This window comes from Streptomyces silvae (assembly GCF_016745505.1).
Lineage (GTDB): Bacteria > Actinomycetota > Actinomycetes > Streptomycetales > Streptomycetaceae > Streptomyces > Streptomyces silvae.
Genome location: NZ_JAERUC010000135.1, coordinates 1 through 40,731 on the forward strand (window position 1 = coordinate 1; position 40,731 = coordinate 40,731).

Below are 40,731 nucleotides of genomic sequence, written 5' to 3' on the forward strand. Positions count from 1 at the left end.
AGGAGCGGCGGATCGGCGCGCGCCTGTTCGCCCGTACCAGTCGCAAGGTCGAGCTCACCCCCATCGGGACGCAGTTGCGCGACGACCTCAGCGTGGGCTACCGGCGGATCATCGACGGCACCCGTGCGGCCACGACTGCCGCCCAGGGCGGCACGAGCACGCTGACCCTGGGGCTGTACGGCCCCCAGGCGCACGACTGCGCGCACATCATCAACCTCTTCCGCGCCCGGCACCCCGAGGTCGACCTCCAGATCCGGGAGGTCCACTTCACCGACCCCTTCGGACCCCTCCGCAACGGCTCGGTGGAGGTGGCGACCTCCTGGCTGCCAGTCCGTGAGCCGGACCTCACGGTCGGCCCGCTGGTGGTCACCGACCCGCTGCTCCTCATGGTGGCCGCCGACCATCCCCTCGCCTCCCGCGAGACGGTCGGCATGGAGGACCTGGCTGACTGGACCCTGCCGCACTCCGCGCTGCCCGTCCCCGAGTACTGGCTGCAGACACTGGTCCCCACCCACACCCCCAGCGGCCGGCCGATCCGGCGCGGCCCTAAGGTCTCCACCTTCCAGGAGGTCGCCGCCGTGGTCGCGGCGGGCGAGGCGATCTCTCTGGTGCACGGCGACGCCGCCCGCTACTACCCCTGGCCGGGCCTTCGGTATCTCCATCCGTACGACGCCCCGACGGGACGCTGGGCCCTCATATGGCCCACGGCCGCCGAGACGGCTCTCGTCCGCGCGCTCGCCCGGGTCGCGGAGGAGGCGGGGCCGCGCAGGGGGTGACGGGGCGCGGGGCGCCTGTCCGGGGCGTGAGGGACCGGTCCGGGACTCGGTCCGGGGTACGGAGCCTGAGGCCCGGTCAGAGGCTCCGCCGCGGATCGGTGAGGCGGGCGGCCGAGGCGATCGCGGCGCGGGCCTCCTGTTCGGTGAGGCCCGTGCCGACCGCGGCGTCGGTGAGGGCGTCCGCGAGGGCGTCGCCGAAGCCGTGTTCGTACGCGCGGCAGGCCGCCCAGAACAGACGGGTGTTGCGCTGGCCCTCGTGTGCGGCCCGTACGAACTGGACCAGGCCCTGCCCCTGCCGGTCGGGTGTCGCGTGGCCGGCGGTGGCGTGGTGCGGGCGCGGCGGGGGCGTGAGCAGGCGCAGGAGGGCGCGGGGGCAGGGCGCGGGGGCGAAGTGAGCCGTGCCGGGCGCGAGCCGGTAGCGGCCGTGGGTCGTGACCGAGCCGGGGCCGACCAGATAGCCGCCCGCCCCCCGTACGTCGATGCCGGGTGCGAGGCGGCTCGCGGAGTTGGGCACGGAGACGCCGGACGGTCCTGTCAGCCAGAGGTGCCGGCCGCCGCTGGGTGTGAGCACGGTGACGGTGGCCGGGATGGTGAACAGGTGCTGGAGCGCCAGGTGCTGGAGGGCGGCGACGGAGTCGTTGCCGTGGGCGGTGTCGATGTCGAGGTCGATGCCGATGAGACGGTGCGGCTCCCGCCCGCAGGCGATGCCGTACCCGGTGGCCCTGGGCGCGGCGGCGAAGAGCGCGCGGACGGCCGCCGGGTCGGTGGTGGCGTCGTGGACCCCGTGGCCGGGCAGCCCGCAGGCGCCCCGGCAGTGCACGGGAGGGTCCTCGTCGTGGTGGGGGGAGCGCAGTGCGGGGAGCTTGGTGGCGGACAGCGGGAAGACGGGGAGCCCACGTTCGGCGGCGGAGAGTGCGTGGGCGAGGGCCAGGGTGGCGGTCTGCCGGTGGGTGGTGGCCATGGAGCCATTTTCGTACAAGCGTTCGAAGAATGGAAGAGGGGCCCGTCAGGCGGGTTCGACGGGACGGCCCGGGAGGTTTATCGGGTGTTCCTCATACGTGCGGGGGAATCGCGCGTTCTGGGTGGTTCGCCGGGGATGCGGTGGGCAGTTCTGCTCCCGCGACGTCGTGATCAGCACCGGGGCGGTCGGCCAACCGCTCCGGAACCCAGCCGTATCGAGCAGCGTTCTCGCTTCCTGGAGGAATTGACATGGCACGTATCCGTACCGCTCGCGCCCTCGCCGCCGTCGCCGCTCTGCCTCTCGCCGCCGCGTTGTTCGGAGGGGTGGCGGTCGCCGACAACGGCGCGTTCGCGAACGACGGATCGAACGCGGCGGTGGCGACCATCGGGAACGGAGGCGTCGGCGGGAACAACTCCGGCAACTCGTCCACGTCCCAGCAGCAGGCCGTCGGCCTCGGTGCCTCCAACCACAGCAACACGGTGCAGGTCAGCCACTCGCCGTTCGCCTACATCGACCAGTCCACGTACAACGTCTACGTGACCTTCACGCCGCTCTGGGTGAACTGACCGGGGGCCCGTGCGGTGGCGTCGCGCCGCTGCCGCACGGGCCGCCCCTCGTGAGGGAGGAGGGGCGGACCCTGGGGTGAGGACCCTGACGTGGGCGGCCCCACCCTCCACCTTCAGGAGGTGGGGCCCGCCCGGCCCCTACAACCTGAGGCGGACGTGGCTTCGGGACCTGGGGCCGATCCCCTCGTCCGCCCCCGCTCCTAGCGTGGAGTTCATGACCACGCCAGTCTGCACCGGCGCCTCCAGGGCGGCCGCTGCCTCCGCCGGACACCGCCGCTACCCGTCGTTCTCGTCGTACGTGCGGGCCCGGGGCCCCGTACTGCTGCGCACCGCGCGTTCCCTCACCGCGAACCCGAGCGACGCCGAGGACCTGCTGCAGACCGCGCTCACCAAGACGTACGTCGCCTGGGAGCGGATCGAGGACCACCGGGCGCTCGACGGTTACGTCCGCCGCGCCCTGGTGAACACCCGTACCTCGCAGTGGCGCAAGCGCAAGGTCGACGAGTTCGCCTGCGAGGAGGTGCCCGAGAGGGAGGCCGCCCCCGCGCCGGACCCGGCCGAGCAGCAGACGCTGCACGACGCGATGTGGCGCGCCGTGCTCAAGCTCCCGGACCGCCAGCGGGCCATGGTCGTCCTGAGGTACTACGAGGACCTCAGCGAGGCCCAGACGGCCGAGGTGCTGGGCGTCTCCATCGGTACGGTCAAGAGCGCCGTGTCCCGGGCGCTCGGGAAGCTCCGCGAGGACCCCGGGCTGACCCCGGTCCGTTGACCGGCGCTGACCCGACGCTGACCGACGCCCCTTCGCGCCGCCGGCCTCGAATCCCCCGGCGCCGCCCGCCCCGACGCCTTCCGTGCAGGTGATCCGCGTCCTTCCCGCCGCCCTCCTCCGGCCCGTTTCTTCCGGCCGACACCGATTCGTACTCCCGGGAGTAGTGACATACCGCGTGGTATGTGCGCAGAATCAGCGGAAACCTACCGCCGCGTAGCGCCCACCGGGAGGACGCCGTGCTCAGCACCATGCAGGACGTACCGCTGACTGTCACCCGCATCCTGAGCCATGGGATGACCATCCACGGGAAGTCGCAGGTCACGACCTGGACCGGAGAGCCGGAGCCGCACCGGCGAAGCTTCGCCGAGATCGGGCGGCGAGCCACCCAGCTCGCCCACGCCCTGCACGACGAACTCGGCATCGACGGCGACCAGCGGGTCGCCACCCTCATGTGGAACAACGCGGAGCACGTGGAGGCGTACCTCGCCATCCCGTCGATGGGCGCGGTGCTCCACACCCTGAACCTCCGGCTGCCCGCCGAGCAGCTGGTCTGGATCGTCGAGCACGCCGACGACAAGGTCGTCATCGTCAACGGTTCGCTGCTGCCGCTCCTCGCGCCACTGCTCCCCCAGCTGACCTCCCTCGACCATGTCGTCGTCTCGGGCCCCGGTGACCGCTCCGTGCTGGACGGCGCGTCGGTGCGGGTGCACGAGTACGAGGAGCTGATCGCCGGCCGGCCCACCACGTACGACTGGCCCGAGCTGGACGAACGCCAGGCCGCCGCCATGTGCTACACCTCCGGCACCACCGGGGACCCCAAGGGCGTCGTCTACTCCCACCGCTCGATCTACCTGCACTCCATGCAGGTCAACATGTGCGAGTCGATGGGCCTGACGGACAAGGACACCACCCTGGTCGTGGTCCCGCAGTTCCACGTCAACGCCTGGGGACTGCCGCACGCGACGTTCATGTCCGGCGTCAACATGCTGATGCCGGACCGTTTCCTCCAGCCCGCGCCGCTCGCCGACATGATCGAGCGCGAGCGCCCGACGCACGCCGCCGCCGTCCCCACCATCTGGCAGGGACTGCTCGCCGAGGTCACCGCCAACCCCCGCGACCTCACCTCCATGGCCAACGTCACGATCGGCGGCGCCGCCTGTCCGCCCTCCCTGATGGAGGCGTACGACAAGCTCGGTGTCCGCCTCTGCCACGCCTGGGGCATGACGGAGACCTCGCCGCTCGGCACCATGGCCAACCCGCCCGCCGGGCTGACCGAGGAGCAGGAGTGGCCCTACCGCATCACCCAGGGCCGCTTCCCGGCCGGTGTCGAGGCGCGGCTCGTCGGACCCGGCGGCGAACACCTCCCGTGGGACAACGAGTCGGCCGGTGAGCTGGAGGTGCGGGGAGCCTGGATCGCCGGCGCGTACTACGGCGGTGCCGACGGCGAGGCGCTGCGGCCCGAGGACAAGTTCAGCGAGGACGGCTGGCTGAAGACCGGCGACGTCGGTGTCATCAGCGAGGACGGGTTCCTCACGCTGACGGACCGCGCCAAGGACGTCATCAAGTCCGGCGGCGAGTGGATCTCCAGCGTCGAGCTGGAGAACGCCCTGATGGCGCACCCGGACGTTGCCGAGGCCGCCGTCGTGGCCGTCCCGGACGAGAAGTGGGGCGAGCGCCCGCTCGCGACGGTCGTCCTCAAGGAGGGCGCCACCGCCGACTACGAGGCGCTGAAGGTGTTCCTCGCCGAGTCGGGCATCGCCAAGTGGCAGCTGCCGGAGCGCTGGTCGGTCATCGCGTCCGTACCGAAGACGAGCGTCGGGAAGTTCGACAAGAAGGTGATCCGCAAGCAGTACGCGCAGGGCGAGCTGGACATCACGCAGCTCTGAGCCGGCCGGCCCGCGTACGTCACCGGGTCACGGCACAGGACGAGGGCGGTACGGGAAGATCCGTACCGCCCTCGTCGTGCGCGCCCGATGGTGCCGGGGCGTCAGTTCGTCCCTATCTTCGCGAGCAGGTCCACGATCCTGGACTGCACCTCGTCGCTGGTCGAGCGCTCGGCGAGGAAGAGCACCGTCTCCCCGGAGGCGAGCCTCGGCAGGTCCGCCTCCTCCATGCCGGCGGAGGTGTAGACGACCAGCGGCGTGTGGTTCAGCGAGCCGTTGGCGCGGAGCCAGTCGATGATCCCGGCGCGCCGGCGGCGTACCTGCATCAGGTCCATCACCACCAGGTTCGGGCGCATCCGGGTCGCGATGTCGACCGCCTCGCTGTCGCCCGACGCCCGGGCGACCTGCATGCCGCGCCGCTCCAGCGTCTCGGTCAGCGCCAGGGCGATCTCCTCGTGCTCCTCGATCACCAGGACCCTCGGGGGGTGCTGGTCGCTGTCGCGCGGGGCGAGCGCCTTGAGGAGCACGGCCGGGTCGGCGCCGTACGCCGCTTCCCTGGTCGCCTGCCCCAGGCCGGCCGTCACCAGCACCGGGACCTCCGCCGCCACGGCCGCCTGTCGCAGCGACTGGAGCGCCGTACGGGTGATCGGGCCGGTCAGCGGGTCGACGAACAGCGCGGCGGGGAACGCCGCGATCTGGGCGTCCACCTCCTCGCGGGAGTGCACGATCACCGGGCGGTAGCCGCGGTCGCTGAGGGCCTGCTGGGTGGAGACGTCCGGGGCGGGCCAGACGAGCAGCCGCCGCGGGTTGTCCAGCGGCTCCGGGGGCAGCTCGTCATCGACGGGCTGCGGCTGCGGGCGGTTGGCCACCTCGACGGCGCCACCGGGGCCGTCCAGCGGCTCCGGGCCCTCGGCACCCGCGTCGGGGGCGCCTATCGCGTACGAGCGTCCCTCGGAAGCGGGCGGGGAGATCAGCTGCCCGGAACCCTGCACCGTGCTCCCCTGGGCGGCACCGGGCTGCGGCGGTACGGGGGCCGGGGCGGGCTGCGGCGGCACCGGAGCCATGGCCGCCGGGGCCGGGCGCTCGGCCTCGGGCGGGGCAGCGAGCTTACGGCGCCGCCCGGCACCGCTGAGCGTCTGGTTCTGCTGATGCGCGAGGTGCTGCGCGAAGGGCACGCCCTGGCCCAGCGTCCGCACGCTGAACGCACGCCCCTGGGTCGAGTCCGAGGACGGCATGGGCGCCTCGGCGGGCAGCGGCTGGCGTCGCGCGTCCGGCACGGGGGCCGGCGCGTCGCCGTCGGCCGGATGCGGCTCCGGGGCGGGAGCGGGCTCGGGCGCGGGCGCCCCGGCCTGGGCCGCGACGGTGCCCGTGGTGTGCGCGGTGCTGCCGGGGGCTGCCCAGGCCTCGTCGCCGGCCTCCTCGGGGGTCTGCGCGACCGGACCCTGCACCGGGGCGACGCCCTGCGCCCAGTCGGGCTGCGGCGGGACGGCGGGCAGCGGCTGCCCGGGAACGGGGTGCCCGGGGCCGGCCTGCGGCTCCGGCGCCTCCGCGGGCCGTGCCCTGCGGCGGCCGGACGGCACGGGGTGCGGCTGCGGAGGGGTGTGGTCCGCGTCCGGAGCGGTCCGTACGGCGTCGTGGCGCTCGGGGAGCGGCCCTTCCGCGGCCGGGAGCGGCTGACCAGCGGCGGGCGCCTGCCGGTTCGCGGCCGGAACCGGCTGCGGGGCGGGCGAGGCCGGGGCGGCGGTCGGCGGGGCCACCACGGGCGAGCCCGGGGCGACCGGCGGGATCCGGTCCGCCGCGGCGGGCGGCAGCGCGAAAGCGGTACGCGGCCCCGACGGCTCGGCCGCGGCGGCGCGTTCCTGCGCGGCGGCGAGAGCGCGGCGGGCCCGCCGTCCTCCGGGCTGCTGCGCCGACTGCTCCTGGCGCGGCTGCTCCTGCTGCCCGGCGGCCTCGGACGAGGCGAGGGCGGGCAGCGCCGGCCTGCCGCCGCCGTGGCGCGCGGAGGCGTTCTGCGGCACGCCCTGGGGAGGCACGGTCTGCCCGCGCTGCGGACGGCCGCCACCTCCCTGCGCGCCCTCGGCCGCCGTGACCACGGACCCCTCGGAAGGCGCGGAGGCCGCGGCGGGGAGCGCCAGCGCCTGCCGGGCCTGCTCGGGTGCCGCGTCCGTACCGGTCTCCGCGGGGCTGGGCCGGCCGCGCCTGCGACCGGAGCCCTCGCTCGGCCGATGCGGGGTCAGTTCCTGTCCCTGGGGCTGCTCCTGCGGGGCCGGGGACCCACGGCGCGCCCTGCGCCGCCCGGTCGGCTCCGCCGCGGCGGTGTCACCGGACTCCGGGCCGTCCGCCGCCGCGTCTACGGGGCTGTCCAGGAACGCGTCCGTCGACGCCCTGCGCGCCCGACGCCGGCCGCCCTGTGCGGGCTGCTGCGGGGCGGGCTCCGCTACGGCGGCCTCCTCGGGCACCGCGAGCGGTGCGGGCGGCGTGACGGTTCCCGCGCCCGTACCGAGCGGGACTTCGAGGACGTACGCGCTGCCGCTCATCCCGGCCATCTCGTGCGTCTGGAGGACACCGCCGTGCGCCCGTACGATCCCGCGCACGATCGGCACGTGCACCGGGTCGCCCCCGGCGAACGGCCCGCGCACCTCGATCCGTACGACGTCACCGCGCTGCGCAGCGGCCACCACGACCGTGGAGTCGACGTAGCCGCCGCCCGGCACCGGCCGGGCCTTGCCGGTCGAGTCGACACCGGCCACGTCGGCGACGAGATGGGCGAGCGCCGTGATCAGCCGGCCCGCGTCGACCTCGGCCTCGATCGGCGGGGCGTGCACCGCGAACTGCGCCCGCCCGGGGCCGATCAGCTCGACGGCACCGTCGATGCCCGCGGTCACCACCGCGTCGAGCAGCACCGTCTGCTTGACGAGCTCCTCGGCGCCGGTGTCCAGGCGCTGGTAGCTCAGCACGTTGTCGACGAGCGTCGTCATGCGCGCGTAACCCGCGGCGAGATGGTGCAGGATCTGGTTGGCCTCGGGCCAGAGCTGGCCGGCCGGGTCGGCGGCGAGGGCCGACAACTCGCCGCGCAGCTCCTCCAGCGGCCCGCGCAGGGACTCGCCCAGCACGGCGGTCAGCTGGGTGTGCTGGGCTTCGAGTGAAGTGAGGCGCTCCGACTGCTCCTCCAGCTCGGAGGCGTACCGCTCGGTCCGGTCGGCGGACTCGGCCGCGTGCCGCTCGGTGAGCGCGGCGACCTCGGCGCGGTGGCTCTCGGTGAGCTCGGCGATCTCGGCGGCGTGCCGCTCGGTCAGCCCGGCGACCTCGTCGGTGTGCTGCTGTGTCAGTTCCTCGTACGGCCTGCGGTCGGTGAACGTCATGACGGCGCCGACCAACTGGTCGCCGTCCCGCACCGGCGCGGTCGTCAGGTCCACCGGGACCTGCGCGCCGCTCTTGGACCAGAGCACCTGCCCGCGCACCCGGTGCTTGCGACCGGAGCGCAGGGTGTCGGCGAGCGGCGACTCCTCGTACGGGAACGGCTCGCCCTCCGCGCGCGAGTGCAGGATCAGCGGGTGGAGCTCCTTGCCGCCGAGGTCGCTGGCGCGGAAGCCGAGGATGTGGGCGGCGGCGGGGTTGACCAGGACGACCCGGCCGTCCGTGTCCGTGCCGACGACACCTTCGGAGGCGGCCCGCAGGATCATCTCGGTCTGGCGCTGCGAACGGGCCAGCTCGGCCTCGGTGTCGACGGTGCCGGAGAGGTCCCGTACGACGAGCATGAGCAGTTCGTCGCCGGTGTAGCTGGAGTGGATGTCGTTGTAACCGGCCTGGCCGCTGTCCAGGGAGGCACTGGTGACCTCGACGGGATACTCCGTGCCGTCGGTCCGGCGCGCGGTCATCCGCGTCGGCTTGGTCCTGCCCTGCTCGTCCGCAGCGTCCGGCCTGCGCATCGACCCCGGGATCAGCCTGGAGTCGAACTCCGGAAGCAGATCGAGCAGTCCGCGCCCCACGAGCGCGGTGCCCGGGGTCTCGAACATTTCGAGGGCGATGGTGTTGGCGTTGACGACCGTGCCGTTGCAGTTGACGAGCAGGAGCCCGTCCGGGAGGGCGTCGAGTATGGCTGCGAGGCGAGCAGCGCCTCGGGATGGCCTGCTGCTCACGAGACGCTTCCTCCCTGAATACCGCACCTTGCCGACAGCGGGCCCCATCCTGCCCCTCGGGCCTCAGGCTGTCACTGGAGGAGTCTAAAGGCAGGGAGCGCATGGCGGGCGGCGGATGAGGGGGAGCTCTCACCAAGGTTCTGTGCACACGGTGTACGCCGGTGGCCTGTGCCACGACGGCGAGCGCCCCCTCTGACGTGCGCGGATGCGCCCCGGTGGTCCGCCGGGGACCACCCCGGACGGCACCGGAACCGGGCCGGCAAGGCGTCCGGGGCGCCCCTTTCGCGCCCCGGTGCGCGCCGTCGGACCCTGCCGAAGTCCCCGGCGCACGCCCCGCCGAACCGGCTACACCGCTGAGCCGAACCGGCTACCCGGTGGCGCGGGAGCGGCTACCGCGCGGAGGGCAGTACGGGCACGAGGCTGTTCCAGCGCGAGATCTCGCAGCCGTTGGCCCGGCTGAAGCGCGCGTCGACGTCCTCGCCCTGCCAGGTGCCCTGGACCCGGGCGGCGGCCGGGCCGCCGGCCTGCTGGGTGCACATGGCGTTGCGGTCCGTGGCCACGAACGGGTTGTCCCCCGCCTCGGCGGCCTCGTCCAGCAGGTCGCAGGCGCGCTGCGCGGCGGGGTGGCTGCCGCCGGCCGGGTCGCACTCCAGCTCGAAGACGCCGTCGGCCGCCGGGTTGCCGGACTCCGAGACCGTCACGGTGAGCCGGGTCGTGGTGTCCCGCGCCGTCGGCCAGTCCCCGTGGAGCACGGGGAGCGGGGGCAGCGGTACGAGAGGGGACGCGGCCGTGGCGGCGGGCGCGGCGGCGGACAGCACGGCCAGGGAGGCGACGGCGGTGAGGGTGAGACGGCGCAGCATGCGGGGCTCCTGTTGTTCTGGCGCGCCCAGGAGCGCGCCGGGCCTGCTCCGGTACGCGCCGGGTGGAGGCGCGGGCCGGGCACACGGGGGTGACGGACGAGGGCGGAGCCCTCGTCCTCTCTAACGCTCCTTACGCCCGCACGTTGCGCAACTCGGGTTGGGCCGACCGGAAGAGTCCCCACGAACATCTGATCGATGGTCCGGCGGGCCGGGCGGGAACACCGGACCGGTGACCCCGGCCGGAGCCCGGACGGACACCCCCGCAGGGCGCTTTGCCTCGCCGCCCACCTGCCTAGTACCGTGGGCGGCGATTGGTGACACCGCGCTCGTCTGTGTCATCATCTGCACGCACCACCCGCGCTTGCGCGGGGTGTGCTGGAGGCGTCGCCTAGTCCGGTCTATGGCGCCGCACTGCTAATGCGGTTTGGGTCTTAAAGCCCATCGAGGGTTCAAATCCCTCCGCCTCCGCAGCAACCCGAAGCCCCGTGCCCCAGGCACGGGGCTTCGGTCGTACCCGGGCCGCGGAAGGTCGTCTCAGAACGCTGTTTCCGCAGGTCAGCAGCTGTCTGGGTAATGGATTTCGCGTCACGGCGCAGGTCATGTAATGTTGTTCTCGCAACGCCGACAGGGCAGAAAAGCCCGGGAGGCGGGACCGAGGCTCAGGCCAAGGACACGCACTCGTAGCTTAACGGATAGAGCATCTGACTACGGATCAGAAGGTTGCAGGTTCGAATCCTGCCGAGTGCACAGCAGGCGAGAGGCCCCCAGGAGAAATCCTGGGGGCCTCTCGCGTTGTCGTACGGCGGCGAAACGCACCCCGTGGACCGTGTCCGCTCGTGCCGCTCGGGGGCGTGTGCCGAGGCGGCGCGTACAGGCGGGGGCATAAGTGGCGCACGGCTGGGGGGCAGGGCTCGGCAGGAGGAGTGCATGGTGGGGTTGGCCGGGCCGGCCTCACGTGCGGGGCCACGAGGGCAAGCACCTCATCACGAGCTCGCTGAAGGGGGACACTCATGTCGACGGATGTCGCGCTGCACTTTGACCGTGTCCGCACGAAGGGGTCTCACAATGACCTCCGCCTGTGCATCGGTACTTACCAACACGGCTGCGACTCCTACTACTTTGCGTTGGACGACTCTCCAAGCGTCCCCGGAGGCCTTGGCCACAGGCTCTCGCGCCTGCTGGAGCAGTGGAGTTCGCAGGTTGCCGACCTCAGGGGCGGAGGCGGTACTGCCTACCTGCCGTACGACTTCTCCGACCAGTGCACGGCCTGGCTCCGTGTGACGTCTGCCGATGGGGAGGCCGCCGAGGTCCAGGCTGGTTGGAGCTTGATCGAAGGCTGGGGAATCTATCCCTCCGACTACCTCCCGGCAGCACCTGCCGTGTCGGACTTCGACCCGATCACCGGGGCCCGAGTCGAGTGCTCGCTGGTCGCCCTCGCGGCACGTATCAAGGCCAACCGTGCCACGCTCGAAGCCACGGGGGCATAGCGAGCCAGGAGTCTCCCCACTTCGTCAAAGCGCCCGGCTGCTGCGCTCCGGCCCGCCGGGCGTGTGCAAAGCCCGTCGGGCTAAGACCACCGCTTGATGATCTTTGCTGGGCTTTCCGGGGCCGCCCACACCTGGATCCGGATCTGCTCAGTGGTCTCGGGGCTCTCGTGAGAGTCGACGTCAGCCTTAGCCGCCCGAGCCAAGTTGCTCCGGGACACGCGGATGCGGTTCCAGCCAGGTGGGACCTCGAAGGTAGCCGCTTCGGGGGCGTAGTCCGTGCAGCCCAGAACCGTCAGATGGCCCAACGACACATCGAGGCTGGCCTCAACGACGTGATCGAATTCCGAGCTGTCATCACTCGGCTCCTGAGGGAGAACGACGACAGTGACGGATACGTCGACATTGACCACCGTGCCGACGCCAAGCGCGTCCGGTGCAACAGCGAGGTGATCGGCAACGGCCTGTTCAGTCCATGCGTCGCTCAGATCGCCGTCCGAATCCGCGTCGGATACGTGTATCTGGAAGTAGTCGGCGAAGAGGGTGAGCTCTGTCGTTGTCGTCATGGCGGCACAGTCCCATGCGGCACTGACAGCCGGGCGTCGAGGGCCTGGCGTCAGTGCCTGGCACCCACACCGTCGTTCGTCTGCCGTGCGTCAACTCCTTCGATCAGGAGCGGAGCGTGTCCGTGGCCGGGCGCAGAGTCTCCTGTGGACGGTGACGACTCCGCCCGCCCCCGACGCACCGTGGATCAGCAGGTGCTCCTCGTCTCCGGGGGTGATCGGCCTGCCGCAGCGGTCGCACATCAGCGGCATTCCTGTTCCTTCGGGCAGGACAGGCAGCTGCGGGGGAACCAGCGGACCACCGATCCATGTACCTCGATCAGTTGCGGGCCGAGGTCGCGGACCGCCCCGGTGCACAGGGTCGTACCGCAGAAGACGCAGTGCACGCCTCGCTGCTGCTGTGCGGACAGCGCCACGATCGGCGGCAGCGTGACGAGCCGCCTGTCGGGCGGGGAGTCCGGGGTGGAAGGATGGCGCATGGTCGGTCTCCTGGTGATCTCAGGGTTCTGACTGGCCCCGGCCATGTGGAGGTGCGAACTCCGGGCCGGGGCCGTTCTGTTGCTACGGGACCGTTGGTCGGCCTCGCGAGAACGAAGTTAAACCCCGGGCTTGAATCGCGTCAAGCCCGGGGTTTACAGTCGTGTTGGCCGCGCCGCTGGAGGGAGCGCGGGAATGACGAATGACCCTGAGCAGACCCAGGAGGTGAAGCGCCTCGTGGAAGCCATCGCGGCATTCAGGGACATCGAGGACGACGAGGCGTGCGCCGTGGCGGTGTCGCGGGCGTTGGAGGACTGGCCCAGCTACCAGACGAAACTCCGACAACTGCGGCAGCAGCGCGTCAATGCCCTGAAGGAACAAGGCAGGACATGGAAGGAAATCGGGCAGCTCCTCGGAGGTATCTCCGCCGCTCGTGCCCAGCAGATCGGCAAGGGCCAGAGCGGAGCGCAGCGGCGCAGGGCCGACCGGGAAGCGCAAGGGCCTGCCGCCGGATGAGAACGGCCGGGCGGTGTGGAGACCGCCGCCCGGCCGTAGCGACCGGCGGGTCATCACTCTGCCGATCCGAGATTCACCCTGACGAGAAGGATTCGCGTCCGATCGTTTGGCCAGTACGCGCGTGGTGACCGCACCCATGCCCTGAGCCGTCCGGAACGGCCCTTTCTTCTGTGATCCCCGCGGCCTCGCCGGCCGCCCCACACCCCACGGACTGTGATGCGCCACCCCACCGGCGCGGCTTCGTGCTGCGCTTCTTCAGCATGCCCGGATTCGGCATGGATCCCCGTGCCCCGCCCCTTGCAAGAGCTCGACACGACGGCCTCCCGCCGCGCTCAGCCGGGCGCGTGGCTGCGGGCCGTGGTGTGGCTCGTCGAGGCGGGCCTGCACCGACGTGCCGGGGCGACGACGCTGGCCGTCGCGCGCGATCTGGCCGGGCGGATGGACTACGGGCTCGGCCTCGTCCTGTACGACCTGGAGGGCACCGCTGCCCGATGCGGGGTGTCGGCGGCGACGGTGAAGCGACACGTCCGGGTGTTGCGGGAGCTGGGCGCGCTGGTGTGGCAGCGGCACGGGACCAAGCGGAACCTGCACCTGCCCGGCCGCCGGTACGCGGGCATGGCGACGATCTACGCGGCGACGATCCCGGCCGCGTACGACTCGGCGATGGGCCACCGTCTGGAGGGCGCCGGGTACGGGGCGCGGGTGTGCGGGGTGACGGATGCGGGCCGGGATCGTGCGGTGGAAGCCGCGCAGGAGAGGCGTCGGGCTGTGGATAACTCGGCTTCGGGAAAGCGCAGTTCAGGCGGCTGTGCGCCCCATTCTTCCGCGCCCCACCACGACCGACGTACAGCTGATGTGAGTGGGAAGTCGAACTACACGTCGCGCAGGCGCGCGACAGCCGATCGCGGGCGGCGGCGGTCTCCGCTCCAGGTCGCCTGTGACATCGCCGTCGCCCGGCAGGTGCGACCACTCGTGGACTGGACGCAGTGCGAGGGGTTGCGTCGCCTCGCGTATGCGCTGCGCCCGCTCATCGACCGGGGCCTTGATGTCCGCGACATCGCGGCGGAGCTCTGCGGCTCGGCCGTCGGGTGGCGGCCGGTCCGACCGGCGGCCTGGATCACTGCGGTTCTGGCGCGTGATCGGGAAGTGCCCTTGGGACATGGGGATGCGGAGCCGCCGGAGGCGTTCCGGCGGGCCGTGACCGAGGTGCGGGAGTCGTCCGCCGAGTCCGCCGGCGGCGCGGTGCCGGTGGACGGCATCGACGGGCTGACGCGTACGGAGGTCGTCCAGTTACGGTCGGCCGCTGTGACGGACCCGGGGCTGGTGCTGGCCGCTCTGGAGAACCTCGGTGAGAGGGACACCCGCCGTCTCTACACGAACCGGATCGTGGAGGAGGTGCTGGTGTACGAGTTCACCGGGGTGCGCCGTGCCCGTATCGATCGTGGACGACCAGGAGCGTGAGGGAGGCTGCCGTTGATCGGCGCCCGTTCCCGGTCCTGCCGGGCGTACCGTGGCGGCGTGGCACACGATGACCTGGGACGGACCCTGCGCCGTTTGCGTCGGCTGGGCTCCCTCACGCAAGAAGAGCTGGCTGAGCGGTCCGATGTGTCCGTCGATGTCATTCGGCAGCTCGAACAAGGGCGGAAGCATTCGGCCCGCCTCCCCACACTCCACGCGTTGGCGAACGGCCTTGGTGTGGAGCTGACCACGCTTCTGGGTGACCCGCCCGCCGTGACCTCCACCGGGGAGAGCGACGGGCCGCGCTTCGTGGCGGTGCGCCGCGCCATCATGCCGGTGCTCTGGCAGCCGGCGCCGGAGCCGCCAGGTCCCGACTTCTCGTTGGACCTTCTGCGCGAGCAGATCGCGGACGGTTGGACCCAGTACCACTCCGCCGAGTTCGACACGGTGATGAAGGCGCTGCCGGAGCTGATTGCGGATGCGCGTGGGGCTGCGGCCTCGGACAACGAGGCCGACCGGCGGGCCGGGTCTGCGGCTCTGGGCAAGGCACTTCAGCTCGCCGGGCACGTCGCCGTGCGCATGGGTAAGACCGACCTCGCTCTCATCAGTCTGGAACGCGCGACAGAGGCTGCGGGACAGTCCTCCGACCCGCTGCTCCTGCCGATGATCGTCAACTCCACGGCGTGGACCTATCAGCGGCAAGGGCGTTTGGAAGACGCGTTGAGCATCGCCCTCCGCGCCGCCGACGACATGGCGGACCAGGGGCATACCGACGTGGCCGACGGCCTGAAGGTATGGGGTGCGCTGACCATGAGCGCCGCCACGTCTGCCGCCCGGAGCGGCGACTACGAGCGGGCGGCGGCGATGATGGAGACGGCTGAGAAGGAGGCCGCCCGCGTCGCGAAGCTGCCCGACCACGGCGACAACCGCATGGTCAGTGTCTTCAGCCCGTCGTCGGTCCGCATCGAACGCGTCCGGCTTGCCGTCCAGTACGGCCACCCGCAGGATGCCTTGGCGCTGGCCAAGGGGATGCGGCTGAGCAAGGACACGCCGCCGTCCTGGCGGACGTGGCTGTTGCTGGACGTGGCCCGAGCCCACTCGGACACCGGGGACGCGGCCGGAGCGGTGAAGACCCTGGAGTCCTTGCGCCGCGTGGCACCGACGTGGATGCGGCACCACACGCTGGCCGTGGCCATCGTGCGTGACCTCTGGGCGCTCCCCAATCACCCGCCGGGACTCCGGCCGTTGGCAGAGTTCCTGGGGGTCGGCGAATAGCGGGCTGAAAGTGGGACGTTACGCCCCTGTCAGCGTGACCGGCATGTCGCTTCCATGAGAGGACAGCGCTCCGGCGGCCGTGCGACCGGCCCCGGGGCTCGGCCGAGCTGAAAGAGCGGACCGACATGCCGCAATCGGCAACACAGGTTCGCCCGACCGGGCACCCCGGCTACAGCGAGACGCTGCCGCGCGTAGCGGAGAGTGCCGCCATCGCCCGGCGCCTCACGCATGCCGCCCTTTCCTGCTGGGGGCTGGAGGAGTTGGCCGAGGACAGTGCTCTGGTCACGACCGAACTGGTCGCCAACGCCGTACGGCACGCACGGGGAAGATCCATCCGCGTGCTGGTGGAGCGAACCGGCCTGCGGACGGTACGGGTGGCTGTCGCGGACTTCTCCCAGGTACGGCCGGCAGAGCGCGCGGCAGGCGACGACGACGAGGACGGGCGAGGGCTGTTCCTGGTGGCGGCGCTGGCTGCCGACTGGGGGACGGACAAGCGACGTTGGGGCAAGATCGTCTGGGCGGCCCTGGAGGTGTGCGAATGACTCCGGGGGAGATCTCCGGCCGCAGCATGGCCCGGGCACATCTGTCGCAGTTGATCGCCATGTTCGGCACGGACGGGCATCTGCAGATCAGGACGACCCCTGAGCCCGACACATCCGGCGACGGCGAGGCGGAGGACGACGAGCGGGCCTGACTGTCCCGGCCGCCCTGCCTGTACGCCCGGTGTGGCCCCCTCACCGCATGCCTCCCGACCGGGCCCGGTCGACCGCGCTCGGCGGTGCCCGGGCCCCGCAGGCGGCGGATGGTCAGGCTGACTCCGTGAGCGGTGCGATGGCCGGGGTCCGGTTCTGGATGACCGGGCGGCGCTTGGACGGGAGGCCGAACGTCGGGTTGGCCACGCCCCAGGCCGCGCCCTTGCAGACCAGTTCCTTGTAGAGCGCGGCCAGGCGGCCGGTCAGGGCTGCTCGGACGGCTCGGTCGTCGGCGGTGACGTACTGGATCAGGCCTTCCCTGCGGCCCAGGGAGATGCACTGGTTGAAGTAGCGCAGCGGCACCGTCGGGGGCTTTCCGCCGGTCAGGGTGGCCGCGATCGAGTCGGCGGCCTGCCAGGCGGTCGGGATGCCCGAGGCGCACGACATCCGCAGCGGCTTGTCGCCGGGGCCCTGCACCAGGGCCGCGTCGCCGATCGCGTACACGTCCGGGTGCGAGACCGAGCGCATGGCCCCGTCGACCACGATCTGGCCGGTGTCGGAGGCCTCCAGGGCGGTGGCCTTCGCGATCGGGTGGACCGCGAAGCCGGTGGTCCACACCGTGGCCGCGGAGGGGAGGGACGTGCCGTCCGCGGTGGTGACGCGGTCGGCCTCCACGGCGGTGACGGCGGAGTGCTCGTGCACGGTGATGCCGAGATGCGCGAGGACCTTCCGCAGGTGCTGCCGGCCCTTGGGTGAGAACGTGTCGCCGAGCCCGCCGCGGATCGCGAGTGCGACGTCGAGGTCCGGGCGGGTCTCGGCGATCTCGGTCGCCGCCTCCAGGCCGGTCAGGCCGCCGCCGATGACGACCACCGGCGCTCCGGCGTCCAGGCCGGCCAGGCGCTCGCGCAGCCGGAGCGCCCCGGGGCGGCCGGCGATCTCGTACGCGTGCTCGTCGGTTCCGGGGACGCCCTGGCTGTTCCAGCCGCTGCCGAGGGCGTACACCAGGCTGTCGTACTCCAGCTCCCCGGCGCCGTCCGCGTCGGTGACGGCGACGGTCCTGCGGCCGACGTCGACACCGGTGACCTGCGCGAACCTCAGCTCGACGCCGGTGCCCGCGAACATCTCGCTGAAGGGCCGGGGCCTGAGGTCCTGGCCGGTCGCCAGCTGGTGCATCCGGACGCGCTCGACGAAGTCGGGCTCGGCGGTGACGAGGGTGATGGCGACGTCCTCGCGGCGCAGGCGCCTGGCGAGGCGGCCGGCGGCGGAGGCTCCGGTGTAGCCGGCTCCAAGGACGATGATGCGGTGCTTCATTTCCCTGCTCCTGTCTCGCGCGGTTTCACCCCTTGAACCGGGCAGCCCCGCCTTTCCTGACAGGTAGGTGGTGTGAAGCAGGTCACAGTGTGGGTGGGGGGTGTCAGAAGGCGGTGAACAGGGGGTCTCCGTGGTCGGAGGCCGCCCATCGCGCGGTCGCGCGTTCGAGCTTGTCGGGGTTGACCTGGTTGAGGATCGTCGCGATGCCGTCGCCGGTGACCTGGAGGCACATGACGCCGATGATCCGGCCGTCGACGACCGCCACCACGGCGGGGGCGTTGTTGGCGGTCGTGGCGTACACCTCGGCCGAGCCGCCGGCGATGGTGCGCTTGGCCTTGCCGGGCTTGAACAGGCCCCGCATGAACGTGGCGACCGCGACCGCTCCCTCGAACGCCTTGGCGCGGGCCGGCACCTTCCCGCCGCCGTCGCCGATGGAGATGGCGTCGTCGGTGAGCAGCCGCACGAGCGGCTCGGTCCGGCCGCTGGTGGCGGCCGCGAGGAACTCCTCGACGATCCGCCGGGCGGCTGCCTCGTCGATGTCCGCGCGGGCCTTGCCGTCCGCGACGTGCTTCTTGGCGCGGTGGAAGATCTGCTGGCAGGAGGCCTCGGTGATGTCGAGGATCTCCGCGATCCTCCGGTGCGGGTAGTCGAAGGCCTCCCGCAGCACGTACACCACCCGCTCGTTGGGGGAGAGGCGTTCCATGAGACGGAGGACGGCGTACGAGACGGACTCGCGCTGCTCGGCGGTGTCGGCGGGGCCGAGCATCGGGTCACCGGCGAGCAGCGGCTCGGGCAGCCACTGGCCGACGTAGGTCTCGCGCCGGGCGCGCGCCGAGGTGAGCTGGTTGAGGCACAGGTTGGTGAGCACCTTCGTCAGCCAGGCCTCGGGGACCTCGATGCGGTCGATGTCGGCGGCCTGCCAGCGCAGGAACGTGTCCTGCACGGCGTCCTCGGCATCGCTCGCCGAGCCCAGGAGGCGGTAGGCGATGGCCTCCAGGCGGGGCATGAAGGCCTCGAACCGGTCCATGTCGTTCATGGTCAGAGCCATGGACCGGATCCTAGTGCCGGGCTGCCGTCAGCGTGCGTACGAGCCGAGGCCGATCAGGCAGTAGACGTATTCGTTGATCGCCGTCCCGTTGAGGGTGTAGCGGTACGAGAAGGCGTACTGGGTGGCGGAGTTGGCCTCGCACCTGCTCATGTCCGAGGTGAAGGAGAACCGCTGGATCACCTGGTAGTGGGCGTCGGAGGCCGAGCAGGAGACCTCGTCCACCCCGCTGACCTCCTGCGCGGTCGTGGAGTCCGGCAGGGTCCCGTTGAGGCAGGTGCCGTTCTCGTACGGTTCGGGGGCGGCCTCGTCGTCCGTGTCGTACGGGTCCTCCGTGTACGGGTCCTCCGTCGCGGGGTCCTCGGTCTCCTCCGTCTCGTCGTCCTCGGTCTCCGCGGCGGCGGGTTCCTCGGTGTACGGGTCCTCGGTGCTCGTGTCCTCCGCGTACGGGTCGTCGATGTACGGATCGAAGGACGAGGAGGAGGCGGCCGAGGGGCGGGAGGGGGTGCTGTCGTGGTCGAGCCCGGTGGCCAGGATCACCGCCAGCGCGATCACGGCGGCGATGCCGAGCAGCCCCGGCCAGGCGCGGCCGAGCGGCGAGCCGCGCCGGGCGACCCGGATGCGCAGGAGCACCTCCTGGCCGTCGATCCGGATCCGGGCGAGGTCGCCGTCCTGGACGGGTGGGAGGTGGACGCGGGTGGGGCCGGTCGGGAGCGGGACGGTGACGACGGCGCCGTCGGCGGCCTGCATCGGCGTGAGCGAGAGTGGGATCTCCGGTAAGGACACGGGGTCAGTGTGGACCGCCGGAGACGGTAATTGGAGCGTTTCTCTAGAAACTTACTCTAGATCTGTACGGGCGTGAGGCACGGGCGTGAGGCACGTGCGAGAGGGGTGGCATGAGCGGCTGGCGGTGCACCGGGCTGCGCTGGCCCCACGACGGGCCCGCGCTCGGGTGGGCGCGGGGCGACGGGGGCGGGCCGGGACGGGTGAGCGTCCTGGCGTACGGGAAGGAGCTCGGGTTCCGGGCCGAGGGGGAGCGGCACTGTGTCGGGGCGCGCGGCAACCCGTGCCCGGTCGGGGCCGCGGTTCCCGTACGGAGCACGGGGGCGCGGTGCGCGGAGTGCGCGCGGCTGGACCGGGCGCACTCGGTGGCCGCCGACACGATCGCCGACGACCCGCGCCCGTACCGCGTCTACCTGGCCTGGTTCGGTCCGGGCATGGTCAAGGTCGGGATCACCGGGGAGGCGCGGGGCGCCGCCCGGCTGCGGGAGCAGGGGGCCGTGGTCTTCAGCTGGCTGGGGCGCGGTCCCCTGATGGCCGCGCGGCGCACGGAGGAGCTGCTGCGCTCGGCGCTCGGGGTGCCCGACCGCATCCCGTACGCCCGCAAGCGCGCGGCGCGGGCCGAGCTGCCGGGGGCGGCGGAACGGGCCGCCGAGATCGGGACGCTGTACCGGCGGGCCGCCGCCCTGGAGGGTGCCGGGTGGCCGGAGGCGCTGGAGCGGCTGCCGTTCGAGCCGGTCGACCACGCCGGGGTGTTCGGCCTCGACGTTGCGGGTCCTGCGGCACGGGTGGTGACCGGGCTGGTGGCCGGCGGGGTGGTGGCCGGGCGGCTGGTCGCCGCGGCCGGGCCCGATCTGCACCTGGAGACCGCGGCCGAGGGGATCGTCGTGCTGGACACGCGGCTCGTCACCGGCTGGGACCTGGTGGGTGCCGACGCGCGGGCCGGGATCAGTGTGCCGGTCGTGGCCCTGGGGGCCGGTGGTGTGCAGGACGGCCTGTTCTGAGATCGTCGCCGGGGATCGTTCCGGTGACGTACGAGGCAGGTGGGGCGGATGAGCATCGATGACCGTGACCGTGAGGACGTGGTGCGGTTCTGGCAGGGGCTCGGGCTGCCCGGGATCATCGACGTACACACGCACTTCATGCCGGAGCGGGTGCTCAGCAAGGTGTGGGCCTACTTCGACTCCGCGGGCCCCCTGACCGGGCTGGAGTGGCCGATCACCTACCGGCGCGACGAGGACGAACGCCTAGCGCTGCTGCGCTCGTTCGGCGTGCTCCGGTTCACCTCGATGCTCTACCCGCACAAGGCGGGCATGGCGGCCTGGCTGAACGGCTGGGCGGCCGACTTCGCCGCGCGCGTGCCGGACTGCCTGCACACCGCGACGTTCTTCCCGGAGGAGAGCGCGGGGGCCTATGTGCGCGAGGCGGTCGAGGCGGGGGCGCGCGTCTTCAAGTCGCACCTCCAGGTGGGGGCCTACGATCCCAACGACCCGCTGCTGGAGGCCGTCTGGGGGCTGCTCGCGGAGGCCGGCATCCCGGTGGTGACGCACTGCGGGTCCGGGCCGGCGCCCGGCGCGTACACGGGCCCGGAGCCCATCGGGCGGCTGCTGTCCCGGCATCCCCGGCTGAAGCTGGTGGTGGCGCACATGGGCATGCCGGAGTACGCGGAGTTCCTGGAGCTCGCGGCGGCGTACCCCGGCGTGCGCCTCGACACGACCATGGCGTTCACGGACTTCACGGAGAGCTTCACCCCGTTCCCGGCCGGACTCCGCGGTCGCCTCGCCGATCTGGGGGACCGGATCCTGCTCGGCACGGACTTCCCGAACATTCCGTACCCGTACGTCCACCAGCTGCACGCCCTGGAGCGGCTCGGGCTGGGCGACGCGTGGCTGCGGGCGGTCTGCCACGGGAACGCGAGCGAGCTGTTCCGGTAGCCCCTCGCGCCGTTTCTCAGGAAATTCACAGGTGGGCGAAAGGTCTCTCTCACGGCCGTCTCACAGGCTTGAGCCATGACCACGACCTCGCCCCAGGGGCGCACAGAACTGCTCAGGCCCGACCGTCATCCCGTCCGCGTACTGGTCGTGGACGACGAGGCGCCGCTTGCCGAGCTGCTCTCCATGGCCCTGCGGTACGAGGGGTGGGAGGTCCGCAGCGCCGGCGACGGCGCGGGTGCCGTCCGTACGGCGCGCGACTTCCGCCCCGACGCGGTGATCCTCGACGTGATGCTCCCCGACATGGACGGACTGGCCGTGCTCGGCAGGCTCCGGCGGGAGCTCAACGACGTGCCCGTGCTGTTCCTGACCGCGCGGGACTCGGTGGAGGACCGGATCGCCGGGCTCACGGCGGGCGGCGACGACTACGTCACGAAGCCGTTCAGCCTGGAGGAGGTCGTGGCACGGCTGCGCGGGCTGATCCGCCGCTCCGGCACCGCCTCGGTCCGCAGCGAGTCGACGCTCGTCGTGGGCGACCTGGTGCTGGACGAGGACAGCCACGAGGTGAGCCGGGGTGACGACTCGATCCATCTCACCGCGACCGAGTTCGAGCTGCTGCGCTTCCTGATGCGCAATCCGCGCCGGGTGCTCAGCAAGGCGCAGATCCTGGACCGGGTCTGGAACTACGACTTCGGCGGCCAGGCCAACGTGGTCGAGCTGTACATCTCCTACCTGCGCAAGAAGATCGACGCGGGGCGCACCCCGATGATCCACACCCGGCGTGGGGCGGGATACCTCATCAAGCCGGGTGAGTAGGCCCCTGAGCGGCGGGAGGAGCACCGTGAAGCGTCCCTGGACCCTGCGGACCCGGCTCGTCGTGTACGCGGTGACGCTCATCGCGGTCGTCGCCGCCGTCATCGGCTCGGTCACCGCGATCGCCTTCCAGAGCTACATGGACGGGAAGCTCGACGACCAGCTGCGCGACATCGCCAGGGTGGCCCAGCAGCCTCCGCCGGGGAGCGGCAAGGCCGCCCGGGGCGGCCCGGAGGGCGGCGACGAGGAACCGCTGGCCTTCATCGGCAGGGGCGCGTTCAACACCTTCGGGGCCGTGGTCTCCGGCGGGTCCGTCACCGAATCGAAGGTGGTCAAGGGACCGGACGCCCGGGAGAGCACCGAGGAACTGACCGACGCGCAGAAGAACGCCCTCGAAGGCGCCGACGTGGCCCCGGACGGCGAACCCCACGACGTCGAGCTCCCCGGGCTCGGCCGCTACCGCGTGCAGCTCGTCCCGTCCGGCGGCACATCCGTCGGTGGAGCGTCCGGTGGTGACTCGCCCGTCGGCGGAGCGTCCGGCGGTGGCACGGCTGCCGGTGGAGCGTCCGGAGGCGGCACGTCCGTCCTGGTCGGCATCCCGACGGCCGAGGTGGACAAGGCCGTCACCACCCTGATCCTCGTCGAGGTCTGCGTCACCGGCGCCGGGCTGATCGCCGCCGGGATCGCCGGTGCCGCCATGGTCGGTGTGGCCCTGCGCCCGCTGCGCCGGGTGGCCGCCACCGCGACCCGGGTCTCCGAACTCCCGCTGCACAGCGGCGAGGTCGCCCTCCTCGAACGGGTCCCGGACGCCGAGGCCGATCCCCGTACCGAGGTCGGCCAGGTCGGGGCGGCCCTCAACAGGATGCTGGGCCATGTCGGTTCGGCGCTGGAGGCACGGCAGAAGAGCGAGACCCGCGTACGGCAGTTCGTCGCGGACGCCAGCCATGAGCTGCGCACCCCGCTCGCCTCGATCCGCGGCTACGCCGAACTGACGCGGCGCGGACGGGAGAACACCGGGCCCGACACCCGGCACGCCCTGGGACGGATCGAGTCCGAGGCGGAGCGGATGACCGGCATGGTCGAGGACCTGCTCCTCCTGGCACGTCTCGACGCCGGACGGCCGCTCTCGTACGAGAGCACCGATCTCTCCCCGCTCGTCATCGACGCGGTGAGCGACGCCCGGGTCGCGGACCGCACCACCGAAGGTGCTGCCCACCACTGGCGGCTGGAGCTGCCCGAGGTCCCCGCGACGGTGCTCGCCGACCCGACCAGGATCCAGCAGGTGCTGGTCAACCTGCTGGCGAACGCCCGTACGCACACCCCGCCGGGGACCACCGTCACGGTCCGCGTGCGCCAGGCGCGCAGGGAGCTGCCCTGGGTGACGCTGGAGGTCGAGGACAACGGGCCGGGTATCCCCGCGGAGCTCCAGCCACGGGTCTTCGAACGATTCGCGCGCGGCGACGCCTCGCGCTCCCGGCACGCCGGGTCGACGGGGCTGGGCCTCGCCATCGTGCAGGCCGTGGTCGCCGCGCACGGCGGGATGGCCGAGGTGCGCTCCGTGCCCGGCAGCACGGTGTTCGCCGTCCATCTGCCGGCGGACGCGGTGTACGCCGGCGGGGCGGAGAGCCATGGCGGCACCCAAGGCGAACAGTTCGGTGACACGCCGCTGAACTGGGCGGATACAGCCGGCGACGCTTCCGCCGCGCACTCACAGACGCACCACAGGCTCAGCACACGGATGTGACAGCGCGGTTGGTGAGTGTGGGTCCCATGCGAACCGACACTGCTTGGAGCACCCTGCCGGCCCGGGAACACCTCCTGGCCGCAGCGGTCGGCGCTCCCGCCCCCGTACCTGTCCTCGACGTCGTGATCCCCGTGTACAACGAGGAGAAGGACCTCGAAACGTGTGTGCTGCGCCTGCACGACCATCTGGCGCGGACGTTCCCCTACGGCTTCCGGATCACCGTGGCGGACAACGCGAGCACCGACCGTACGCCCCGGGTGGCGGCCCGGCTCGCGGACCTCATCCCCGAGGTGCGGTCGTTCCGGCTGGAGGAGAAGGGCCGGGGACGGGCGCTGCGGACCGTCTGGTCCCACTCGGACTCGCCGGTGCTCGCCTACATGGACGTCGACCTCTCGACCGACCTGAACGCCCTGCTCCCGCTGGTCGCCCCGCTGATCTCCGGCCACTCCGACCTGGCCATCGGCTCGCGCCTGGCCCGTAGTTCGCGGGTGGTGCGGGGATCGAAGCGGGAGTTCATCTCGCGGGCCTACAACCTCATCCTGCGCTCCTCGCTGGCCGCCCGGTTCAGTGACGCCCAGTGCGGCTTCAAGGCCATACGGCGCGAGGTCGCGCAGCGGCTGCTGCCGATGGTCGAGGACACCGGATGGTTCTTCGACACCGAGATGCTGGTCCTCGCCGAGCGCGCCGGGCTGCGCATCCACGAGGTGCCGGTCGACTGGGTCGACGACCCCGACTCCACGGTGCACATCGTGCGGACGGCGACCGACGACCTCAAGGGCGTCTGGCGGGTGGGCCGGGCCCTGGCCACCGGCGCCCTGCCGCTGGACCGCCTGGCGCGGCCCTTCGGGGACGACCCGCGCGACCGGGCCGTGCCCGGGGTGCCGCGCGGACTCGCCCGGCAGCTGGCCGGCTTCTGCGTGGTGGGCGCGCTCTCCACCCTGGTCTACCTCGCCCTGTACTCCCTCTTCCGGCTGGGCTTCGGCCCGCAGTTCGCCAACGCGGCGGCCCTCCTGGTCTCCGCCGTCGCCAACACGGCGGCGAACCGGAGGCTCACCTTCGGCGTACGCGGCCGGGGCGGGGCCGTGCGCCACCAGGCGCAGGGACTCGTCGTCTTCGCGATCGGGCTCGCGCTCACCAGCGGTTCGCTCGCCGCCCTGGGCACGGCGTCCGGATCGGCGTCGCACGGCACGGAACTCGCCGTGCTGATCGCGGCCAACCTCGCGGCGACGGTGCTGCGGTTCCTGCTCTTCCGCGCCTGGGTCTTCCCCGACCGGCGCACCGACCACCAGGACGCCCGCAGCGACCGGCGCACCGACCACCAGGACGCCCGCACGGGTGCCGCACACGAACTGAGGGACGCCCGATGACCGCCGCCACCACCCACTCCGGCCACTTCCAGGCCCCGCCCGACACCCCAGGGGCGCCCGCGCACGCCGCGGGCGGACGGGAACCGCTGCTACGGCGCATCCGCCGGGGCAGGCCCGAGGACCCGCGCTGGGCGAGGCCCGCCTTCCTCGGACTGCTGCTGGTCGTCGCGCTCGCGTACCTGTGGAATCTGAGCGCGTCCGGTTACGCCAACTCCTTCTACTCCGCGGCCGTGCAGGCCGGCAGCCAGAGCTGGAAGGCCTTCTTCTTCGGCTCGCTGGACTCCGCGAACGCGATCACCGTCGACAAGCCCCCGGCCACGCTCTGGCCGATGGCCCTGTCGGTGCGGATCTTCGGCCTGAGCTCCTGGGCGATCCTCATGCCCCAGGTCCTGATGGCCGTCGCGGCGGCCGGCGTCCTCCACGGGGCCGTACGCCGCCGCTTCAGCGCCGCCGCAGGGCTGATCACCATGGTGGTCCTCGCGCTGACCCCGGTCGCCGCGCTGATGTTCCGCTTCAACAACCCGGACGCGCTGCTCGCACTCCTGATGACGGTCACCGTCTACTGCGTGCTGCGCGCGATGGAGGCCGGCCGGACGAAGTGGCTGGTCTGGGCCGGTGTCGCGGTCGGGCTGGCGTTCCTGTCGAAGACCCTCCAGGCCTTCCTGATCCTGCCGCCGCTGGCCCTGCTGTACGCGGTGTTCGCCCCGGTGTCCGTCCGCAAGCGGTTCGGCCAGCTCGGCCTGGCGGCGCTGGCGATGGTCGTCTCCGGCGGCTGGTGGGTGGCGATCGTCGAGCTGTGGCCCGCCTCCTCGCGCCCGTACATCGGCGGCTCGCAGAACAACTCCTTCCTGGAACTCACCTTCGGGTACAACGGACTCGGCCGGATCAACGGCGAGGAGACCGGCAGCGTCGGAGGCGGCGGTGGCGGCGGCCAGGGCGGCGGCTGGGGCGAGACCGGCATCGGCCGCATGTTCAACTCCGAGATCGGCGGCCAGATCTCGTGGCTGCTGCCCGCCGCGCTGATCCTGCTGGCCGCGGGCGTCTGGCTGACCTGGCGGGCGAAGCGGACCGACACGGCCCGCGCGGCGTTCCTCGCCTGGGGCGGCTCGCTGCTGATGACGGCTCTCGTCTTCAGCTTCATGGCCGGCATCTTCCACCAGTACTACACGGTGGCCCTGGCGCCCTACATCGCGGCGCTGGTCGGCATGGGCGCCACGGTCCTCTGGGAGGAACGCGGCAAGTGGTGGGCGGGCGCGACGCTCGGGGTGACCGTCGCGGCGACGGCCGTCTGGTCGTACGTCCTGCTGGGGCGCACCCCGGACTACGTCCCGTGGCTGCGCTGGGCCGTCCTGATCGGCGGGCTCATGGCCGCGGTGGGGCTGCTGCTCGCGGTGCGGCTCGGCCGGGCGCTCGTGCTGGGCGTGGCGGGCCTGGGGCTCGCGGCGTCGCTGGCCGGGCCGACGGCGTACACGATCAGCACGCTGAACACCGGGCACCAGGGATCGATCGTCACGGCGGGTCCGTCGGGCGCGAGCATGGGCGGTCCCGGCGGCGGCCGGGGCGGCGGCCCCGGGGGCGGTGAGGGCGGCCCCGGCGGCGGCATGCAGCCCCCCGGCCAGGGCACCCAGCAGGGCGGCCAGGCCCCGGGCACCGCACAGGGCGGCCAGACCCCCGGCAACGCGCAGGGCGGCGGCTTCCCCGGCGGCGGCACACCGGGCCAGGGACAGAGCCAGGGCCAGGGCCAGGGCCAGGGCACGCAGGGCCAGGCGCCCGGTGGTCAGCAAGGCGGCCGGCAGGGCGGCATGCCCGGCGGTGGCACGGGCGAGGGCGGCATGGGCGGAGGTGGAGGCGGCGGCATGGGCGGTCTGCTCAACGGCTCCTCCGTCGACTCCGAGGCCAAGACGCTCCTGAAGCAGAACGCCGACGCCTACACCTGGGCCGCCGCGGCCATCGGTTCGCAGAACGCCGCGAGTTACCAGCTCGCCACCGGCGACCCGGTGATGGCGATCGGCGGATTCAACGGCAGCGACCCGTCCCCGACGCTCGCCCAGTTCAAGAAGTACGTGGAGGACGGCAAGATCCATTACCTGATCTCCAGCAGTTCGGGCGGCGGCATGGGAGGCGGCGAAGGGACCTCCTCCCAGATCACGGCGTGGGTGGAGGAGAACTTCAAGGAGGTCACCGCGGGAAGCGCGACCTTCTACGACCTCACCCAGCCCACGAGCTGACGCCGGCGGGCAGAGCGGCGGAACAGGGCGGTGGCCCGGAGCAGAGGCTCCGGGCCACCGCCCTCCGCCGTCACCAGGACGGATCCGGCACCACGGGGAGATGTGTTGTACGGCGTACAGGCAATGCCATACGGTGTACAGGAACACGTCCCTTACACCGTACGAGTGCACCGGAACCAGGAGTTCGCATGACGGCGACCGCCGCCGAGCAGAACGGCCTCGCACCCGCGGGCGGCCATGCACGCCGCTGGGTGATCCTCGGAGTCATCTGCCTCGCCCAGCTCACCGTGCTGCTCGACAACACCGTCCTGAACGTCGCCATCCCCTCGCTCACCGCCGACCTTCACGCCTCAACCGCCGATGTGCAGTGGATGATCAACGCCTACGCGCTCGTCCAGTCCGGGCTCGTGCTCACCGCGGGCAGCTCCGCCGACCGCTACGGCCGGAAGAAGATGCTGGTCGCGGGGCTCGCGCTGTTCGGGGTCGGCTCGCTGGCGGCCGGACTCGCGCAGTCCTCCGGGCAGTTGATCGCCGCCCGCGCGGGCATGGGCGTCGGGGGCGCGCTGCTGATGACGACCACCCTCGCCGTGGTGATGCAGATCTTCGACGACACCGAGCGCGTCAAGGCGATCGGCATCTGGTCCACCGTCAGCTCGCTCGGCTTCGCGGCCGGTCCACTGATCGGCGGGGCCATGCTCGACCACTTCTGGTGGGGCGCGATCTTCCTGGTCAACATCCCCGTGGCGGTCATCGGCCTGATCGCGGTCGTCCGGCTCGTCCCGGAGTCCAGGAACCCGCAAGGAGACCGCCCCGACCTGGTCGGGGCCCTGCTCTCCACCCTCGGCATGGCCTCCGTCGTGTACGCGATCATCTCCGGCCCGGAGCACGGCTGGGGCTCCGGGCCCGTCCTGCTGACGGCCTTCGCCGGGATCGCCGTCCTCACCGGATTCGTCCTGTGGGAGCTCCATGTCCCGTACCCGATGCTGGACATGCACTTCTTCCGCGACCAGCGGTTCACCGGCGCGGTCGCCGGCGCGATCCTCGTTGCGTTCGGGATGACGGGGTCGCTCTTCCTGCTCACCCAGCACCTCCAGTTCGTCCTCGGCTACGAGCCGCTCGAAGCGGGGCTGCGCACGGCCCCGCTCGCCCTCACCGTCGTCGCGCTCAACCTCACGGGGCTCGGCGCCCGGCTCGTGGTGAAGCTGGGGACGCCGGCCGTCATCGGCACCGGGATGAGCCTGCTGGCCGCCGGGCTCGCGGCCATCGCCCTGCTGGGCGGGCGGGACTACGGCGGCATGCTGCTCGGCCTGCTCGTCATGGGTGCGGGCGTCGCGCTCGCCATGCCCGCGATGGCCAACGCGATCATGAGTGCCATCCCGCCGGAGAAGGCGGGCGTGGGCGCCGGGGTGAACGGCACGCTCGCGGAGTTCGGCAACGGGCTCGGGGTCGCCGTGCTCGGCGCCGTGCTCAACTCCCGGTTCGCCGCGCTCGTACCGGGCGTCGTCGGCGCTTCCTCCCTGCCGGCTGCGCTGGCCGCCGCCGACGGGGCGGCGGACCGTGAGCGCATCACGGACGCCTTCGCCTCGGGCCTGGAGACCAGCCAACTGGTCGGCGCCGCAGCGGTCCTGGCAGGCGGTCTGCTGGCCGCGGTCCTGCTGAGGCGGGCCGAGCGGAGCGGGAGCTCCGGCCCGCGGGCATAGCATCGGACGGGGGAGCCGGTACGCAGGAGTGCCACCGCAAGACAAGGAGCGTGCGTCATGGGGTCCGCGGCAGACGGTGCGAACAGCCCTTCCCGGGTCAGCGTGTGGCTGGACCGGCGGACACCCTCACGCACCCGCAAGGCGGACCAGCCGGCCGGCCTGGACCGGGACAGGATCACGGCGGCGAGCGTGCGCCTGCTGGACGCCGACGGCCTCGCGAAGTTCTCCATGCGGCGCCTGGCCGCCGAGCTCGACGTCACGGCGATGTCCCTCTACTGGTACGTCGACACCAAGGACGACCTGCTGGAACTCGCCCTGGACACGCTCTACGAGGAGATCCCGGCCACCCCGGAGGACGCCGACTGGCGCGACCGGCTGCGCGAACTGGCCACCAGCTACCGGAAGATGTTCGTACGCCATCCCTGGGCGTCGGGCCTGGTCGGCAGCTTCCTGAACATCGGACCGCACTCGATGCTGTTCTCGTACGCCGTCCAGGACGTCGTCCGGGCCACCGGGCTGCCGCTGGAACGGCAGACGGGCGCGATGGCGGCCGTCTTCCAGTTCGTCTACGGATTCGGCACCACCGAGGGGCACTTCGTGCAGCGCACGGTGCAGGCCGGGCTCACCCAGGACGAGTACTTCGCGAGGGCGATGGGCACGATCCGCGCCGACCCGGAGCTGCACCGGGCCATGCGGCCCTCGGAGCACCTGATGGACGCGCGCGGCGGGGAGACGGTGGAGGAGATGCGCGACCGGGACTTCACGTTCGCGCTGGACCTTCTGATCGCGGGCATCGAGGCGACGTGCGAGAACGCGGCGCGCCACCCGTAGAACCGGCGCGCCACCCGTGGGCCCGTTCCCTCAGTAGCCGCGCCCGGTGTCCACGGCCAGCGCGGGCGTACGCCCCTCGCCGACCGCCTCCCAGCAGGCGCCGAAGTCGGCGACGACGTCCTCGTCGGCCGTGATGCCGGCCGAGTGCGACGTGATCACCGTGCGCGGCAGCCGCCAGACGGGGTCGCCGGGGTCCGCGGGCTCGTCGGGCAGCACGTCGAGCACGGCCCGGCGGACCGCACCGCCGCGCAGCGCGGCCTCCAGCGCCGCCATGTCCACCGTCGCGCCCCGGCCCACGTTGACGAAGGTGGCGCCCCGCATCGCGGTGAACCGTGCGGTGTCGAAGTAGGCCTCCGTGGCCCCGGTCAGGGGCAGCGTCGACACCACCCACCTGGCCTCCGCCAGCGCCGCGGTCTCCTCGTCCGAACCGGCGAGGACGACCCGGTCGAAGCCCGGGGGCGCGGCGCGGGGCGTACGGCTCACGCCGACCGTGCGCAGGGAGCAGGACCGCAGCAGGGAGGCGACCGCGCCGCCGATGCGTCCGGTGCCGTGGACCACGGCGGTCCGGCCGGCGGCGAGTTCGGACGGGAGGCGGCGCCATTCGTACCGGGCGTGCTGCGCGGTGTGCTCCGGCACGGACTGGCACTCGGCGAGGATCCAGGCCAGCGTGTACTGGGCGATCCGCTCGCCCATCCGTCCCACGGTCCGCGTCAGCAGGGCCCCTTCGGGCCAGGGCCCGGCGGCGAGCAGTGCGTCCGTACCGGCGTTGACGCTGTGGAACCACAGCAGGTCCGGGGTACGCAGCGCCTCGGGCAGCACGCTCCCCACGCAGACGAACGGGCCGTCGGGCGCGGTGGTGAGGTCCGTCTCCGCCGGGCGTCCGGTGAGGCGTTCCAGCTCACGGACGACGGCCGGTGCGACGGAGGGGGAGGTCAGCAGCCGGGCCCGCGCGAGCGGGCCCGGGCGGGGCGGTGTCATCGGTGCGGTCAGCCGCCGTCGGCCAGGCGGGCGGGGAATCCGCCGGTGGCGATCGGGCTCCAGCGCTCCGGGGTGATCCGGATGATGGACTTCCCCTGCTTGAGCATCGCCGCCCGGTACTCGTCCCAGTCCGGGTGCTCGCCGGAGATGTTGCGGAAGTACTCGACGAGGGGCTCGACCGAATCCGGTGAGTCGATCACCTCGGCCGAGCCGTCGACCTGGACCCAGGGCCCGTTCCACTCGTCCGACAGGACGATCACGCTGACCCGCTCGTCGCGCTTGGCGTTACGGGTCTTGGCCCGTTCGGGGTAGGTCGAGACGACGATCCGTCCCGCGTCGTCCACGCCGCAGGTGAGCGGGGAGCCCTGGGGGCGGCCGTCGGACCGGGTGGTCAGCAGGATCGCCCGGTGCCGGGGCCGCACGAAGTCCAGCAGTTCCCCGAGTTCCACGGCGGTGTTGGTCGCGATGTTGGGTGCCATGCGGACCAGCCTAGGGTCTTCCGTGGCGCGAGGCCCTGGGTCCCGGGCCGGTCCCAGGGCCTTCCCAGCGGTCCTATCCCTGGACGGAGTCGCCCTGGACCGCCTGGATGTCGAGTTCCACGCGCAGGGTCGTCCCGATCGCGGAGATGCCCGCCTGCAGCACCTGGTTGTAGTTCATGGCGAAGTCGTCGCGGCGCAGTTCCGCCGTGGCGTGGAAGGCCGCCCGCACCCCGCCCCACGGGTCGGGGCCGGTGCCCAGGTAGCTGAGGTCGAGGTCCACGTCGCGCGCGATGCCGTGCATCGTGAGCAGGCCGTGCACCGTCCAGCGGTCGGGCCCGGCCGGGGTCAGCGCCCGGGAGCGGTAGGTGATCTCCGGGTACGCCTCCACGTCCAGGAAGTCCGCCGAGCGCAGGTGCTTGTCCCGCATGGCGTTGCCCGTGTCGATGCTGGTGGAGGCGATGAAGGCCTCCACACGGGAGTTCTGCACGTCCTCGGAGATCTCGATACGGCCGCCGAACTCGGTGAACCGGCCGTGCACGCTGGAGATCCCCAGGTGCTGGGCGACCGCGGCCACCGAGGAGTGCACCGGGTCCAGCGACCAGGTGCCCGGAGGCGGCAGCTCCACGCCGCCCTGCCGGGCCAGCACCACGGTCCCGGCCTCGACGCGGCCGCTGGCCGTGACGAGCGCGGTGGACGCGGCGGGGGCGTAACCCACCGCCGTGACGATCACCGTGTACGCGCCGGCCTGGAGGAGGTCGTCGGTGCGGACGGCTCCGTTCTCGTCGGCGGCGGCCCGGAGCACCTGGGTGCCCGTCATGTCGGTCACCGTCACGACCGCGTGCTGGACGGCCCAGCCGTCCCGCGTACGTACCTGTGCGCGAAGTCCCATCCCGTGTTCTCTCCTTGCTCAAATCACTCGTGAAGCAGCGACTCGGACCGCGGTCGCAATGAGTCGGGCCCCGGGCGGGGCCGGCAGGCCGTCCCCTGCCTGCCGTTCCCGCCACGGGGCCCATTTCCACCCGGCGGCCACAGCCTCTCCGCTCGAAGTGCTGTTCCGCCAGGGGTCTGTGTGGATCTTCCGGTCGTTACTCGCCCGGGTGGGCGAGCTCGATGTCGTGACCGTCGACCCCGGTACCGCTCACGGTCAGCGAGCCGGCCACCGGCGGGTAGCCGGTCGCGATCACGGAGTACTCACCGGCGTCCAGGTCGGTGAAGGCGTACACGCCGTCCTCCCCGGTCGTCGAGGAGGCCACCACGTTGCCGGCCGCGTCGATCAGCGTGACCCGGGCGTCGTTCAGCGGTGCCCGGCCGGAGCCGGCCCTGACGACACCCCGCACCAGCGCACCGGACCGCAGGGCCACGTCGACCCGGGTGACACCCTGGCCGCCGACCTCCACCGGCAGGGCCAGCGGACGGAAGCCCGCGGCCGTGACGGCGACGGTCACCGAACCGGGGATCAGCTCACCGAAGGCGAACTCACCCGCGTCGCCCGAGACACCCGTGGCCAGCACGTCGCCGCGCACATCGGTCACCACGACCATGGCGCCCTGGACCGGGCTGCTGCCCTCGGCGGTCCGTACGGTCCCGGAGAGACCGCTCGTACCGGCGAGCAGGATGTCGAAGGCCAGCGGCTCCTCGCCGACGACCACGGTGGACGCCTGCGGCTGGAAGCCGTCCGCGGAGGCGATCAGGACGTAGCTGCCGGAGCCCGGCGCGTCCAGGACGTAGCCGCCGTCGGCCTGGGCGACGGAGCGCCCCAGCTGCCGGCCGCCCAGCGAGATCAGCGTGACGGCGGCGCGGGCGACGGGTGCGCCCTCGGCGCCCCGCACCACACCGCGTACGGGCGTTCCCTGAATGGTCAGCTCCTTGGTGGCGGCGGTCTCCTCCAAGGCGTCGGCCGGGGCGAACCCGGCGGCGCCCGCGGCGACCGGCACGGCGGCTTCGGCGGCCTCGACGGCCTGCGCCGTGGCCGGCACCTCGGCGGAGGTGCTGTCGTTGCCCGCCTTCGTCTTCAGGGCGACCTCCTTGATGAAGATCGTCAGGAGGAAGGCGACCAGCGCGGCAGGCGCGGCGTACAGGAAGACGTCGGCGACACCGTGGCCGTAGGCGACCTCCATGACCGTACGCAGCGGACCGGGCAGCGAGTCCAGGTCGGGGATGCCCCCGCCACCGGTACCGCCGTGGCCCAGCGCGGCACCCTCGGGGCCGAGGTCGGCGAGGCCGTCCTTGACGTAGTGGGTGACACGGTTGCCCAGCACGGCGCCCAGCGCCGAGACGCCGATCGCACCACCGAGCGAACGGAAGAACGTGACGACGGAGCTGGCCGCACCGAGGTCGGAGGGGGCGACCTGGTTCTGCGTGGCGAGGACCAGGTTCTGCATCATCATGCCGATGCCGAGGCCCATGACGAGCATGAAGATCGCGATGTGCCAGTACTCGGTGTCGTACCGGATGGTGCCCAGCATCCCGAGGCCGGCGGTGAGCAGGAAGCCACCGCTGACCAGCCATGCCTTCCAGCGCCCGGTCTTGGTGATGACCTGGCCGGAGATCGTCGAGGAGAGGAACAGACCGGCGATCATCGGGATCGTCATGACGCCGGACATCGTCGGCGACTTGTCCCGCGCCAGCTGGAAGTACTGGCTGAAGAAGACGGTGCCCGCGAACATCCCGATACCGACGAACAGCGAGGCCGCGGAGGCCAGCGTGATGGTGCGGTTACGGAAGAGGCGCAGCGGGATGATCGGCTCGCGGGCCTTGGACTCGATGAAGAGGAACAGCGCGATGAGGACGACGGTGCCGCCCAGCATCGTGTACGTCTGCCAGGAGACCCAGTCGTACTTGTCGCCCGCGAAGGTCACCCAGAGCAGCAGCAGCGAGACCGCGGCGCTGATGAAGAACGCGCCGGACCAGTCGATCTTGACGCCCTCGCGCTTGATCACGGGGAGCTTCAGGGTCTTCTGGAGCACGATCAGCGCGATGATCGCGAAGGGCACACCCACGTAGAAGCACCAGCGCCAGCCCATCCAGCTGGTGTCGGTGATGACACCGCCGAGGAGCGGGCCGCCGACGGTGGCGACGGCGAAGACCGCGCCGAGGTAGCCGCTGTAGCGCCCACGCTCGCGCGGGGAGATCATCGCGGCCATCACGATCTGGGCGAGGGCGGAGAGACCGCCGACGCCGATGCCCTGCACCACACGGCAGGCGATGAGCATGCCGCTGCTGGTGGAGAGGCCGGCGACTATGGAGCCGGCCACGTAGATGATCAGGGCGATCTGGACCAGCAGCTTCTTGCTGAACAGGTCGGCGAGCTTGCCCCACAGCGGGGTGGTGGCGGTCATGGCCAGCAGCGAGGCCGTGACGACCCAGGTGTAGGCGCTCTGGCCGCCGCCGAGGTCGGAGATGATCTCCGGCAGGGCGTTGGAGACGACCGTGGACGACAGGATCGCGACGAACATGCCGAGCAGCAGCCCGGTGAGTGCTTCCATGATCTGCCGGTGTGTCATCGGCGCGCCGGAAGGGGCTTCGACAGCCCCGTGCTTGGCGTGGCCGCCCCGCACACCGGATGGTGTGGTCGTAGCCATTTAAATCCTTGTCTTTGCTTCTGTTACACAGGTGTACGGGTGTGTACGTCGTCGGCGTGCCCGGCGCGGCAGTCGCCGCTGTGCTTTCCGGGGGTGCATCCTCCGGAGCCGCGGCAGGAGAAGCTGTCGCGCAGCCGGGACAACAACGTGTTGAGCTGTCCGACTTCTTCGTCGGACCAGTCGATGAGGTTGTGGGCGAACATCTCCGTGGTCCGCCGGGTCAGCTCGTCGAGCAGTTCCTCGCCCGCGGGGGTCAGCCGCAGGATGCGGGACCGCTTGTCCGCCGGGTCCGGGAACCGTTCGACCCAGCCGCTCTCCACCGCGTGAGTCACATGACGGCTGGTCACCGACATGTTCACGGCCAGGAGCTCGGCAAGCCGGGTGATCCGCATCTCGCCGTACTTGGCCAGCAGCGTCAGCACGCCGGCCGTGCCACCGGGGCACTCGGAGGGCAGGATGCGGACGAGCCCCCGCTTGACGGCTCCGACGGCGCTGAGCTGCCGGGCCAGTTCTTCGTACTGGCTCCGTGCCGCCACTGGCCCTCCAGACGTCTCGCGAGGTCATCTTGTTGCTTAGGGCAACGATAGAAGCGGTTGGTTGCCGCAGGCAAACGAAATGGGCCTTGCAGAAGTAAAGGAACGCAAAAGCCTGTGTAGGTGCCCGGTCAAGCGCGCAGCGCACAGCGGGTGGGCCCCCGGCGGATGTGTTCCTCGCCACAGGAGGGGGCGCCCGGGGGCTCGTGGAGGAGGTGCGAAGTGCTCCGGCGGGCGGGTGAAGAGGCCGTGTGCGCCGAGGAGGGGCATCGGCCGCCGGGGCCCCGGGGGTTGGGCGGAAGGCCTGCGTTCGCTAGGGTCCTGGGCCATGGCACACAACCCCCACGCCCCGCAGCCGGGCCCCGAGGGCACTCACGACCCGGCGGGCAGCACGCAGATGTTCCGCGCGTTTGTCGACGAGGGCGAGCCGCAGCGCAGGCAGCAGCCCGCCGCGACCTCGTCAGGCTCGAAGACCGGGGTGATCGTGGCCGTCGTCGCGGTCATCGTCGTCCTCGGCGCGGTCGCCTGGCTCGCGCTCGGCTGACCACCGCGCGTCCCCTTCACGGCCGGCCCGTCGCCCCTCTGCGGGGTCCGCGGGCCTGCCGGGCGTCCACGTGAGCGTGTACGCCGCACCTCCGCACCCGCTCCCGCACCGCACGCCGGCACGGGAGCGGTCCGCGTTCGCCCCCGGACGCGCCTGCGAGCCCGTACGCCGGAGACGCCCGCACGCCCGTCGTACGGCGTGGGAGGCACCCGGACACGGCGAGGCCGCCGGGGCGGGCGCTCGTGGTGCCCCGGCGGCCTCGTGAGCCGTTGCTGCGGACCCGCCGGGGTCAGTCGGCGATGAGCCCCTCCCTGAGCTGCGTGAGCGTCCGGGTCAGCAGCCGGGAGACGTGCATCTGCGAGATGCCGACCTCCTCGCCGATCTGGGACTGCGTCATGTTGGCGAAGAAGCGCAGCATGATGATCTGCCGCTCGCGCGGGGCGAGCTTGGCCAGCAGCGGCTTCAGGGACTCGCGGTACTCGACGCCTTCCAGCGCCGCGTCCTCGTACCCCAGGCGGTCCGCCAGCGAGCCCTCGCCGCCGTCGTCCTCCGGGGACGGTGAGTCCAGGGAGGAGGCCGTGTAGGCGTTGCCCACGGCCAGGCCGTCGACCACGTCCTCCTCGGAGACCCCGAGCGCCTTGGCCAGCTCCGGCACCGTCGGCGAGCGGTCGAGCTTCTGGGCGAGCTCGTCGCTGGTCTTGGTGAGGGCGAGCCGCAGCTCCTGGAGCCGGCGCGGCACCCGCACCGACCACGAGGTGTCGCGGAAGAAGCGCTTGATCTCCCCCACGACGGTCGGCATGGCGAACGTGGGGAATTCCACGCCCCGTTCGCAGTCGAAACGGTCGATCGCCTTGATCAGACCGATCGTCCCGACCTGGACGATGTCCTCCATCGGTTCGTTACGGCTCCGGAACCGTGCCGCCGCGTACCGCACCAGCGGGAGGTTGAGCTCGATGAGTGTGTCCCGCACATAGGCCCGCTCAGGGCTGTCCGTTCCGTCGGGGCCCGAGGCGGGACCCAGCGCGGCGAGCCGCAGGAACAGGGAGCGGGACAGGGTGCGGGTGTCGATGGCTTCCGGCGAGCTGGTGAGCACGGCAGGTGCCGGCACGCTCTTCGTGAGCGTGAGCACCTTCGAGCTGCCCTGTTCTGCGGACATGCCACCCCCTTGAGGTCGCGGACGGTCGCGGTGGCCACGACCATCGGAGGAACGCAGCCTCCACCTGAATACCGGAGGTAGGGCTGCGGCAAACGCGGTTCCAGCAGAATGTCACATGTCGGCAACACGCTGTAGTGACTTGTCGACAAGTCAGCGCCGGAACCGCGCTGGAAACAGGGGGTGTGCGGCTTTTACGCCCCCGGATCCGGTCCTCTCGGGGTCTACCCGTTCCAGCTACGCCTCGATCCTGTTTGCGGATCGAAGTCGGGCGAAACTTCTGGCGAGAAGCCTTGACACATGCATCTGGGAGACGCCCAGTTCGGCGCTGATCTGTGACTGCGTCAGGTTGTTGTAGTAGCGCAGCAGCAGGATCCGCTGTTCGCGCTCGGGCAGCTGGACGAGCAGATGCCGTACCAGGTCGCGGTGTTCGACCCCGGCCAGTGCCGGGTCCTCGTAGCCGAGCCGGTCCAGGAGCCCCGGCAGCCCGTCACCCTCCTGGGCCGCCTCCAGCGAGGTCGCGTGGTACGAGCGGCCCGCCTCGATGCAGGCCAGGACCTCGTCCTCGGAGATCTTCAGGCGCTCGGCGATCTCGGCGGTGGTCGGTGAGCGGCCGTGAGCGGTCGTCAGGTCCTCGGTGGCGCCGGTGACCTGGACCCAGAGCTCGTGCAGCCGCCGGGGCACGTGCACGGTCCGTACGTTGTCCCGGAAGTAGCGCTTGATCTCGCCGACCACGGTGGGCATGGCGAACGTGGGGAACTGGACGCCGCGTTCCGGGTCGAAGCGGTCGATGGCGTTGATCAGGCCGATGGTGCCGACCTGGACGACGTCCTCCATCGGCTCGTTGCGGCTGCGGAAGCGGGCCGCCGCGTACCGCACCAGCGGCAGGTTCGCCTCGATCAGCGCGGTGCGCACCCGGTGGTGCTCCGGGGTGCCCGCTTCGAGGTCCTTGAGCCGCGCGAACAGCACCTGGGTCAGCGCTCTGGTGTCCGCCCCCCGGGTCCTGGCGGGTGTCGTGGGGTCGGGGGTCTCGGTCTGGATGTCGTCCGTCTGGACGTTCTGGGGCGGGACTTGAGGCGCTGTACTGGCCGGCACGGTGTCGCCACCCCTTTGCGGTCAACTACGGTCAACTCATCCGTCAAAAGCGGTCATAGCATCACAAGACATGTCCACTGTGTGCAAGCACCGCATGGAGTCGTGTTGAGGGCGTTTTGGTTTAAACATGCCGAAAAGCCCCTCTCCTGTAGGGGAGGGGCTGTCGGGACCGGGGACCGGAAAGGGTCAGAAGGGGTAGTCGGCGATCACCCAAGTGGCGAACGCGCGCCACTGGCCGGCGGCGGCCTGGTGGTCGGGATGCTCGACGTACCGCTTGAGGGCGTCCTCGTCGGCGACGGCCGAATTGATGGCGAAGTCGTACGCGATCGGCCGGTCGGTGATGTTCCAGGCGCACTCCCAGAACTGCAGCTCGGGGATCTTCCCGCCGAGCTCCCGGAAGGCCTCCGCGCCCGCGACGACCCGCGGATCGTCCCGCTCGACGCCGTCGTTCAGCTTGAACAGGACCAGGTGGCGGATCATGGGGTCTCTCCTACTTCACGAGCTCGGACATGAAGTCTCCGACGCCCTGCGCGGCGCTCGAAACACCCTCGAACCCTATTTGAACGAGGTCGGCGCTCCGCTCGGGAGAGGTGATGATCGTGTACAGCACGAAGACCACAATCATGTAGAGCGCGATCTTCCTCGCTTGCACCACAGCCCCGCCCCTCCCCTTCGATCACCTGTGCAGTCGGGTGATTCTAGCCGCACGTATGGCCGTATCCGAGGGCCGTTTCCGATCACTGATGCGGCTTTTAGGGTCGAAGGACCCGTCGATTCGGGCCCTTTGTCGGCGGGCGAGGCTTACGGCGGGGAGGAGGATGGTCGGTGGGCCCGCGACAGAGGCAGGAATGCGTGGCCCGAGGAACGGGACCTCCACGAGGTCCCCACCGCGTGACTCCCCCCGACCGCGGCGAGGGCCTACGGTCCCCGTTCTCACCGGGGGAAGCGGCTTGTCCCCCCGATGCCGCTTCCCCCGACCTCACGTCCGAAGGGCCCGGCGCACCAGCACCGGGCCCTTCGTGTCATCCGTCCGTACGTCCGTACGGGTCAGTCCTTCCGCAGACCGACCCCGCCCGGGGTGGTGTCCTGGACGCCGTCGTCCGCGGCGCTCCGGGGAGCCGGCACGGTGGCGGCGGCCGCCCCTTCGGCGGCTTCCTCGGCGGCGAGGCGTTCCATGCCGCTCGTCGTCTTGAGGGGCTTCTCCTTGATGAAGAGGACCGCCAGAAGACCGAGGAAGGCGAACGGGGTGGCGATGAGGAAGAGGTCGCCGGTCGCGACGCCGTACGCGTGCTCGACGATCTGCTTCATCGGCTCGGGCAGCTTGGTCATGTCGGGCACGGCGCTGCCGTGTCCGCCGCCGGCCGCGGGCAGCCCGCTCTCCGCGAGGCCCTTGGTCATCTCGGCGGCCACCCGGTTGGCGAGGATCGCGCCGAGCACGCTGGTACCGATGGTGCCGCCGAGGCTGCGGAAGAAGGACAGCACGGAGGTCGCGGCACCCAGTTCGTGCGCGGGCACGTCGTTCTGCGCGGCGAGCACGAGGTTCTGCATCAGCATGCCGACGCCGATGCCCATGAACGCCATGTAGACGCTCAGCAGTCCGAAGTGGGTGTCCGCGTCGATGGTCGAGAGCAGGCCGAGGCCCGCCGTCATGACGACGGCACCCGCGATGAGGTAGACCTTCCACTTGCCGGTGGCGGAGATGATCTGCCCGGCGATCGTCGAGGAGACCAGCAGACCGCCGATCAGCGGAAGGCTCATGAGCCCCGCGACGGTCGGCGACTTGCCCAGCGAGATCTGGAAGTACTGGGACAGGAACACGGTCCCGGCGAACATCGCGATACCGACGAAGAAGCTCGCCAGGGTCGTGAGCGTCACCGTGCGGTTGCGGAAGATGTCCAGCGGGATGATCGGCTCGGCGGCCCGCTGCTCGACGAAGACCGCCGCGATCAGGAGCACCAGCCCGGTCGTCACCAGAGCGGCCGTCTGCCAGGACGCCCAGTCGAAGCTGTTGCCCGCGAGGGACGTCCAGATCAGCAGCGCGCAGACGCCGGCCACGATCAGAAAGGCGCCCAGCCAGTCGATCCTGACCTGGCGGCGTACGGTCGGCAGCTTCAGGGTGCGCTGGAGGAGGACGATCCCGGCCAGCGCGAACGGCACACCGATGAAGAAGCACCAGCGCCAGCCGAGCCACGAGGTGTC

The 40,731-nt window shown here is 71.8% G+C and carries 37 protein-coding genes and 2 tRNA genes; 21 read left to right on the top strand and 18 right to left on the bottom strand.

Annotated features, from left to right (window positions below; genetic code table 11):
- Positions 1 to 776: LysR family transcriptional regulator (locus JKV81_RS20315; RefSeq protein WP_202077064.1), on the top strand; the 776-nt coding region annotated here is incomplete at its 5' end.
- A 76-nt stretch (positions 777 to 852) separates the two neighbouring features.
- On the opposite strand, the gene JKV81_RS20320 is transcribed toward JKV81_RS20315, so the two are convergent.
- Entirely contained in the window at positions 853 to 1,737 is an 885-nt protein-coding gene (locus JKV81_RS20320; protein ID WP_129264652.1) for a bifunctional DNA primase/polymerase, read from the bottom strand.
- Positions 1,738 to 1,985: 248 nt separating this feature from the next.
- Here JKV81_RS20320 and JKV81_RS20325 point away from each other — a divergent pair, with 248 nt between their 5' ends.
- From JKV81_RS20325 to JKV81_RS20335, 3 genes are all read left to right on the top strand, one after another.
- Complete coding sequence (locus JKV81_RS20325; protein WP_099173195.1) at positions 1,986 to 2,303, top strand: hypothetical protein; 318 nt, start codon at positions 1,986 to 1,988, stop codon at positions 2,301 to 2,303.
- A 214-nt stretch (positions 2,304 to 2,517) separates the two neighbouring features.
- Positions 2,518 to 3,072, top strand: coding sequence for a SigE family RNA polymerase sigma factor (locus JKV81_RS20330; protein WP_129264653.1), 555 nt, complete (start codon positions 2,518 to 2,520; stop codon positions 3,070 to 3,072).
- A gap of 236 nt (positions 3,073 to 3,308) precedes the next feature.
- Positions 3,309 to 4,958 carry a long-chain fatty acid--CoA ligase gene (locus JKV81_RS20335; RefSeq protein ID WP_129264654.1) on the top strand — a complete coding sequence of 550 codons (1,650 nt, stop codon included), beginning with the start codon at positions 3,309 to 3,311 and terminating at the stop codon, positions 4,956 to 4,958.
- 101 nt (positions 4,959 to 5,059) lie between these two features.
- Here JKV81_RS20335 and JKV81_RS20340 read toward each other — a convergent pair whose 3' ends face one another.
- Both JKV81_RS20340 and JKV81_RS20345 read right to left on the bottom strand, forming a co-directional pair.
- Positions 5,060 to 9,094, bottom strand: a complete 4,035-nt coding sequence (locus JKV81_RS20340) for a response regulator (RefSeq protein ID WP_202077066.1) — start codon at positions 9,092 to 9,094, stop codon at positions 5,060 to 5,062.
- Positions 9,095 to 9,483: 389 nt separating this feature from the next.
- The gene (locus JKV81_RS20345; RefSeq protein WP_202077067.1) at positions 9,484 to 9,954 is read right to left on the bottom strand and encodes an SSI family serine proteinase inhibitor; all 471 of its coding nucleotides are present in this window, start codon (positions 9,952 to 9,954) and stop codon (positions 9,484 to 9,486) included.
- A 377-nt stretch (positions 9,955 to 10,331) separates the two neighbouring features.
- Between JKV81_RS20345 and JKV81_RS20350 the strand changes: the two genes are divergently transcribed.
- From JKV81_RS20350 to JKV81_RS20360, 3 genes are all read left to right on the top strand, one after another.
- Positions 10,332 to 10,422: transfer RNA gene (locus JKV81_RS20350), tRNA-Ser, on the top strand.
- A gap of 206 nt (positions 10,423 to 10,628) precedes the next feature.
- A tRNA-Arg gene (locus JKV81_RS20355) sits at positions 10,629 to 10,701 on the top strand.
- Between the two features lie 263 nt (positions 10,702 to 10,964).
- A complete protein-coding gene (locus tag JKV81_RS20360; protein ID WP_129264657.1) occupies positions 10,965 to 11,441 on the top strand; it encodes a hypothetical protein in 477 nt (158 codons plus the stop codon).
- 80 nt (positions 11,442 to 11,521) lie between these two features.
- On the opposite strand, the gene JKV81_RS20365 is transcribed toward JKV81_RS20360, so the two are convergent.
- Positions 11,522 to 12,004 carry a hypothetical protein gene (locus JKV81_RS20365; RefSeq protein WP_202077069.1) on the bottom strand — a complete coding sequence of 161 codons (483 nt, stop codon included), beginning with the start codon at positions 12,002 to 12,004 and terminating at the stop codon, positions 11,522 to 11,524.
- A 239-nt stretch (positions 12,005 to 12,243) separates the two neighbouring features.
- Complete coding sequence (locus JKV81_RS20370; protein WP_129264659.1) at positions 12,244 to 12,480, bottom strand: hypothetical protein; 237 nt, start codon at positions 12,478 to 12,480, stop codon at positions 12,244 to 12,246.
- Positions 12,481 to 12,673: 193 nt separating this feature from the next.
- Between JKV81_RS20370 and JKV81_RS20375 the strand changes: the two genes are divergently transcribed.
- From JKV81_RS20375 to JKV81_RS20395, 5 genes are all read left to right on the top strand, one after another.
- Positions 12,674 to 12,994: a hypothetical protein gene (locus JKV81_RS20375; RefSeq protein ID WP_129264660.1), complete on the top strand. Its 321-nt coding sequence runs from the start codon at positions 12,674 to 12,676 to the stop codon at positions 12,992 to 12,994.
- Between the two features lie 285 nt (positions 12,995 to 13,279).
- Positions 13,280 to 14,455 carry a cell wall protein gene (locus JKV81_RS20380; RefSeq protein WP_202077071.1) on the top strand — a complete coding sequence of 392 codons (1,176 nt, stop codon included), beginning with the start codon at positions 13,280 to 13,282 and terminating at the stop codon, positions 14,453 to 14,455.
- Positions 14,456 to 14,512: 57 nt separating this feature from the next.
- Positions 14,513 to 15,727 (top strand): helix-turn-helix domain-containing protein, encoded by a 1,215-nt coding sequence (locus JKV81_RS20385; RefSeq protein ID WP_202077073.1) that lies wholly within the window; start codon positions 14,513 to 14,515, stop codon positions 15,725 to 15,727.
- 125 nt (positions 15,728 to 15,852) lie between these two features.
- Positions 15,853 to 16,269 (top strand): ATP-binding protein, encoded by a 417-nt coding sequence (locus JKV81_RS20390; RefSeq protein ID WP_202077074.1) that lies wholly within the window; start codon positions 15,853 to 15,855, stop codon positions 16,267 to 16,269.
- Positions 16,266 to 16,421, top strand: coding sequence for a hypothetical protein (locus JKV81_RS20395; protein WP_202077076.1), 156 nt, complete (start codon positions 16,266 to 16,268; stop codon positions 16,419 to 16,421). Before JKV81_RS20390 ends, JKV81_RS20395 begins: the two co-directional genes overlap by 4 nt.
- Before the next feature lie 112 nt (positions 16,422 to 16,533).
- Here JKV81_RS20395 and JKV81_RS20400 read toward each other — a convergent pair whose 3' ends face one another.
- The 3 genes from JKV81_RS20400 to JKV81_RS20410 form a co-directional block, all read right to left on the bottom strand.
- Positions 16,534 to 17,730: an NAD(P)/FAD-dependent oxidoreductase gene (locus JKV81_RS20400; protein WP_202077078.1), complete on the bottom strand. Its 1,197-nt coding sequence runs from the start codon at positions 17,728 to 17,730 to the stop codon at positions 16,534 to 16,536.
- Between the two features lie 103 nt (positions 17,731 to 17,833).
- Positions 17,834 to 18,778, bottom strand: coding sequence for an RNA polymerase sigma-70 factor (locus JKV81_RS20405; protein ID WP_129264665.1), 945 nt, complete (start codon positions 18,776 to 18,778; stop codon positions 17,834 to 17,836).
- Positions 18,779 to 18,805: 27 nt separating this feature from the next.
- Positions 18,806 to 19,561 (bottom strand): LppU/SCO3897 family protein, encoded by a 756-nt coding sequence (locus JKV81_RS20410; RefSeq protein ID WP_129264666.1) that lies wholly within the window; start codon positions 19,559 to 19,561, stop codon positions 18,806 to 18,808.
- A gap of 110 nt (positions 19,562 to 19,671) precedes the next feature.
- Between JKV81_RS20410 and JKV81_RS20415 the strand changes: the two genes are divergently transcribed.
- The 8 genes from JKV81_RS20415 (at position 19,672) to JKV81_RS20450 (ending at position 30,169) form a co-directional block, all read left to right on the top strand.
- A complete protein-coding gene (locus JKV81_RS20415) occupies positions 19,672 to 20,559 on the top strand; it encodes a DUF2797 domain-containing protein (RefSeq protein ID WP_202077080.1) in 888 nt (295 codons plus the stop codon).
- Positions 20,560 to 20,607: 48 nt separating this feature from the next.
- Positions 20,608 to 21,489: an amidohydrolase family protein gene (locus JKV81_RS20420; RefSeq protein ID WP_129264668.1), complete on the top strand. Its 882-nt coding sequence runs from the start codon at positions 20,608 to 20,610 to the stop codon at positions 21,487 to 21,489.
- A gap of 75 nt (positions 21,490 to 21,564) precedes the next feature.
- Positions 21,565 to 22,302: a response regulator transcription factor gene (locus JKV81_RS20425; RefSeq protein WP_099173180.1), complete on the top strand. Its 738-nt coding sequence runs from the start codon at positions 21,565 to 21,567 to the stop codon at positions 22,300 to 22,302.
- A 25-nt stretch (positions 22,303 to 22,327) separates the two neighbouring features.
- Positions 22,328 to 24,043 carry a HAMP domain-containing sensor histidine kinase gene (locus JKV81_RS20430; RefSeq protein WP_129264669.1) on the top strand — a complete coding sequence of 572 codons (1,716 nt, stop codon included), beginning with the start codon at positions 22,328 to 22,330 and terminating at the stop codon, positions 24,041 to 24,043.
- Positions 24,044 to 24,069: 26 nt separating this feature from the next.
- Positions 24,070 to 25,410: a bifunctional glycosyltransferase family 2/GtrA family protein gene (locus JKV81_RS20435; RefSeq protein WP_129264670.1), complete on the top strand. Its 1,341-nt coding sequence runs from the start codon at positions 24,070 to 24,072 to the stop codon at positions 25,408 to 25,410.
- A complete protein-coding gene (locus JKV81_RS20440; protein WP_202077082.1) occupies positions 25,407 to 27,638 on the top strand; it encodes an ArnT family glycosyltransferase in 2,232 nt (743 codons plus the stop codon). The genes JKV81_RS20435 and JKV81_RS20440 overlap by 4 nt, the downstream gene beginning before the upstream one ends.
- 188 nt (positions 27,639 to 27,826) lie before the next feature.
- Positions 27,827 to 29,338 (top strand): MFS transporter, encoded by a 1,512-nt coding sequence (locus JKV81_RS20445; protein WP_202077084.1) that lies wholly within the window; start codon positions 27,827 to 27,829, stop codon positions 29,336 to 29,338.
- A 57-nt stretch (positions 29,339 to 29,395) separates the two neighbouring features.
- On the top strand, positions 29,396 to 30,169 hold the full coding sequence (locus tag JKV81_RS20450; RefSeq protein WP_202077086.1) for a TetR/AcrR family transcriptional regulator: 774 nt from the start codon (positions 29,396 to 29,398) through the stop codon (positions 30,167 to 30,169).
- A gap of 30 nt (positions 30,170 to 30,199) precedes the next feature.
- On the opposite strand, the gene JKV81_RS20455 is transcribed toward JKV81_RS20450, so the two are convergent.
- From JKV81_RS20455 to JKV81_RS20475, 5 genes are all read right to left on the bottom strand, one after another.
- Positions 30,200 to 31,147 carry an NAD(P)-dependent oxidoreductase gene (locus JKV81_RS20455; protein WP_202077088.1) on the bottom strand — a complete coding sequence of 316 codons (948 nt, stop codon included), beginning with the start codon at positions 31,145 to 31,147 and terminating at the stop codon, positions 30,200 to 30,202.
- Positions 31,148 to 31,155: 8 nt separating this feature from the next.
- Positions 31,156 to 31,626, bottom strand: coding sequence for a PPOX class F420-dependent oxidoreductase (locus tag JKV81_RS20460; protein ID WP_147984596.1), 471 nt, complete (start codon positions 31,624 to 31,626; stop codon positions 31,156 to 31,158).
- 73 nt (positions 31,627 to 31,699) lie between these two features.
- Positions 31,700 to 32,515: a YceI family protein gene (locus JKV81_RS20465; RefSeq protein ID WP_124277989.1), complete on the bottom strand. Its 816-nt coding sequence runs from the start codon at positions 32,513 to 32,515 to the stop codon at positions 31,700 to 31,702.
- Between the two features lie 196 nt (positions 32,516 to 32,711).
- The gene (locus JKV81_RS20470; RefSeq protein ID WP_505016568.1) at positions 32,712 to 35,129 is read right to left on the bottom strand and encodes an MFS transporter; all 2,418 of its coding nucleotides are present in this window, start codon (positions 35,127 to 35,129) and stop codon (positions 32,712 to 32,714) included.
- A 101-nt stretch (positions 35,130 to 35,230) separates the two neighbouring features.
- Positions 35,231 to 35,743 (bottom strand): MarR family winged helix-turn-helix transcriptional regulator, encoded by a 513-nt coding sequence (locus tag JKV81_RS20475; protein WP_129264677.1) that lies wholly within the window; start codon positions 35,741 to 35,743, stop codon positions 35,231 to 35,233.
- A 325-nt stretch (positions 35,744 to 36,068) separates the two neighbouring features.
- On the opposite strand from JKV81_RS20475, the gene JKV81_RS20480 reads away from it, so the two are divergent.
- The gene (locus tag JKV81_RS20480) at positions 36,069 to 36,284 is read left to right on the top strand and encodes a hypothetical protein (protein WP_124277992.1); all 216 of its coding nucleotides are present in this window, start codon (positions 36,069 to 36,071) and stop codon (positions 36,282 to 36,284) included.
- A gap of 289 nt (positions 36,285 to 36,573) precedes the next feature.
- Here the strand turns inward: JKV81_RS20480 and JKV81_RS20485 are convergent, their stop codons facing one another.
- The 5 genes from JKV81_RS20485 to JKV81_RS20505 all read right to left on the bottom strand — a co-directional run.
- On the bottom strand, positions 36,574 to 37,440 hold the full coding sequence (locus JKV81_RS20485; RefSeq protein ID WP_073750853.1) for an RNA polymerase sigma factor SigF: 867 nt from the start codon (positions 37,438 to 37,440) through the stop codon (positions 36,574 to 36,576).
- A 234-nt stretch (positions 37,441 to 37,674) separates the two neighbouring features.
- The gene (locus JKV81_RS20490; protein WP_124277993.1) at positions 37,675 to 38,532 is read right to left on the bottom strand and encodes an RNA polymerase sigma factor SigF; all 858 of its coding nucleotides are present in this window, start codon (positions 38,530 to 38,532) and stop codon (positions 37,675 to 37,677) included.
- 186 nt (positions 38,533 to 38,718) lie between these two features.
- The gene (locus JKV81_RS20495) at positions 38,719 to 39,012 is read right to left on the bottom strand and encodes a Dabb family protein (protein ID WP_124277994.1); all 294 of its coding nucleotides are present in this window, start codon (positions 39,010 to 39,012) and stop codon (positions 38,719 to 38,721) included.
- Positions 39,013 to 39,022: 10 nt separating this feature from the next.
- Entirely contained in the window at positions 39,023 to 39,187 is a 165-nt protein-coding gene (locus tag JKV81_RS20500; protein WP_014155101.1) for a hypothetical protein, read from the bottom strand.
- A gap of 392 nt (positions 39,188 to 39,579) precedes the next feature.
- Positions 39,580 to 40,731, bottom strand: a 1,152-nt coding sequence (locus tag JKV81_RS20505) for an MFS transporter (RefSeq protein WP_202077092.1), incomplete at its 5' end; no start/stop codon positions are given.

Bases quoted from the DNA above. Each gene is read 5' to 3' on its own strand.
- JKV81_RS20320 (WP_129264652.1), bottom strand. From the start codon at position 1,737: ATGGCCACCACCCACCGGCAGACCGCCACCCTGGCCCTCGCCCACGCA.
- JKV81_RS20325 (WP_099173195.1), top strand. From the start codon at position 1,986: ATGGCACGTATCCGTACCGCTCGCGCCCTCGCCGCCGTCGCCGCTCTG.
- JKV81_RS20330 (WP_129264653.1), top strand. From the start codon at position 2,518: ATGACCACGCCAGTCTGCACCGGCGCCTCCAGGGCGGCCGCTGCCTCC.
- JKV81_RS20345 (WP_202077067.1), bottom strand. From the start codon at position 9,954: ATGCTGCGCCGTCTCACCCTCACCGCCGTCGCCTCCCTGGCCGTGCTG.
- JKV81_RS20360 (WP_129264657.1), top strand. From the start codon at position 10,965: ATGTCGACGGATGTCGCGCTGCACTTTGACCGTGTCCGCACGAAGGGG.
- JKV81_RS20365 (WP_202077069.1), bottom strand. From the start codon at position 12,004: ATGACGACAACGACAGAGCTCACCCTCTTCGCCGACTACTTCCAGATA.
- JKV81_RS20370 (WP_129264659.1), bottom strand. From the start codon at position 12,480: ATGCGCCATCCTTCCACCCCGGACTCCCCGCCCGACAGGCGGCTCGTC.
- JKV81_RS20375 (WP_129264660.1), top strand. From the start codon at position 12,674: ATGACGAATGACCCTGAGCAGACCCAGGAGGTGAAGCGCCTCGTGGAA.
- JKV81_RS20390 (WP_202077074.1), top strand. From the start codon at position 15,853: ATGCCGCAATCGGCAACACAGGTTCGCCCGACCGGGCACCCCGGCTAC.
- JKV81_RS20395 (WP_202077076.1), top strand. From the start codon at position 16,266: ATGACTCCGGGGGAGATCTCCGGCCGCAGCATGGCCCGGGCACATCTG.
- JKV81_RS20400 (WP_202077078.1), bottom strand. From the start codon at position 17,730: ATGAAGCACCGCATCATCGTCCTTGGAGCCGGCTACACCGGAGCCTCC.
- JKV81_RS20405 (WP_129264665.1), bottom strand. From the start codon at position 18,778: ATGGCTCTGACCATGAACGACATGGACCGGTTCGAGGCCTTCATGCCC.
- JKV81_RS20415 (WP_202077080.1), top strand. From the start codon at position 19,672: ATGAGCGGCTGGCGGTGCACCGGGCTGCGCTGGCCCCACGACGGGCCC.
- JKV81_RS20420 (WP_129264668.1), top strand. From the start codon at position 20,608: ATGAGCATCGATGACCGTGACCGTGAGGACGTGGTGCGGTTCTGGCAG.
- JKV81_RS20425 (WP_099173180.1), top strand. From the start codon at position 21,565: ATGACCACGACCTCGCCCCAGGGGCGCACAGAACTGCTCAGGCCCGAC.
- JKV81_RS20435 (WP_129264670.1), top strand. From the start codon at position 24,070: ATGCGAACCGACACTGCTTGGAGCACCCTGCCGGCCCGGGAACACCTC.
- JKV81_RS20440 (WP_202077082.1), top strand. From the start codon at position 25,407: ATGACCGCCGCCACCACCCACTCCGGCCACTTCCAGGCCCCGCCCGAC.
- JKV81_RS20445 (WP_202077084.1), top strand. From the start codon at position 27,827: ATGACGGCGACCGCCGCCGAGCAGAACGGCCTCGCACCCGCGGGCGGC.
- JKV81_RS20450 (WP_202077086.1), top strand. From the start codon at position 29,396: ATGGGGTCCGCGGCAGACGGTGCGAACAGCCCTTCCCGGGTCAGCGTG.
- JKV81_RS20455 (WP_202077088.1), bottom strand. From the start codon at position 31,147: ATGACACCGCCCCGCCCGGGCCCGCTCGCGCGGGCCCGGCTGCTGACC.
- JKV81_RS20460 (WP_147984596.1), bottom strand. From the start codon at position 31,626: ATGGCACCCAACATCGCGACCAACACCGCCGTGGAACTCGGGGAACTG.
- JKV81_RS20465 (WP_124277989.1), bottom strand. From the start codon at position 32,515: ATGGGACTTCGCGCACAGGTACGTACGCGGGACGGCTGGGCCGTCCAG.
- JKV81_RS20470 (WP_505016568.1), bottom strand. From the start codon at position 35,129: ATGACACACCGGCAGATCATGGAAGCACTCACCGGGCTGCTGCTCGGC.
- JKV81_RS20480 (WP_124277992.1), top strand. From the start codon at position 36,069: ATGGCACACAACCCCCACGCCCCGCAGCCGGGCCCCGAGGGCACTCAC.
- JKV81_RS20485 (WP_073750853.1), bottom strand. From the start codon at position 37,440: ATGTCCGCAGAACAGGGCAGCTCGAAGGTGCTCACGCTCACGAAGAGC.
- JKV81_RS20495 (WP_124277994.1), bottom strand. From the start codon at position 39,012: ATGATCCGCCACCTGGTCCTGTTCAAGCTGAACGACGGCGTCGAGCGG.